The organism is Paraburkholderia sp. DD10 (genome assembly GCF_049177125.1).
GTDB lineage: Bacteria > Pseudomonadota > Gammaproteobacteria > Burkholderiales > Burkholderiaceae > Paraburkholderia > Paraburkholderia terricola.
On sequence record NZ_CP185393.1, the window covers coordinates 1,262,069 to 1,318,994 of the forward strand.

Genomic DNA, 56,926 nt, shown 5'->3' on the forward strand with positions numbered 1-56,926 from the left:
CGTGAGCATGTGGCCCAACCAGCTCGCCAAGCGCGCCACCGAACGCGAGGATCGCGCGGGCGCGCGGCTGTGGCTTTCCGTCTGTCTCGCGTTCGCGGTGGTGTTTCTGGTGCTGCGCGGTTTCGAGTTCGCCGCGCTGAACGTGAGCTGGAACACCAATGCGTATGGTTCGGTCGTGTGGCTGCTGCTGGGCCTGCATACCACGCATCTGATCACCGACACGGTGGACACCGCCGTGCTCGGTGTGCTGCTGTTCACCGGACCGTTCGAGGGCAAGCGCCTCGTCGACGTCAGCGAAAACGCGTTGTACTGGTATTTCGTGGTGTTGAGCTGGCTGCCCGTGTATGCGGTGATCTACCTGGCGCCGCGGCTGTGATGGAGACCGACCATGCGAACCTGGCTCGCGCTTCTGGGCACGCCCTCGGCGGTGCTGGCGGCGCTCTCGATCGACTACGCGCTGGTGCCGCCCGCCTGCGCGTGGCGCACGATGCTGCCGCTCGGCGGCGTGACCGGCGCGGCGCTGCTCTTTTCGGTCATCGCGACGCTGCTCGCCTGGCGGCGCTGGCGCGAGACGAGCCTGATCGCGCCGGCCTCCGCGGTCGCCTTGCCGGCCCGGCCCGCGATGCTCGCGTGCACGGCGACGCTCGTCGGTCTCGTCTCGACGCTCGCACTCGTTGCGATGTGGATTCCGCAATGGCTGATTTCCGCATGCGTGTGATGGACGTCTTGGCGGGTTGCGGCGCGGGTGGCGTCGGGGTTGCTGTTGCTGTTGCTGTTGCTGTTGGCTTTGCTGTTGCGGTTGGCTTTGCCGTTGCGGTTGGCTCTGCCGTTGCGATTGGCTCTGCCATTGCGGTTGGCTCTGCCGTTGCGGTTGGCTTTGCCGTTGCGGTCGCCTCTGCTGTTGCGGTCGCCTCTGCTGTTGCGGTCGCCTCTGCCGTTGCGGTCGCCTCTGCTGTTGCGGTCGCCTCTGCTGTTGCGGTCGCCTCTGCTGTTGCCTCTGCTGTTGCCGCTGCCGTTGCCAAAGCTGGTGCCACTGCTAAAGCCGCTTCCCCTACTGCTACCGCTACCCTTGCGCTATTCGTAAGTCCCTACGTGCAGGCGCATGACCTGACCACCGCGGACCGAGCCGCACCGTCCTTCATGCCGCACTGGACCTTCGAGCCGTGGGTCGTCGCCTTGCTGCTCGCGAGCCTCGGCTTATACGGCCTCGGCTACCTGCGCTTGCGCACGCGCGGCCGGCGAGGCCGCGTCGTCCGCGCCCGGCAACTGGCGGCGTTCGGCCTGGGCTGGCTCGCCCTCGTGGCGGCCCTCGCGTCGCCGCTCGATGCGCTGAGCGCCGCGCTGTTTTCCGCGCATATGGTGCAGCACGAACTGCTGATGATCGTCGCCGCGCCGCTCCTCGTCCTCGGACGGCCGCTCGCGCTCTGGCTATGGGCGTTGCCGCCTCTCTCGCGGCATGCAATCGGCGCGGCGGTGCGCACGCGAGCGTGGCGCGGCATCTGGCGTGTGCTGTGCCGGCCGGCCGTCGCCTGGCTGCTGCATGCGGCGGCGCTATGGGCGTGGCATATGCCGCGTCTGTTCGAGGCCGCGCTCGCCTCGCCCGGCCTGCATGCGCTGCAGCACGCCAGCTTTGTGCTGAGCGCGCTGCTGTTCTGGTGGACCGTGTTCGGCGAAGCGGCCCGGCGCGATGAAAGCGGCTACGCGATGTTGTCGCTCTTCACGACGATGGTTCATACCGGCGCGCTCGGCGCGTTGCTGACGCTCGCGCCGGGGCTCTGGTATCCGGCCTACGTCGAACCGGCCTCGGCGCTCGGCGTCGATCCACTGCTCGATCAGCAACTGGGCGGTCTCGTGATGTGGGTGCCGGGCGGCCTCGCGTATCTGCTCGCCGCACTGGTGACGGGCGCGCGCTGGCTGATGCGGCGCGCGCCCGCCGCGCTCGTTCCGAATGGCGTGGCCGCGCGCCGGGACGGCGCGTCATGAAACGGCGCGAAGCGTTGCCCCAGCGCGGCGCCGGCGACGGCGGCGCCACGCTCGAAAGCGGCACACCGGCGCGCACGCAGGTCAACCCGGCGAACCGCGCGCGACCACGACAGGTGACGAAGAAGTTGACCAGGAAGTTGACCAAGAAGTCGACCAAGAAGTCGACCAAGAAGTCGACCAACAAGCGGCGCATCGAATTGCTGGCTGTGTGGCACATCGCGTCGGCGTTGACGTTCGGCTCGCTCGCGGCATCGGCATCGAGCCAACCGGCCCATAGCCCCGACGCCACCCTCATCGCGCGCGGCGAATACGTCGCCAGGGCGGCCGATTGCGCCGGCTGCCACACCTCGGTCGGCGGCGCGGCCTACGCCGGCGGGCTCGGACTCGCCTCGCCGTTCGGCACCATCGTCAGCACGAACATCACGCCGGAGCGCCGCTACGGCATCGGCGCCTACAGTTACGCGGATTTCGAGCGCGCATTACGCAAGGGGGTCGCGCCAGGCAACAAGCGGCTCTATCCGGCAATGCCCTACCCGTCGTTCTCGAAACTGACCGACGACGACGTACAAGCGCTCTACGCGTACTTCATGCGCGCGGTGCAGCCGGTCGCGAAGCCCAATCAGCCGACGAAAGTGCCGTTCCCGTTCAACCAGCGCTGGGCGCTCTATTTCTGGCAACTGGCCTTCCTGCCGACGCAGCCGTATCAGCCGAAGCCCGGCCGCGACGTGCAATGGAATCGCGGCGCCTACCTCGTGCAAGGCGCGGGACACTGCGGCACCTGCCACACGCCGCGCGGCCTCGGCTACCAGGAAAAAGGCTATGACGAATCGTCGTCGGACTGGCTGACGGGCGGCGTCAACGATCACTGGTTCGCGCCGAATCTGACCGGCGATCCGGGCGCGGGGCTCGGCCGCATCGGCGCGCAAGACCTGGCCGCGTTTCTCAGGACGGGCCACGGCGCGGGGCTCGCGGCCTTCGGCTCGATGGTCGAGCAGGTCGAGGACAGCACGCAATATCTGACCGACGACGACGCGCTCGCCATCGCCCATTACCTCAAATCCCTGCCGGCGCAAAAACCGGCTGGACGCTACGACCCGCACGCGCGGCCCGATCCGTCCACGCGCAACGGCAACCGCGTCGACCCGCCGCAAACGCTCGGCGCGCGCGTCTATACGTCGTTTTGCGCGCGTTGCCACGGATCGGAGGGGATGGGCGTGACGGAGGTGTTTCCGCGGCTGGCGGGCAACCCCGCCGTGATCGCCGAGGACACCACGTCGCTGATTCGTCTGCTGGTGGAAGGCGGCAATAGTCCGAGCACGCTGCACGGACCGCCGCGCCAGTCGATGCCGGGCTTCGCGCACGATCTCACGAACCCGCAGATGGCCGCCGTGCTCACGTGGATTCGCACGTCCTGGGGCAACGACGCGCAGCCGGTCACGGCCAACGACGTGCGCACATTGCGGGAGAAATTGCATAAATGACACGGGCGCGAACGACGCCGCGAACGGCGTTCGGGAGGGCCGCCGCGCACTCTCATCCCGCGCCGCGCATGCTGATTTCGCGTTGATTGCCGGGCGACTGACCATCGAGCCGTTTCTCGAAGCAGCAGACGTTCGCCCTCGTGACGTAGGGTCCAAACGGCGGGATAGGATGAAAGCCGTGCTTTTCATAGAACTCGATGGCCCGCCGATTGTTCGCGTGCGTGCCCAGCCACAGCGCCGCATAGCCGAGCCGCCCGGCTTCCTGTTCGAGATGCGCGAGTATCGCGCTGCCCGCGCCGTCCGCGCCGGGGCGTGCATAGAGGCGCTTGAGCTCGGCAATGTGTTCCCGCAGCGGCCTGAACGCGCCGCAGCCGAGCGGCGTGCCGAACGCGCTTCTCGCCACGACGAAACGCGCGGTGTCCACGGCGACGTCGCGCACCGAAAAGCGGCTCTGCCCGCCGTCGCCGGTGAGCACGGCCAACGTGGCGCTCAGTTCGTCGAGCAGGATGCGTGCGTCGGTCGAGGACGGGTCCTCGCGGCTGACAACGATTGTCGGGAACAGCATCGACCTCGCCTCCTTTACGTTGCGTACTTAGGAAGATCAGCAAGCGCTGTACCGATCTTCGCATTGCGGCAATTGGGAGGATTACGCGGTATAGGGGCCGGAAAACGGCGCGCCGGCAGAGCGATCCGAAGCGCACCGCAACGGTAGCGCCGCGCCGCCGCAAACGCGCCTTTAGCAATCGCCAGGCACGGTGACGGTGGCGCGCAAGCGCGGGTATCGCGCTTGCTACGCGAGGAAGGAGCGCTTCATCGAGCGCCGTGGAGGACCGGAGAACAATGAACATTCCCCGCAGTGTGGTTGGCTTTCTGGCGTCGCGCGGCCTCGTGATCGCCACCGCGGAATCCTGCACGGCCGGCCTGATCGCCTCGCTGCTCGCCGACGTGCCCGGCAGCGGCGCGTGTCTCGACGTCGGCCTGGTGGTGTATTCGCCTTCGGGCAAATGCGGCTTTCTGAACGTGGAAGCGCGCACGATCGAACGCTTCGGCCTGACGAGCGAGGAAGTCGCGCGGGAAATGGCGGCGGGCCTGCTTGCGCAGCAAGCGTGCCACGCGCACATCGTCGTCGCCAACACGGGGCTCGCCGGGCCGCCGCCGGACGGCTCGGATCTCGCGCCCGGCACGCAATGCTTCGCGTGGCGCTACAAGCAGCGCGAGCGCGAGTATGCGTTCAGCGAAACGCGCGTATTCGACGGCGACCGCATCACGATCCGCCAATGCGCCGCGCTTTACGCCCTCTCGCGGGTCGAGCATTATTTCAACCAGTTGCCGAACGTCAGGCACGGGCGATCGCTTGCGGCGCTTTGAATGCGACAGGCCGAACGCGCGCCGATGCGCGGCGCGCTGCATCCGATGAGCCCGCATCGACCCGTCATCCGGCGCTTGTTCACCGCACGCACAGCACGCACCGCACCTTGCGCGTGCCTGTTTTCCGCCCGCAGTCCTTGAAGGTCTTCCAGAACATGAGCCGATCGTTCTTCAATCTCTACACTCACGATTTCGCCCGCGTCGCGGTGGCGGTGCCGGTGTGCCGCGTCGCCGATCCGCATTTCAACGCCGCGCAAACGCTCGAACTGGCCCGCGAGGCCGCGCAACACGGCGCGCTGCTGGTGGCGTTTCCCGAGCTCGGCGTATCCGCCTACACCTGCGACGACCTGTTCCATCAACGCGCGCTGCTCGATGCCTGCGAAGACGCGATCGGTGAAATCATCGCGGCTTCCGCGAAAATCGCCAGCGTGCTCGTGATCGGCGCGCCGCTCAAGGTCGAGCACAAGCTGTTCAACTGCGCGCTGGTGATTGCGGGCGGCAAGCTTTGCGGCGTGGTGCCCAAGAGCTATCTGCCGAATTACGGCGAGTTCTACGAGGCGCGCCAGTTCAGCGCCGCCGAGAACGCGTCGTGCACGCGAATCGCGTTGTGCGGACAGGAAGCGCCGTTCGGCGCGTCGCTGCTGTTCGACGTGCCCGCCGCGCCGCTGTTGCGCTTTCATGTCGAGATATGCGAGGACGTCTGGGTGCCGGTGCCGCCCTCGTCGTTCGCTGCGCTGGCCGGCGCGACCGTGCTCGTGAACCTCTCGGCGTCGAACATCGTGATCGGCAAGTCGGGGTATCGCCATCAGCTCGTCGGCCAGCAATCGGCGCGCTGCCTCGCGGCGTATCTCTACTCGTCCGCGGGACGTGGCGAATCGAGCACCGATCTCGCGTGGGACGGCCAGGCGCTGATCTACGAGAACGGCGAATTGCTCGCTGAATCCGAACGTTTTCTGGACACGTCTCACGTGATCTACGGCGACGTCGATCTCGAACGGCTCTCGCGCGAACGCATGCGGCAAACCACCTTCGGACAGTCCACGCGCCGTCATGCGGAGGAAGTCGGCAAGTTCGAGGTGGTCACGGTTCCCGTATCGCTGCCCGACGCGGAACGCTTGCCGCTCGCGCGCGCCGTCAACCGTTTTCCCTACGTGCCGGCCGACGCCGCGAATCGCGACGAACGTTGCGCGGAGGTCTACAACATCCAGGTGCAGGCGCTGATTCAACGGCTGGGCGCCGCGAAAATTTCGAAGGTGGTGATCGGCGTGTCGGGCGGTCTCGACTCGACGCAGGCGCTGCTCGTCTGCGCGAAGGCGATGGATCGGCTGAAGCTGCCGCGCTCGAACATTCTCGCCTACACGATGCCCGGCTTCGCGACCAGCAGCCGCACCTTGCAGCAGGCGAAGGACCTGATGCAGGCCGTGGGATGCGCGATGGAGGAAATCGATATCCGCCCGAGTTGCCTGCAAATGCTCAAGGACCTGGGGCACCCGTTCGCATCCGGCAAGGAACAGTACGACGTGACCTTCGAGAACGTTCAGGCCGGCGAGCGAACCAGCCATCTGTTCCGGCTCGCCAACTTCCACCAGGCCATCGTGATCGGCACGGGCGATCTGAGCGAACTCGCGCTCGGCTGGTGCACGTATGGCGTGGGCGATCACATGTCGCATTACAGCGTCAACGCGAGCGTGCCGAAAACCCTGATCGCGCATCTGGTGCGCTGGGTGGCCGAGTCGGAGCAGATCGGCGCGGCGGGTTCGCGTGTGCTCGAACAGATCCTCGGCACGGAGATCAGCCCCGAGCTCGTGCCCGGCAAGGTCGAGAAAGTGCTCGACCAGAAAACCGAAAGCGTGATCGGCCCGTATGAATTGCAGGACTTCAATCTGTATCACATCCTGCGTTTCGGCTTCGCGCCGTCGAAGGTCGCGTTTCTCGCGCTCACCGCATGGGGCGAGCGCGAACACGGCGTGTGGCCCGCCGGGCGGAACGTGGTGCGCAACGAGTATGGCCTGGCCGACATCAAACGCAATCTCGCCATTTTCGCGGAGCGGTTTTTCCGCACCAGCCAGTTCAAGCGCTCGTGCATTCCCAACGCGCCGAAGGTCGGCAGCGGCGGCTCGCTGTCGCCACGCGGCGACTGGCGCGCGCCGAGCGACGGCGAGGCGACGGTATGGCTGGAAGATCTCGGGCGTATTCCGGACTGAGCGTTTGAATGGTGTGTTCGGGGCGGGGTATGCCAGGTGTTCGCGCGGTCCCTTCGCTCGCTGTCCATCACTTCGCTCGCGGCGTCTCCAGAGGCTCGTCCGGGTTCGAGCGTCCCGCGCGGACCTGCCGTACCGTCTCAGCCAGCGCCCGCGCGACGTTCGCGACTTCGCGCTGCACGTCGCCGTCCCGATCGAGCGCGGCGTGGCTCGTCGCATAAGGCTCGTAATAGCCGATGAAGCGATCCAGACGCGACTTCGCGCCCGCTTCGACGAATCCCATCCAGTCGAGCCAGTCGGTCAGCGCGTGCCGCGAGTCCTCGATACCCGCCACGTCGCCATGCACGACGACGCCATACGCGCGGCCCGCCAGATGTTTCGGATAGCCCCAGCCGTCGAGTTCGAGGCGCTTGGCTTCGTCGACGCGCTTGCCGTGCGTGGAGGTCGGGTCCGGGTTGCCGCCGTCCGCGCAGACGAGCCGGTCCATCATCAGCTTCAGCGGACTGCTGACCTGATACCAGTAGACGGGCGTGACGAACAACACGCCGTGGCAGGCGGCGAAGCGTTCGTAGATGTCGTTCATCCAGTCGTTGACCTGGCCCAGCGAATGGTTCGGATAGCAGCTACACGGCCAGTGACACAGCGGCATCGCGGTCGACACGCAGCCCTTGCACGGATGAATGTGCAGATCGCGATCCGAGGCGAGGCGCGAAAGGTCCAGCAGATCGACGTCGAATGACTGCTGCTCCAGCGTGGCCTGCGCGAGTTTCGCGAGCCGGAAGCTTTTCGACATTTCGCCGGGACACGTATAGTCGTTTCGCGACGATGCGTTGACCACCAGCACCCGCGCGCGCGATGCCGGATCGCGTTGACGCGCTTGCGCCGCCTTGATGCGCTCGCTGGCCGCGCGCCATTCGACCGAAAGATCGTAGCCGGGGTCCGCGAAACCGGGGCCGGCCTTGTCGGTGACCGGCGACTTACGCGCTTGCGAATAAGCGTCCCACGCAATGTTTTCGAGCCGCGCCAAGGCTTCGTCTTCGCCGCGAAACGCGGGGTCGTAAAAGCGCGCCATGAAGCGCGCGCGAAACGCGTCGCGCGACATTTTTTCAGTGACCTGTCCTTTTCTGACGTCGATTTTCATGTCGACCTTTTGTGCGGCAGGCTCGTTGGCGGGCGATGGCGGGGCTTGGGTTGGGTCCATGAGTTGGCTGTCTGTCGTCACGAGGGCGTGTTAATCGTGTACCGCGAATCGTGCACCGCGCAGCATCGAGTCGCGCACAGTCACGGCACAGCGAACCGTGCAGCAAAAAACATTCCGCTGCTGCACCGGACCAACGCGGCGGTCCGCTTCGGACGTCACGGCGGTGCGCCCGGCCAATCGCCGCGAGCAGGTACAGCGCATGCGGGATTCGAGCCGCGCAGGCGAACTTCGGACCCCGGATTCTCCTGCCCATTGCTTGCCGCACGCCATCCGTCCTTGGTCACGCCGCATTGGCGTCGCCCGCCGATGCGCGCGATACCGGCGTCAATCATGGAGAAACGCCATGCCCACCGATACGTCCAGAATGTCCCCGAGCATCACCGCGATGATCCGCCTCGATCACATGCACGCGCTTGCCGCGTTCCATCGTTATCACGCGACGAGTCCCTGGTGGCGCAAGCAGGCGATCGTCAATTCAACTTGTGCGGCGCTGGAGATTCACGCGCAACTGGAGGAAGAAATTTTCTATCCGGCCCTGGCGGCCGTGATGGGCGACGACGAAACGCTCGCCAAAAGCGCCCCGGAACACAACGAAATGCGCGCGACGATCAACCGGCTGCGCGCGATGGGCCCGGAAAACGCGGCCTACGACGCGCTCTTCATGCAACTGATGCGCGAGGTCATTCACCACGCCGCGGACGAAGAAACGGTCCTTTTACCGGCCGCGGAGCGCGCCTTGCAGACGCAGCTTCATTCGCTCGGCGCCAGCATGACGCGGCGCAGGCTGCAACTGCTGGGGCAGCGTCCCGCGGAAATCGCGCTCAATACGATGGGCACGTTCCCGGTGGCGAGCTTTCTGATCGGCGCGATGCTGGTGCTCGGCGTCACGCATTGCCTGCCGAAAGCGCGCGAACCGCGGCGGGCCCGCGAGCATTGAGCGGCATTAAGCGGCGGCACGCGACATGGAAGACACCGAGCGGCGGCACGCTCACGCCGTTTCGCGCTGCCGCCCTGTCTCGACGATCCGCACCGGAATGGATTTCGCGCCCGGCACCTTGCTTTCCTTCGCGCAGTGCCAAAGCGGCAGCAGCGGATTGCATTCCGGGTAGTACCCGGCGATGCAGCCCGGCGGAATCTCATACGTCTTCACGGAAAAGCCGGTCACGCGCCGGTCGACGCCGTCGTCCGCGATGGTCTGCAACGTCACGATGTCGCCTTCCGCGAGGCCGTGCGCGGCCATGTCGGAGGCGTTCATCAGCAGCGTCATGCGGTTGCCCTTCACGCCCCTGAAGCGGTCGTCGTGATGATAGATCGTCGTATTGAACTGGCTGTCGGAGCGCAAGGTCATGAGCCGCAGCGCGCCGGGTTCGCGCTCGGGCATGTCGGGGTCCTCGCCCAAGGTTTCGGGCACCATGAATTCCGCCTTGCCGCTTTCGGTCTGCCATTTGCGCTCGCGCGCGGGCAAGGGCCGCAAGAAACCGCCCGGCGTCCACATGCGCGCGTTGAAGTCGTGAAAAATCTCGGGATAAGTCTTGGCAATTTCTTCCCGCACGATCGAGTAATCGTCTTTCCACGCGTCCCAATCGACGCTCGAACGCTCTCCCAAGGTCGCCTTCGCCATGCCCGCCACGATGAACGGCTCCGAGCGCACTTCCTCGCCGGCCGGCTCGACCATGCCGCGCGAGCCATGCATGCAGCCGGTGCTGTCCTCCATCGAAACGGCTTGCTCGCCGCTCGCCTGCCGGTCGATTTCGATCCGGCTCAGGCACGGCAGAATGTAGGCGATCTCGCCGTGCACCAGTTGGCTGCGGTTGAGCTTGGTGGCCACGGTCACGGTCAGCCGCAGCTTGCGCCACGCGGGCTCGATCCGCGCGCGGTCGGGCACCGAACGCACCAGATTGCCGCCGAGGTTGAACACCGCGCTCACCTTGCCCGCGATCATCGCCTCGAAAGCCTCCACGGTATTCATGCCCGTTTCGCGCGGCGGCTCGAACGAAAACTGGCTCGCCAGTTTGTCGAGCGGCGCCAGTTCCGGCTTCTCCGTCACGCCCACCGTCCGCTGGCCCTGCACGTTCGAATGACCGCGAACCGGCGAGGGGCCCGCGCCCGGCTTGCCGATGTTGCCGCGCAGAAAGAGCAGATTGCACAGCATGCGCACGTTCTGCACGCCGAGCCGGTGCTGGGTCAGGCCCATGCCATAGTGAATCATCACGGCGTTGGCCTTCATGTATTCGCCCGCGGCGGCTTCGAGCGCGTCGCGCGGCAAACCGCTGACGGTCTCGATGTCGTTCCATGCCGCGTCGCGCGCGTAACGGGCGAATGCCTCGTAGCCCTGCGTATGTTCCTCGATGAACGGCACGTCGATGATCCGCTCGCGGCCGTGCTCGCGCGCGAGGTCGTCGGCGGCGATCACCGCCTTGCAGATGCCGAGAATCGCAGCCGAGTCGCCGCCGTTCTTCACCTGGTGATATTGCGTGCTGATGAGCGTGTCGTTCGGCGTGAGCATCTGGCGCGGCGACTGCGGATTGGCAAAGCGGATCAAACCCGGCTCGCGCAGCGGATTGAAGGTGATGATCGGCACGCCCCGCTTGCGCGCGTCCTGTAACTGGTGAAGCATGCGCGGGCTGTTGGTGCCGACGTTCTGGCCGAAAAAGAACATCAGATCGGTCTTCTCGAAGTCGTCGAGGGTGATGGTGCCGACGCCCGCGCCGATCGCCTTTTTCAAGCCGACGCTCGTGCTCTCGTGACACATATTGGAGCTATCCGGCAGATTGTTCGTGCCGTACATGCGCGCGAAAAGCTGGTACATGTATGAGGTTTCGAGCGAGGCGCGCCCCGACGTATAGAACACGACGCTCTCGGGCCGCATGCTGTTGAGCTCGCGGCCGATTTCGTCGAATGCGTCCTGCCAGCTCACCTTGACGTAGCGGTCGCTGGCCGGGTCGTAACGCAGCGGCGCGGTGAGCCGGCCGGCCGCCTCCAGATCGTGGTCGTGCCAGGTGGAAAGCTGGGCGACCGTGTGCAATTCGAAAAAGTCCGGCGTGACCCGTTTCGATGTCGTGTCCCACGCGGTCGCCTTCGCGCCGCTTTCGCAGAACTCGAACAGGTGCGGCTCGGCGGGCTTCGCCCATGAACAACTGACGCACATGAAGCCGTCGGGCTTGTTCTGTTTCGCGAGCACGCGGCCGTCTTTCAACGCGACATGCTCCTGCGTGAGAATCCTCGTCACCGCTTTGAGCGAACCCCATCCGCCGGAGGCGTAGGGATAGGCTTCGGTATTGCGCTTGGTGGTCATCGCTCGCTCCGGTCAACACGCTATCGGCAACACAGCGCAGCAACCGCGATGCCCGCGTCGCGATGTGCGCGCCAGGGATCGCCCCGTTTCCGATGGCACAGCCGATGCTGCTGCAGCGATAACGAGGGTAAAGGCAGCGATAACGCGCACGCCTTGCGTCCCTCCGACCTATCGGCCATGACGGCCGTGACCCACCACCGTGGAAAGCAACCCTCGCACAGCTCGAAAGCAACGATGAAAATCGCCCAGGTCGCCCCGCTCTATGAAAGCGTCCCGCCGCTCGCCTATGGCGCGACGGAGCGCGTCGTTTCGTATCTCACCGAGGAACTCGTGCGGCGCGGCCATGACGTCACGCTTTTCGCGAGCGCCGATTCGACTACGCGCGCGCGGCTCGTGCCCGTCTGCGAACGCGGACTCTGGCGCGACGCCGGCGTGTGGGACACCCTCACGCATCACGTGAGGCAACTGGCGCGCGTCGCGCATCTCGCGCACGAGTTCGACGTCGTGCACTTTCACGGCGATCCGCTGCACTTTCCGCTGGCCGACTCGTTGCCCGTCGCGTCGCTCACGACGCTGCATGGGCAGTTGCTTCCGGTCGACCACGGTCCGTTGTTTCGTGAATTCGCCGCGGCGCCGCTGGTCTCCATCTCGAACGATCAGCGCGGGCCGGTGCCGCGGGCGAACTGGCGCGGCACCGTCTATCACGGCCTGCCGCTCGACGAGTTCGAATTGCAGCCCGAGCCGGGATCGTATCTGCTGTTTCTCGGCCGCATGATGCCCGGCAAGCGGCCGGATCTCGCGGTGGAAATCGCGCGGCGCGCGGGTTGGCCGCTCAGGATGGCCGCCAAGGTTCATCCCGGCGAGCGCGACTATTTCAGTCAGCAAATCGAACCGCTGCTGAAGCAATCGGCGCATTTCACCGACTATCTCGGCGAGGTCGGCGGCGGCCTTCGCCGGGCGTTGATCGCGAACGCGCGCGCGTTGCTGTTCCCGGTGGAATGGCCCGAGCCGTTCGGCATGGTGATGATCGAGGCGATGGCGTGCGGCACGCCGGTCATCGCGTTTCGCCGCGGCGCGGTGCCCGAAGTGCTGGAGCACGGCGTCAACGGGTTCATCGTCGACGGCGTGGACGAAGCCGTCGACGCGGTGGCGAACATCGCGCGGATCGATCGCGTTGCGTGCCGCCGATCGTTCGAGGCGCGCTTTACGGCCGAACGCATGGCCGCGGATTATCTGAGCATCTACGAAGGCTTGCTCGAAGACCGGCGCGCGGCGGCGCAGCCTCCGGTCGCGCACTATTCGATGTACGGGCGCTGAGTGGTTGCGGCGCTTGCGGCGCTGGCAACGCTTACCACTGTAACCGCCGCACCGATGCTTCCCTCGCGGCCCGGCCGCTGCCGGCGTTCGAACATCGCATTCGCGCAACTGCGCCGTCGCTCCGGCAGGCGCGGCATGACGGAAGTCGCCTGGGTGCGCGCGCCGCTTCGCAGCGAGCGCACCAGGACGACGCGCTACGGCAACCTGTACGCGATCACGTAATCGCCCTGCTTCGTGCCGAGCGATCCGTGCCCGCCCGCCGTGACCAGCACGTACTGCTTGCCGTCGCCGCCGGCGTAGGTCATCGGCGTGGCCTGGCCGCCCGCGGGAAGGCGCGCTTGCCACAATTTATCGCCGGTACGCACGTCGTAGGCGCGCACATAGTAGTCGAGCGTGCCGGACAGGAACGCGACGCCGCCCGCCGTGGTCACCATGCCGCCGAGACTCGGCACGCCGAGCGGCATCGGAATCGGCAACGGCGCGCTGTCGCGAATCGTGCCGTTCTTGTGCTGCCACACGATCTGGTTGCTGCGCAGATCGACGCCCGCCACATAACCCCACGGCGGCGCCTGGCAAGGAATGCCGAGCGGCGAAAGAAACGCGTTCAACTCGAAGCCGAACGGCGTGCCCCGCGCCATCTTGATGCCGCTCGTCTCGCTGCCTTTCTTCTCGCCGTTGTCCACGGGAATCTGCGCGCGCGGAATGAGCTTCGACGTGAAGGCCATGTAGCTCGGATTGGCGATCAGGATTTGCCGCACCGGATCGACCGCGACGCCGCCCCAGTCGAACACGCCGAAGTTGCCGGGAAACACCAGCGAGCCCTGTTCCGACGGCGGCGTGAACGCCCCGTCGTAGCGCAGCGAACGAAACTTCACGCGGCACCACAGTTGATCGAAGGGCGTGGTGCCCCACATGTCGCGCTCGCGCACCTTGGGCGGATTGAAATTGAGCGCGGAAACTGGCTGCGTGGGCGACGTGTGATCGCCGGTTGCCGCGCCCTGGGGAACCGGGGTTTCCGTGATCGGCACGATCGGCTTGCCGGTTTCGCGATTGAGTACGTACAGACTGCCTTGCTTGGTCGACGCGATCAGCGCCGGCTGCACGCCGCTCGCGGTTTGCAGATCGATCAGGCTCGGCTGGCCGCCTACGTCCATGTCCCAAAGATCGTGATGGGTGAACTGGTAATTCCAGCGCATCTTGCCGGTCGCCAGATCGAGCGCGACGACGCCCGCCGCGACTTTCTCGGAAGCCGGCGTGCGCAGGCCGCCCCACTGGTCCGGCGTCTGGTTGCCGAGCGGCAGATACACCATGCCGAGTTTTTCGTCGACGCTGAACACCGACCACATGTTCGGCGAGTTGCGCACGTAGGTCTGGTTCGGCGCGAGCGGTTCGGTGGCGTCGGGCTTGCCGGCGTCCCAGTTCCACACGAGGTGGCCGTCGTGCACGTCGAACGCGCGCGTGACGCCGGACGGCTCGTTGGTCGATTCGTTATCCGTCACGTGGCCGCTGATGATGACCAGGTCGCGCGTGACCGCCGGCGGCGACGTCGAATAGTAGCCGCCCGGCGTGAACGGTCCGATGCTGGTGCGCAGATCGATCTGACCGTTGCTGCCGAAGTGCGCGCAGGGCCGGCCGGTGTCGGCGTCGAGCGCGATGAGGCGCGCGTCGGCGGTGGGCAGGAAAATCCGCCGCGGGCATTCGGCGGCGAGGCTCGGCGCGGGCGCGGCGGCGGGTTCCGATGAAGCAGCCGGCGCGGCGGATTCCGAGGCGGGCCTGGTCGCGAACGTGGCGGAAGCCTTGGGACCGGGCGCGGCGGCAAGCGCGGAAGACGCCTCGCCGCCGGAAGCGGCGGCAGGCGTGGCCGAAGCCGCCGCCGAAGTCTCGGCGCCCGACGCAGCCGCAGCCGTTGAAGGCGCCGAAGCTTCGGAACCGGCAGCCGCTGAAGGCGCCGAAGAAGCCGAACCTTCAGACGCCGAAACCGCCTCCGACGCACCGCCCTGTGCCCCCGCGACAGCAGCCTCGGAAGCTCCCACGTCCGCCTTCGCCGGATAAAGACTGTCATCGTGGTAGGACACGCCGCGGCAGGTCATGTGCTCCCAATGCTTGAAACCCGCCGGACTCTGAATATGCGGATCGAAGCGCCAGATTTCCTTGCCCGCGACCGGATCGAGCGCGATGACGATGCCATGCGGCGTGCACAGAAAGAGCTTGTCGCCGACCTTGATCGGCGTGTTCTCGGCCGTGGTCTCGGTGGGGTCGTCCGGGCCGGGCTTGTCGCCGGTCTGGAATTGCCAGGCCACCTTCAATTGACCCGCGTTGGCCGGCGTGATCTGCGCGAGCGGCGAATAGCGCTGACCGAGCGGTGAGCCGCCGTAATCGGTCCAGTCGCCGGCCTGCCGGTTCGCGTCGCCGGCCAGCGGCGCGGCGGGCGGAGCCGAGCCGACCTCGATCGAACCGGCATGGTCGTATGGGTGATTGAACGCCGTGCCGATACCCAGCAACACCGTCAGCACGACGGCGGCCGCGAGCGGCAACGCGCCTTGACGATGCGCGCCCGGCGGCCCGAACACCAGCCTGCGGGTCACGGGCGGCAACAGCAGCCATAGGCCCAGCACGAGCCACACCCACAGACGCGGCAGCAACTGCCAGAAGTCGAAGCGCGCTTCCGTCACCGCCCACACGGTCGAGCCGAACAGCACCAGCGCGAACAGCAGCAGCGCCGAACGCCGCCGGATCGCCACCAGCAGCCCCGTCAGCGCGATGCCGATGCCCGTGAGCAGGTAGTACCACGAGCCGCCGAGCGAGATCAGCCAAACGCCCCCGACGGCCACCACCAGGCCGATGAGCATGAACACGATGGCGGGAAGCGCGAGAGCGACGGGAAAGCGGCGCGGCGTCGACATAACGGTGACCTCGGCAAAAGGCGTTCGAAGAAAAACTCCGGGCAAGCCGGAGACGTTCGAAAACACAGGCGGCGCGAACGACGCGCAGCGTCAGACAAATTGCCTTGGAAGTAGCACATGCGGTTCCTGCTCACGGCACGCCGCATGCTTCGGTGCGAGCAAACCCGGTCAGCAAACTCGCTAAACCCGGCCTGCCAACCCGGCCTGCAAACCACGCCATCGCCGCCATGAAACACAGAGCCACCGTTCTCTGCGTCCGCGCCAACCGGATTCTCCTCGTCGCCCGGCCCAACGGAAGATGGGCGTTGCCCGGCGGACGCTGCAAGACCGGCGAGCCCGCGCACGCCGCCGCCCTGCGCGAGTTGGCCGAGGAAACGCGCCTGAGCGGGATCGCGCTCGATTATGTGTTCGAGTTCTGGGGCGCGCGGACTCGCCATTACGTGTTCGCCGCGCATCTGCCGCCCACGGCGGTCGCCCTGCCCGACCATGAAATCAGCCGGTGCCGCTGGATTCGCGCAAAGGACGTGGGCGTGACATGGGTGAGCATCTCGACGCGCGGCATCGTGCAGGTGCTGCTCGGCGAGAACAGCCCGGTCGGTCCGGGGCGCCGTTCGAGCCCGCTGCACGCGTTGCCGGCGCAACGCGGCCGATGAGCGGGCGGAGCGGTTCGATCGCCCGCGTCCCGCTTTTGGTCCCGCTTTTGGTCCCGCTTTTGGTCCCGCTTTTCGTCCCGCTTTTGGTCCCGCTTCCCGCCACGCCTCCGTCCCGCTTCGCGGTCAGGCGCGTTGCTGCCCCGAGCCCAGGTCCGCGCCGGTGACGGGGTCGGCCGTGACGTCGGATGCGGTGCGCCCCGCCATCGCCCGCAAGGTCTCGGCATCCGGCGCGCTCACGTTCACCGAGGCCAGCCCGTCGCCGCCATCCACCGCCGGTTGCGGCGACTCCACGTAATCCCAGTTCGGGCCTTCGTTCCACGGCCCGCGCGGCGCGTCGTCGCCCGACGACATGTTGTAGTAGACGCTGGCGTACTCGGCCACGCCCGGCAGCTTGCCTTGCGGGAAATTCGGCTGGATCGAATGGAGCGCTTTTTCAAACGACTTCTGATGCGCGATCTCACGGGTCATCAGAAAGCCGAGCGCGTCGCGTATGCCGGCGTCGTCCGTGACGTTGATGAGGCGCTCGTAGATGATCTTCGCGCGCGCTTCCGCCGCGATGTTCGAGCGCAGGTCGGCGGTGGGCTCGCCGATCGTGTCGATGTACGCCGAGGTCCACGGCACGCCGGCGGAATTGGTCAGCGCGGGGCCGCCGCCGTAGAGCAGCGCCGTGATGTGCGAGTCGTTGCCGCCGCCCGTCAGCGAGCGGTACAACTCGGCCTGCTCGTCGACGCCTTCGGCCAGTTTGCCCTTCCCGCCCTTGTTGAGCATCGCCACGATCGAGCCGATGACCTCCAGGTGGCTGAGCTCTTCGGTTGCGATGTCGAAGAGCATGTCCCTGCGCCCCGGATCGTCCTCGCCGATGGCCTGCGTGAAATACCGGCATGCCGCGGCGAGTTCGCCCTGCGGTCCGCCGAACTGTTCGAGAAGCAGATTCGCGAGGCCCGGATCGGGCTCCGCCACGCGTACTGTGTATTGAAGGCGCTTGTTGTGAACGAACATGATCTCTCCATTGAAAAGTAGAACAATCGCCATTGCCTCGGCGTCGATGGTGGACGTGCCGCAAGCGGGTCAGGCCGGCGGGACCTCGTCTGCGGCTATGCGCGTGAGCGGCGCAACGCCCCCGGCTTCGTGCGCTTGCGGCGACCGCTCACGGCCGCCTCGCTTGCCGCATGCGGCATACCTGGCGGTGACATCACGAGGCGGCGTCGTTCGACGGCGACGTCTTTCTCATGCCGATCGAATCGCCCGCGAATCGCCCTCGAATCGACCCGCAAAACTCGACCGCGCGGACCGTGCACGATCATTGCGAGCCACTTAAGGCATACGCCCGAAAAGCCCGCTCGACGCGCTCCACGGCGCATACGTCTGTTAAAAGTTCAAGCCGTGCATCCACAAATACAATCGCCGGAAGTCGTGGGGAACGCCGTTCGATAGCAAGACCTGGTTCACGAAACTCACAGGAGGTGCGTCCATGTCCAGTCGACATCCGATCATTGCGTTTCTCGCGGGATTGCCGCAGTTCGAGGCGCTTTTGCATGAGGACGCGGTGCTCGACCTGAGATCCGGCTGCATCGTGTCGCGATGCGAACCCGCGAGTACCGAGGCCGGCTTGCGGTTCCGGCTGAACGTGCGTTGGCCGGGCCACGCCGCGCCGAACCCTCATCCGGTCGACGCCTATAAATACGTGGCCTTGCAGGTTCAGGAGGCGTCGCATGTCGGCTTCGATCTGAAGCTGACCGCCGAGAGCGCGGAACTGGCGATGATCGCCGCGAGCGATTGGCCGCACGAGGAGGCGTGAACTCCGATGGGCAAACCCGAGCTGTCCGCGTCGGATTCCTTCGATACGTCCGCGCCCCACGTGCCCGACACGCGGAAGGCGCTGCAACGTGCGACGCAATACGATGCGCACGATGAAGCGCACGAGTCCGCGCCCGCCGACGCCAACGACGCCAACGATGAACTGCTGCGGCCTCGCGAGACCTGCGAGTGGCTGGTTCGCGCGCGGCGCGCGGCCGTGCTCATCGACGCGGCGCGCTATTACGCCGTGTTGCGCGAGGTGATTCCGCGTGCGCGCCATTCGATCTTCATCGTGGGCTGGGACATCGACAGCCGCATCGAACTGGTGCCCGGCGGCGCGGGCGACGGACTGCCCGACGGTCTCGCCGACTTCCTGTGCGCGGCGGTCGACGCCAATCCGCACTTGCGCATCCACGTGCTCGGCTGGGACTTCGCGATGCTCTACGCGTTCGAGCGCGAATGGCTGCCCTCGTATCAGCCGAGCTGGCACACGCACCGGCGGCTGTCGTTCAGGCTCGACGGCCGCCATCCGCTGGGCGCATCGCATCATCAGAAGATCGTCGTCATCGACGACTGCCTCGCGTTCACGGGCGGCATCGATCTCACGAGCGCGCGCTGGGACACGCCCGCGCACGCGCCCGACGACCCCGCGCGGCGCAATCCCGGCAAGACCCGCTATCAACCGATCCACGACGTGCAGATGATGTTCGACGGACCCGCCGCGGGCGCGATGGCGCGGCTCGTGCACGAGCGCTGGCAGCGTTCGCGCCGCTCCCGCACGGCGCCGCGGCCGTTCCAGCCCTGGCCCGTGAACCCGCACCTGTGGCCTTCCAGCGTGACGCCCGACTTCGTCGACATCGATCTCGGCATCGCCCTCACGGAGCCCGCCTACGAGGGACGCGAGGCCGTGCATCAGGTGCGGGCGCTGCACGTCGCGGCGGTGGCCGCGGCGCGCCGCAACATCTACATCGAGAACCAGTATTTCACCGCCGGGGCGATCGGCACCGCGCTGTGCGAGCGGATCGGCCGCACGCCCGGCCCCGACGTCGCGGTGGTCTGTCCGTTCAAGCAGAGCGGCTGGCTCCAGGAGGCGACCATGGGCGTGCTGCGGGCGCGCCTGCACCGGCTCATCCAGGACGCCGATCCGAACGGCCGCTATGCGATGTACGCCCCGGCGATCGACGCCGGGCGCGGCGTCTTCGTCAACGTGCATAGCAAGGTGATGATCGTCGACGAGCGCGTGCTGCTGATCGGCACGGCGAACCTGAACAACCGCTCGATGGTGCTCGACACCGAGTGCTGCGTGGCGATCGACGCGCGCGGCAACGCCCAGGCGCAGGCGACGATCGCGCGCATCCGCAACGCGTTGCTCGCCGAACATCTCGACACGAGCGAAGCCGAGGTCGCGCAGGCGCTCGAACGGCACGGCCGGCTGAACCCCGCGATCGCGAGCCTGAAGCACGGCGCGCGCACGCTCGTCCCGCTCACCCCCGAGGTCGCCGAGGAGTTTCGCGATTTCGCGGACAAGGTCCACGTTCTGGATGCCGAAGCGCCGATCGCGCCGGACGAACTGATCCGCCAGTTCCTGCCCGAGCCGACCCACCGGTCGCTCACCGCCAGGCTGCTCGTGCTGGGCGCGCTCGCGCTCGCGGTGGTCGCGCTGACGATCATCTGGCGCTTCACGCCGGCCGGCCATCCGCTGAGCTTCACGTCGCTCACGCACGGTGTGGAGCAACTCGCGGCCACCCGTCTCGGACCGGCGGCGGTCGTGGCGGGCTATGCGTTGGCGGCGCTGTTGTCGGTGCCCGTGACGCTGCTGATCGCCGTGACCGGCTTCGTGTTCGGCGCGCTCACGGGCGCGGCCTACGCGATGGCGGGCACGCTGATCGCCGCCGCCGCGGGCTGGGCCGTCGGCGCGTGGCTCGGACGCGACGCGGTGCGCGAACTCGCTGGACCGAAACTGAACCGGTTGAGCGAACGCCTGCATCAAAAGGGATTGCTCGCGGTGATCGTGTTGCGGCTCGTGCCGGCCGCGCCGTTTTCGATCGTGAATCTGGCGGCCGGCGCGTCGCGCATCCGCTTTCGCGACTTCTTCGCCGGCACGGCGATCGGCATGGCGCCGGGCGTCGTGCTGGCCACGTCGTTCGCGCATCAACTGGTGTCGGCGGTGCGTCACCCGACGCCGTTCTCGCTGATGGTGGTGGCCGCGATCGGCGTCGCGCTGGTCGGCCTGTCGCTGCTGCTGCGGCGCATTCTGGCGGGGCGGCGATGAGCCGGCGCGAAGCGGACGCGATCGCCCTGGAGCGCCCGCAAGCGCGGTCCGCGCCGGCGCACCAACATGCGAGCGACGTGTTGCGCATCGCCACCTACAACATTCATGCCGCCGTGGGCACGGACGGGCGGCGCTCGGCCGAACGCATCGGCGAAGTGATCGCCGCCCTGAACGCGGACATCGTCGCGTTGCAGGAAGTGCCGCTCGGCGGCACGGGCAGCCTCGACGTGCTGCCCGTGCTGAGCGACATCACCGGCTTGCATGGCGTGCCGGGGCCGACGCTCGACACGCCGCAACGGCGCTACGGCAACGCGGTGCTGACCAATCTGCCGGTGCGCGCGGTGCGCACGCTCGACCTTTCGTTCGGCAGCCGCGAGGCGCGCGGCGCGCTGGACGTCGACGTGGAAACCGGCGGCGGCGTGCTGCGCGTGGTCGCGACCCATCTGGGCCTGTCGTCGCGCGAACGCCGCGCCCAGGTCGATCTGCTGCTCGATACGTTCGACACGCCCGAACTGCCGGTCATCCTGCTCGGCGATCTGAACGAATGGTTCGTCTGGGGCCGCCCGTTGCGCGCGCTGCTGGCGCACTTCCGGCCGGCCGCCGCGCCGCGCACGTTTCCGTCGCGCTTTCCCGCCTTCGCGCTGGATCGCGTGTGGGTGCATCCGGTGCAGCGTCTGGTCGACGTGCAGGTGTTTCGCAGCGATCTGGCGCGGGTCGCGTCGGATCATCTGCCTGTCATCGCGCGCGTGCTGCGCTGAGGTTCATAGGCTCGCCGGGCCGCCGCCGCGCGGCGCGAGTGAACGAACCTCCGGCGGAGATAGCGAAAGCCGTTCCGCGCGTGCGATTTCAGCGGACGAACCGTCTCACGCGAGCGTTTTATCGATTTCGGCGATCCATTTGTGAACCGTTTCCAGCGTCTTCTGAACGTGACGCCGTTGCCGCAACGTTTCCGCGATGTCCCGATCCACGGCGCGAAGCTGGCTGACCGGTATCTCCGGATGAGCTTCACGGCCGAGCTGGCGAACTGTTTTTTCGTCGACGGCGGCTGAGCCGCTTTCGTTCAGTAAACGGCCGAGCGCGGCGGCATGTTGCTGCAACTCGCCGCGCTTGCCTTCGAGGATGGCCCGTTTCTTTTTCGTGCTTGCGAAAAGCGGGATTCTAGGTTGCGTCAATGCGTTTTGCGCCTGCGTGTTCGCGCTCCGAAGCTGCCGCATGATGCCGTCGTAATGCGCCCCGAGGGAACTGAGCGGGCCGCTGCTATGTTTTTCCTCGTGAATCGTGGCGAGGTCCGGTTTCCAACTGCTGCGGGCGCGCCGCGGTCCGAGCGGTCCATGACCTGATTGACGGTGCGCGGCGCTTGAAGTGCTGCCCGGTGGCGTTTGCGTCACGGCGGACCGCGGCGCGGGGGCGACCTTGCCGCTTGCCGTATCCAGTTCCATCAGATCGTCGTCATCGTCGAGGTGGATGGGAGACGCCGCGTTGCCGGCTCGCGGAGGCGGCGGCGGTGCGCGCATCGGCACGGCCTTGCCTGCTGCCAGGGCTTGCTCGCGCGTCAACTCGAGGTGGATGGGAGATGCCGCGTTGCCGGCTCGCGGAGGCGGCGGCGGTGCGCGTGTCGGCACGGGCTTGCCTGCTGCCAGGGCTTGCTCGCGCGTCAACTCGAGGTGGATGCGAGACGCCGCGTTGCCGGCCCGTTCCGGGCGCGGCGCGGTGATGACCTTGCCGCTTGCCGTGTGCAGTTCCATCAGATCGTCGTCATCGTCGAGGTGGATGGAAGACGCCGCGTTGCCGGCTCGCGGAGGCGGCGGCGGCGCGCGCCTCGGCACGGCCTTGCCTGCTGCCAGGGCTTGCTCGCGCGTCAACTTCGGCGTGCCTTGCGGCCGGGCGGCGGCGCTACGGTTGATCCACTTGACGGTATCGCCGACGAGATCTTCCTGCACGGTCGAGGAAGCCGGCGGCAGGCTGGCGAACGGTGCCCGTTGCGGCTTGACCGATGAAGAGCGCGACCAGCCGGTCATCTGCTTCAGACTTTGCAGCACCGCGCCACTCGCCGAAAGACGCTTCGACCGGCCACGCGCGCCGCTGGTCCCGCGGCTCGCATCCGGTGAATCGGAGCGCCCCTGCACGGCATCGGGCGGTGCGTTGCGACGAATCTGGATGGCCATGGTAGCGACTCCCTCAAAAGGTTTTCCCATTCTGCATACGCGCCACGGCCGGACCGGTGCGTTGCGCCGAACCAGCGCGTCTCCAGGCGAAATGAAGAAGCGCGGGCGCCATCGACGGACGCGCCCGGCAAACCGTATCCCGCATGCCGCCGCTACATGTGAGTACTGCATGTGAGCACCGCATAGGCGCACCGCATGGGAACGGGATTTGCGTCCGCAGAGATGCTCATTCGCGTATTCGCCAAGGAGAGACATTCATGGCTCAAACCGTCAGCGACTTCATCGTCGAGCGACTGCACGCCTGGGGCGTGCGCCGGATTTACGGCTATCCGGGCGACGGTATCAACGGCATGTTCGGCGCGCTCAACCGGTTTCAATCGAAACAGAAGCACGACAGGAACAACAGGACCGGTGATTCGGATCAGGGCATCCAATTCATCCAGGTCCGCCACGAGGAAATGGCCGCGTTCATGGCGGCCGCGCACGCCAAATTCACCGGCGAACTCGGGGTCTGCATCGCGACCTCCGGCCCCGGCGCGTCGCATTTGATCACCGGTCTCTACGACGCCAGAATGGACCACATGCCCGTGCTCGCGATAGCCGGACAGCAGGCGCGCGCCGCGCTCGGCGGCCACTATCAGCAGGAACTGGACCTCGTCTCGATGTTCAAGGACGTCGCGGGCGCTTTCGTCGAACAGGCCAGCGTCCCCGCGCAGGTGCGCCATCTGGTCGATCGCGCGGTGCGCACCGCGCTCGCCGAACGCAAGGTCACCGCGATCGTGCTGCCCAACGATCTGCAGGACCTGCCGTATGAAGCGCCGGGCCGCAAGCACGGCACGCTGCATTCGGGCGTGGGCTTTCGCGCGCCGCGGCTCGTGCCCTATCCCGACGATCTGCAGCAGGCGGCCGACGTGCTCAACGCCGGCAAGAAAGTGGCGATTCTCGTCGGCGCGGGCGCGCTGCATGCGACCGACGAAGTCATCGCCGTCGCCGAAAAACTCGGCGCGGGCGTCGCCAAGGCGTTGCTCGGCAAGGCCGCGCTACCGGACGATTTGCCGTGGGTCACCGGCGCGATCGGCCTGCTCGGCACCAAGCCGAGCTACGACCTGATGACGGAATGCGACACGCTGCTGATGATCGGCTCCGGCTTCCCCTATTCGGAGTTTCTGCCGAAGGAAGGCGCCGCCCGCGGCGTGCAGATCGACATCAAGGCGGACATGCTGAGCCTGCGTTATCCGATGGAAGTGAATCTGGTGGGCGATAGCGTGGAGACCTTGCGCGCGCTGCTGCCGCTGCTCGAACACAAGCAGGACCGGGCGTGGCGCAGGACCATCGAGGGCTGGACCGAGGACTGGTGGCGAACGCTCGAGCGGCGCGCGCACGAAGCCGGCAACAACGCGGTGAATCCGCAGCGCACCGTGTGGGAGCTGTCGAAGCGCATTCCCGCCGACTCGATCGTGACGAGCGATTCCGGTTCCTGCGCGAACTGGTATGCGCGCGACCTGAAGGTCCGGCGCGGCATGATGTGCTCGCTCTCGGGCGGGCTCGCGTCGATGGGCGCGGCCGTGCCGTATGCGATCGCCGGCAAGTTCGCGTTTCCCGAGCGGCCCGTGATCGCGCTGGTGGGCGACGGCGCGATGCAGATGAACAACATGGCCGAACTGATCACCGTCTCGAAGTACTGGCAAGACTGGGCCGATCCGCGCTGGATCTGCATGGTGCTGAACAACGAGGATCTGAACCAGGTGACGTGGGAGCAGCGCGTGATGAATGGCGACCCGAAGTTCGAGGCGTCGCAGAACATTCCTTCCGTGCCGTATCACCGGTTCGCGGAACTGATCGGCCTGAAAGGCATTTACGTCGACGACGCCGAACAGATGGGCGCGGCCTGGGACGAGGCGCTCGCGGCGGACCGACCGGTCGTCATCGAGGTGAAGGCCGATCCCAACATTGCGCCGTTGCCGCCGCATGTCACGCTCGCCCAGGCCAAGGCATTCGCCACGACGCTGATGAAGGGCGACCCGGAGCAAGGCAACGTGATTGTCGAGACCGCCAGGCAGGTGCTCGGCGCGGTGCTGCCGGGGCATCGCGACAAGTGATGCGGGTTGCCTTACCGCTTGAAGTCGATGACGCTAATGCATGCTCACGTCGGCTCACGTATGCTGACGTGAACCGACGTGAGACAGGGACTCGCCCGGCCCCGGCGCCGTTGCCGGCGCGAGACTCGCGGTCATCGCGCCGGGCAGATTGTTCAGCATGATGACGAGTCGGTGCAGTTGTTCCATCGGCACGTCGTCGAAATACAGCGTGATCGACTCCGTGCGGTCCTGGAGCTTGACGTGCATGCTCGAACCGCACGCCGGCGTTTCGCACGCGCGCAGGCACTTCCAGATTGCGATGACGTGCAAGGCGCCGAGCGCGGCGGACACCGTAATGCGTTGCGTCGTGATCATGGCCGTCGAGAAATGGGGTTGCCGTTGCGGCGGGTCCAATCCAACAGAAGCGCCCGATTACAAGCTTAGTCCACCGCGGCGGAATCGAAACCCCTTCACGTCATACATAACCCTGGCATAGCCCTGGAATATTCGACATTCGAGCCGCCTTGCACGCCAACCCGGCCAATCCGGCCGATCTGGCCAAGCGCGCAGCAATCGTGCCCGCTAGTGCTGAACGCCCCATTTGCGCACGGTCACGCGCTCCAGCGTGTCGAACACCAGATGCTCGATCAGCAGGCCGATCACGATCACCGCCGCGAGCCCCGCGAAAACGCGGTCCGTGTAAAGCTCGTTGCGATTCTGGAAGATGTACCAGCCCAGGCCGCCGCTGCCCGAACTCGCTCCGAATACCAGTTCGGCCGCGATCAGCGTGCGCCACGCGAACGCCCAACCGACCCGCAGTCCCGCGAGAATCGACGGCAACGCGGCGGGCACCAGAATCAGCAGGACGTGGCGCATGCCGGTCAAGCCATAGTTGCGCCCCGTCATGCGCAGCGTCGCCGGCACCGATTGAAAACCGGAGTACGTGTTGAGCGCGAGCGGCCACAGCACCGCATGCACCAGCACGAACAGCAGGCTGCCGGTGCCGAGGCCGAACCACAGCAACGCGAGCGGCAGCAGCGCGATCGAGGGCAAGGGGTTGAACATCGCCGTGAGCATCGACAGAAAATCGCGGCCCACGCGCGTCGACACCGCCAGCGACGTCAGCACGAAGGCGAGCGCGGCGCCGAGCAGATAACCGCGCAGCAACACCGACATCGACACCGCGGTCTTGCGCAGCAGTTCGCCGGACCACACACCTTGCACGAACGCGCTGAAGGTCGCGCCGAAGGTCGGCAGCAGCAGATCGTTGTCGACCGCGCGCGCGGCGATTTCCCAGATGGCGATCAGCACCAGCGCGATCAGCGTCTTGCGCAGCCAGGCTTGCGCGAGAAGGCGCTTGCCGAACGGCAACGGCGCTTCGAAAACAAGCTCGCCGAGCGGTTCGAGCGGACGTTCGTACTCGTCGCGAATGGGGGGCAAAGCGGGCGGCAAAATGGGCGGCAACGAGGTGGCGGGAGAACTCATTGCGCGGCCTCCGTCTCTTCGAACAGCAGGTGATGAATGCGCGCGACGCTACGCTGAAAATCGCCGCGCCCGAAACTGTCCTGCGAATACTGGTGGCTGTTGAGTTCGGCGCGCACGCGGCCCGGATGCGGCGACAGCAGCAGAATGCGGTTGCCGACCACCAGCGCTTCCTCGATCGAATGCGTGACGAACAGCAGCGTGAAGTTCACCTCGTCCCACAGGCGCAGCAGTTCCTCCTGCATCTTGCGGCGCGTGAGCGCGTCGAGCGCGGCGAACGGTTCGTCCATCAGCAGCACGCGCGGCTGCATCGCGAGCGCGCGCGCAATCGCGACCCGCTGCTTCATGCCGCCCGACAAGGTATGCGGATACGCATGAGCGAACGAAGCCAGCCCCACCTTTTCCAGATAGTGCAGCGCGCGTTCGTTGACTTCGGCACGCGAGAGCTTCTTCGCGACACGCAGTGGAAAGGCAACGTTTTGCAGCACCGTTTTCCACGGCGGCAACTGATCGAATTCCTGGAACACGACGATGCGATCGGCGCCGGGCCCGCGCACGGTTTGACCGTCGAGCGAAATGCGGCCCGAGGTCGGTTCGATGAAGCCCGCCACCGCCTTGAGCAAGGTCGACTTGCCGCAGCCCGACGGTCCGAGCAGCACGAAGCGGTCGCCGCCGTAGACGTCGAAACTCACGTCATGGGTCGCGCGAACGATGCGCTCGCGAGTGCGGTATTCGAGGTTGACGTTTTCGACCGCGAGCAAGCGCTCGCTGGTCGCGCCGCGGGTTTGTCCGCTGCGTTCCGGAAATAGAAGCGTGGGATTGGCCACCATCAGAGCGCTCCTTCGAAGCCGGCCACGCGGGCCGATGCATATTCAGCGAGATGAAAAATCAGATGCATCATGCTCAGCTACCCGCCGCGGTCGCCGGGTCGTCGAAGAAATAATCCTTCCACGACTTCGGCTCGTTTTTGATCACGCCGACGCGATACATGAATTGCGCGAGCCCGAGCGTGTTCTGCGGCGCGACCTTGAATTGCACCTGCGGATTCTTGATTACCTTCAGCAGCAGATCGCGGTCGATCTTCGACTGATTCGTGCGGATGTAGATGTCGGCGGCGGCCTCGGGATTCGCCGCGACGAAGCGCGCGGCGTCGGCGAGCGCGTCGACGAACGCTCGGTACGTCTTGGGATTGTTGTCGCGGAATTTCTCGGTGGCGTAGAGAACCGTGGCCGAACTGGGGCCGCCCAGCACGTCGTAGGAATTCAACACGATGTGCGCTTTCGGATTGCCCGCGAGTTCCTGCTCCTGAAACGGCGGATTGCCGAAATGCCCGGTGATTTCCGTGCCGCCCGCAATGATCGCCGCGGCCGCGTCGGGATGCGGCAACGCCTGGGTGAATTTGTCGAGGCGGTTGTACGCCTTGTCGCCCCAACGTTTCGCGGCGGCATACTGCAACACGCGCGATTGCACCGACACGTTCACGGCCGGCAAGGCGATGCGGTCCTTCTCCGTGAAGTCGGCGATCGTCTTCACGTCGGGATTGTTGCTCACGAGGTAGTACGGCAGATTGCCGAGCGAGGCGACGCCCTTCACGTTCTGCTTGCCGCGCGTGCGGTCCCAGATGGTCAGCAAGGGGCCGACGCCCGCGCCGGCGACGTCCACCGCGCCGGACAGCAGCGCGTCGTTGATGGCCGCGCCGCCCGAGAGCTTCACCCAGTCGACCTTGATGTCGAGCCCCTGCTTGCGGCCTTCCTTCTCGACGAATTGCTGATCGCGCGCCACGTTCAGCAGCAGATAGACGATGCCGAACTGTTCGGCGACGCGGATCTGTCCTTCGGCGTGGGCGGGCATGGCCGTGGTCAATCCCGCGCTGGCGATCGACAAGCCCAGCAGTGTCGTGGCGGTCGCGGCGGCCGTGGTGAAGCGTCGGGCAAAAAACGACCGCGCGGCGGTCGGGCGAAACCTGGCAAGCATCGGAACTCCGGTCAGCGTGTGATTGAGGTCAAGGCGGGCGGCGTTGCCGTCAGAACGGCACGTCGCCTTCGATCGTCGTGCGATAAAGCTTGCGGCGCAGATGGTCGGGCGTGCCGGCCGCGAGATGCATCAGCGAGCGGTTGTCCCAGAACACCATGTCGTGCGCGGACCAGCGATGCCGGTACAGATGCTCGGGGCGCACGCTATGCGCGAAGATCGCTTCGAGCAATGCCGCGCTCTCGTCCTCGGGCAAACCGATGATGCGAGTCGTGAAATGCTCGCTGACGAAGAGCGCGCGGCGTCCGGTCTCGGGATGCGTGCGCACGATCGGCTGCACCACCGGCTTGACCTGCGCGATCTGCTCGGCGGAGAGATTGGGCCGCCACGGGCTGCGTTTTTGCAGTTCCGCGTACTTCGCGAGATACGTGTGTTCGGCGAAGCGCCCTTCCACCGCGCGGCGCAAATGCGCGGGCAACGTGTCCCACGCGAGGTGCATGTTGGCGAACAGCGTGTCGCCGCCTTCCGCGGGCAACTCCTGCGCGTGCAGCAGCGAACCGAGGCTCGGCTTGTCCTTGTACGACAGATCGGAATGCCAGTAATGACCGGCGTCGCCGAGACCGATCGGCTTGCCGTTCTCGACGATGTTCGACACCACCAGCACCTCGGGATAGCCCGGCAACTGGAATTGATGCAGCACATGAATCTGCAGCGGACCGAAGCGCCGGCTGAAGGCGATCTGCTGATCCGGCGTGATGCGCTGATCGCGAAACACCAGCACGTGATGATCGAGATGCGCGCGATGGAGGCGGGCGAAGTCGTCGTCGCTCAGCGGCTCGTCGAGGTCGAGGCCGAGTACTTCAGCGCCGAGCGGGCCGTCGAAGGCGCGAATCTCGATGCGCCGGGAGGGATGGAGCGGGTTGGCGGCGCTGGCCGCGTCGAGGTCGGGTGCAAAGGCAGTCGTCACAGGAAACTCTTCGTCGAATCTGTTCGGAGGACGCCGTCGAAGGCGTAGTCAGAAGAATTTACTGGCGCGAAGGCCCGGGCACAACGAAGGAAATCCGATACGGTTATCTGCTGAAGTGATAAACCCGTTGCTTTAACGCGTGGCGGACCGCGATAGCACGTTCGATGCCTCCGCGGCAACGGCCCCAATGCGCGGGTCCGTGGGTCCGTGGGTCCGCCGTCACGCGTCACAGCCGACCAGGCCGCGGATCGGGCACGAAGCCGTCGCGATTGGGCATGACCACGCGCGGCAGCGACGCCGCATCGAGCCGCGTGTTCGCCGGCACGATGCCGTTCTGATTCAGCAGGAACGCGCTCACCGCATACACCTCGTCGGCGGACAGCGATTCGGGCGCGTTATACGGCATCGCGCGGCGGATATAGTCGAACAGCGTGGTCGCGTAGGGCCAGTAGCTGCCGACCGTGCGCTTCGGCTTCGCGCTCGCGAGCGTGCCGTGGCCGCCCACCAGCGGGTCGCCGAGACCGCCCTCGCCTCGCGCGCCGTGGCATGCCGCGCATTGGGCGGCGAAGACCCGTGCGCCCGTCGCGACGTCGCCGCTGCCGGCCGGCAAGCCGCGGCCATCCGGCGCGACGTCGATGTTCCACGCGGCGAGCTGCGAGTCGGTGAGCGGCGTGCCGATGTCGTGGGTCGGGGTTGAATTGCGCGCGTCAGGCGAGATCGACGCACAGGACGCAAGCGCCAAAAACGCTAGCGATGCGGCGAGCCGAACGCGCGCCCTGATTCGCAACCCCGTTCGCACCCGCGACGCACCGCTCGCGCCGAACCGCTTCTCACGCATTGCGCACCTCGCCGTTTTCGCCGACGCGCCATTGCTGGATCGCGTTGTAGTGGTACTGCGAATTCAGGCCGCGCGCGGCGACGAGTTCGGCGCGCGTCGGTTGCGCGTAGCCGGTCGAATCGGTGGCGCGCGAAAGCAGCGCGGCGGGGCCGCCGTTCCAGCGCCAGTCGGCCTGAAAGCGCGTGAGCGCGCGATCGGCCACGGGGCCGTCCAGGCGCGCTAACTGCCAGGTCGCGCCGCCGTCGGTGGAGACCTCGACCTTGCGGATCGTGCCGCGCCCGGACCACGCGAGCCCCGTGATCGGGTAATAGCCGTGCGTGCTGAGCCGATGTCCCGGCGAAGGCCGCGTGATGACCGACTTCGCATCCATCTCGAACGCGAACTGACGCGCGCTGCCGTTCGCGAGCAGGCTCGTGTACTTCGACGTTTCCTCGCGCGTTTGCAACGGCGCGTCGACCACCTTCAGCCGGCGCAGCCACTTCACATTCGTATTGCCCTCGAAGCCGGGAACGATCAGGCGCAACGGATAACCGTTTTCCGGACGCAAGCGCTCGCCGTTTTGCGCGTACACCACCAATGCGCTATCGAGTATCCGTTCGAGCGGCAAACTGCGTGTCATCGCGGCGGCGTCCGCGCCTTCCGCCAGGAGCCAGCCGCTTTCGGGCTTGAGCGGGTTCGAGAGGCCGCCCGCTTCTTCGAGCAAGGTCGACAAACGCACGCCGGTCCATTCGCAGCACGACAGCAAGCCATGCGTGAGTTGCACGGGCAAACCGCTCGGCCCATTCCACTCGCTGCCGGTATTGCCCGAACATTCGAGAAAGTGAATCCGCGATTCGGACGGCAGGCGCAGCAGGTCGTCCATCGTGAACAGCTTCGGTGCGCGCACGAGGCCATGAAGCGCCAGCCGATGCTGCTCGGGATCGATGTCGGGCACCCCGCCGTGATGCCGCTCGTAGACGAGTCCGTTGGGCGTGAGCGTGCCGTGCAGGTCGGCGAGCGGCGTCATCGACGACGCCGCGCCCGGCAGCGGCCATGCGCGCGCGCTGCGCCGCACGACGTTCGCCTCGCGCGGCGACGGCACGCCATACGGATGGTCGAGTGTCGGCGCGCCGGGCGTGCGGCTCCACGGCGCGACGTCGAGCGGCCGCAGCAGTTCAGCGGCCGCCGTCGCCTGCGAAGCGGCGAGACCGCCGGCCGCGAGACCGCCGAGCAGGCGACGACGGCCGCGCGACGGCGGCGGATCCGGCTGGGGCTTGCGCGAGTTCATCATGGCGGCGGCGCGTGGTGGGCAAGCGGGCTATCGTAGCGATGCGCGAAGCGCGGGCCAAACGATGAATTTTCATATCGATTGGAGTAAAGCTATTGAAGTGAGGCGGGCTGAAAGCGGGGCTGGCCGTGCGCGCGCCGGCGCGCGAAAAACACTTCACGTCATGGGTAATCGCTGAAGCGCGACACCGGCTCGGTCACGGTCGTGGCGGGCGTATAACCCGGTACATTCGCCGCAGCGCGTGGCAACCGGTGCTTCGATCAATGCCGCCACGACCCATGCGGCAACTCCACCTCCCGCTGCGCCGCCGCCAGCCCTTCGAGCAGCCCCGCGCGGTCCAGCGCGATGCAGTACACCGGCTTCGCGCGCTCGAAGCGCCAACTGTCCGCGAGCGCGCCGGCGTCGACGGGATCGAAGCCGAGCTGATCGACTAGCGCGCTCACCACGCGCTTGGCCGGCCCGTCGTCGGCGGCGAGCGGCAGCGCGCGGCGCTTCGGCGTGCCGGCCGGCTTGCCGTGCGTTTCCAGGTCTTTCGCCAGGATCGCGCTGAAGGCCTTCACCACTTTCGCGCCCGGCAATGCGGCGGCGAGCAACTGACTGGTGGTGGTGGCGCGCGTGTCGAGCGCTTCGATCTGGCCGTCGCGCTGCGGATAGTAGTTGCAGGTGTCGATCACGATCTTGCCGTCGAGCGCCGCCGCCGGCAGCGCATGAATGCTGCTGAACGGCACCGCCGCCACCACCGCCTCGCCGAATGTCGCCGCCTCTTGCGCGGTGCCGAGCGCGCAGCCGGTCGCCGCCGCCGTGCTGATCAAGGTCCGCGGATCGCGGGAATTGCTGAGCATGACCTCGTGGCCGTTTTGCCGGGCGAGGGTCGCCAGCGCGCGGCTCATGAAGCCCGCGCCGAGAAAGCCTATCTTCATGTTTCACACTCCGTTGCAGGTTTGGGATTGCGCCGTCGAGCGCACGCTCAGCGGTAAGACACACTATGATTCAAAACTTCAACGGGATAAATCGGCATAATTCGACGACTGTCGAAAACATGGGTAGGGAATGATGGACCGTTTGACCAGCATGGCCGTGTTCGTCAAAACGGCCGATAGCGGCTCGTTCGCGGCGGCGGCGCTTGCGTTCGGCATCTCGTCGCAGATGGCCGGCAAGCATGTGAGCACGCTGGAGGAACGCGTCGGCGCGCGTCTCATCAACCGCACCACGCGGCGCCAGAGCCTCACCGAGATCGGCCGGATTTTCTACGAGCGCTGCAAGGCGCTGCTCGCGGATGCCGAAGCGGCCGAAGCCGTCGCGCAGGAACTGTCGGCGTCGCCGCGCGGGCGCTTGCGCATCACCGCGCCGGTTACGTTCGGCGCCTGCTGTCTCGCGCCGATGATCGCGCGCTACCTCCAGGCTCATCCCGAGGTGCGGGTGGAACTGACGCTCACCGACCGCTTCGTCGATCTGATCGACGAAGGGTATGAGGCGGCGATTCGGCTGGGGCCGCTCGCGGATTCGTCGCTGATCGCGCGGCCCTTGATGCCGTACCGTTTGGTGGTATGCGCGTCGCCGGGCTATCTGGCGCGGCACGGCACGCCTGACACCCCGCAAGCGCTGACCGGACACGACTGCATGGGCTTCATCTTCACGAGCTTGCCGGTGGCGAGCGAATGGCGTTTCGCGGATACGCGCGGTGAACACGCGGTGCCGGTCTCGGGCCGCTTTCAGGCCAACGACGTGAAGGCGCTGCTCGCCGCGGCGCTCAACGACGGCGGCGTGATGCTCGCGCCCGAAGTGGCGGTGCGCGACGAGCTGGCGGCAGGCCGGCTGATGCGGCTGCTCGACGGCTACGAAGCCCCGGCGCGGCCCATGCATCTGGTCTTTCCGGCGAGCCGCGCCACGCCGAAACTGCGCACGTTCATCGATCAGGTGGTCGCGGAGTTCGGGCCGCACGGCGTGTGAATCACGTGTGGGAGCGGTGAGCGGTGAACGTTGAAGCGGGCAAAAACGAGGCAAAGCCGGTGAAAAGCGTGAAAACACCCAACCGACGCGGTCTGAAAACCGGCCCTTCCGCCCCGCCAATCCCTGCGCATTGAAGGCTCGATTCGCGGGCTTTGCCCGCGTTCGGCGCGTCACAAGGCAAAATACGGGTTTCGCGCGCGCGAAGCGCGCCGCGATTCTGGATGAAGCAACTTCAAACCCACACCTCGGCGGCCGCCGTGCCGCCGACCTTCGCCAACGCGCATGACGACTGCCCGTCTGTATTTCAGGCCCGTGGCGTGCGCCGCAGCCAGGACAGCTCGTCCTCGAACAGAGCCACTCAGGAGCATTGATGACCGATTCGAACCCATCCTTCCTCGGCAGGATTTCACTTGCCGTCAGCACGTTCTTCCGCATTCTCGGCGACGGCGAATTCGCCGCCGGCGTGCTGCGTCTGCGTAACGGAGAGGCGGCCGCGAGCACACCGCCCGCCGCCGCTGCGTCCACGCCCACGCCCGCTCCCACGCCCGCGCCGCAACCGGCACCCACGCTGAAAGAAGCCAGCCCCGACGCCGCGCTGCAATTGCTCGGCCTGCTGCAACGCGACGCGCGCTTCATCGATTTCGTCGAGGAAGACATCAAGCATTACAGCGACGCCGACATCGGCGTGGCCGCGCGCCTCGTGCACGAAGGCTGCCGCGCGACGCTGCGCGAGCACTTCACGATCCGTCCGATCCGCGACGAAGCCGAAGGCAGCCGCGTCACGCTGGCCGAAGGTTTCGACGCGAGCGCGATCCGCCTGACCGGCAATGTGGTGGGCCGCGCGCCGTTTAGCGGCAGCATCAGCCACCGGGGCTGGCGGGTCGACGAAGTGCGTCTGCCGAAGCTCACGGACAGCCACAACGCGAAGGTGATCGCCCCGGCCGAGGTGGAGCTATGAGCGACGCACGCGAATCACGCTACGCGATCGGCATCGACCTGGGCACCACGCACTGCGCGCTGTCGTATGTGGACACCGCCGCCAGCGACGGCGAGCAAACCAGCGAGGGCGTGCTGCCGATCGCGCAGCTCACCGGACCCGGCGCGATCGACAATCTCGACCTGCTGCCCTCGTTCCTCTATCTGCCGCATCCCGACGAACTGAACTCGGGCGACCTCCACCTGCCGTGGACCGGAGAGCGCGAGTTCGCGGTCGGCGAGTTCGCCCGCGGCCGCGGCGCGGCCACGCCGATCCGGCTCGTGTCGAGCGCCAAAAGCTGGCTGTGCCATCCGGGCGTCGACCGGCGCGCGGCGATTCTGCCCAACGACGCGCCGCCCGAAGTCGCGCGCGTCTCGCCGCTCGAAAGCTCGGTGCGCTATCTGACGCACTTGCGCGAAGCCTGGGACCACGCGCATCCCGAGGCGCCCTTCGCGCAGCAGGACATCACGGTGACGATTCCCGCGTCGTTCGATCCGGCCGCGCGCGAACTCACCGCCGAAGCCGCCGAGGCCGCCGGCTACGGCCGCATGACGCTGCTGGAAGAACCGCAAGCCGCGCTCTATAGCTGGATCCAGAAGAGCGGCGGCCAGTGGCGCAAGCAGGTCGAGGTGGGCGACATCATCCTCGTGGTGGATGTGGGCGGCGGCACCACCGACCTCTCGCTGATCGCGGTGATCGAGCGCGAGGGCAATCTCGAACTGCATCGCGTGGCGGTCGGCGAGCACATTCTGCTGGGCGGCGACAACATGGACCTCGCGCTCGCGCATGGCGTCGCGCGCAAGCTCGCGGCGCAAGGCACCCAGGCCGACGCGTGGCAACTGCGCGCCCTCACCTATGCATGCCGCTCGGCCAAGGAAACGCTGCTCAGCGATCCGGCGACCGACACGGTGCCGCTCGTCGTGCCGAGCCGCGGCTCGAAGCTGATCGGCGGATCGATCCGCACCGAACTCACGCGCGCCGAGTTGACGCAAACCATCCTCGAAGGCTTTTTCCCGCAGGTGGACAGCGCGGCGCGGCCGGTGAGCCGCGCGCGCGCCGGTCTCACGCAACTCGGCCTGCCGTATGCGCAGGACGCGGGCATCACGCGGCATCTGGCGGCGTTCCTCGGCCGTCAGGTGGGCGCGCTGGCGGAACTCGAAGGACTGCGCGACGCCGCCGCCAATCCGAACGCAAGCGTAACCACGAACCCGGGCGCGCAAGACGCGAGCTTCCTGCATCCCACCGCCGTGCTGTTCAACGGCGGCGTGTTCAAGTCGCCGCTGCTGGTCGAGCGGATCATGGGCACGCTCAACAACTGGCTCGCGGCCGAAGGCGCGGCGCCCGCGCGGCTTCTGGAAGGCGCCGACCTCGACCTCGCCGTCGCGCGCGGCGCGGCCTACTACGGCTATGTGCGGCGCGGCCGGGGCGTGCGGATTCGCGGCGGCACGGCGCGCGCGTATTACATCGCGATCGAATCGGCGATGCCCGCCGTGCCGGGACTCGAACCGCCTGTGCAGGCGCTGTGCGTGGCGCCCTTCGGCATGGAGGAAGGCACCGAGGCCGAGTTGCCCGCGCAGGAATTCGGCCTCGTGGTCGGCGAGCCGGTGCACTTCCGCTTCTTCGGTTCGTCGGTGCGTCGTCAGGATCAGGTGGGCACGCTGCTCGATTTCTGGGGCCCGGAGGAATTGCAGGAACTCGAAGAGATTCAGGCGACGCTGCCGGCCGCGGGCCGCACCGCCGGTGAAGTCGTGCCGGTGAAGCTGCATGCGCGCGTCACCGAGGCGGGCACGCTCGAACTGGAAGCGATGCCGCGCGGCACCGACGAGCGCTGGAAAGTCGAATTCGACGTGCGCGGCAACGCCAATGCATGACTGAGATGAAGCGGTACAAGGTCGGCATCGATCTCGGCACCAGCAACACGGTGCTCGCCTACGCGGAGGCGGGCAACGCGTCGGAGCCGATTCGCGTGTTCGAGATCGAGCAACTGGTGAGTCCGGGTGAAGTGGCCGCGCGGCCGCTTCTGCCCTCGGTGCGCTATCACGCGGCGGCGGGCGAACTGGACGCGGGCGATTTGCAATTGCCCTGGACGGCGACGGTGACGGCGACGGCGACAGCGACGGCAAAGCGCGCGGCGAGCGGCGGGCACGGCGCGGACCGCGGCGACGGTAAGGCGGCGCAATCGCCGGTCGTGATCGGCCGGCTCGCGCGCACGCTCGGCGGCCAGGTGCCGGGGCGGCTGGTGGCGAGCGCCAAGAGTTGGCTGTCGCATGCGTCGGTGGACCGCGTCGCGCCCATCCTGCCGTGGGGCGCCGCCGACGACGTCCTCAAGGTCTCGCCGGTCGAGGCCAGCGCGAGCTATCTCGCGCACGTGCGCGCGGCCTGGAACCAGCGCTTTGCGCAGGCGCCGCTCGAACATCAGGACGTGGTGCTCACGGTGCCGGCTTCCTTCGACGAAGGCGCGCGGGCGCTCACCGTGGAAGCGGCGCGCATGGCGGGTCTGCCAGGCTTGCGGCTGCTGGAGGAACCGCAAGCCGCGTTCTACGACTGGCTGTTTCATCACCGCGAGCGGCTTGCGGCCGAACTCGCCGACACGCGGCTCGTGCTGATTTGCGACGTGGGCGGCGGCACCACCGATCTGACGCTGATCGAAGTGAACCTGCCTGAGAACGCCGAGCCCGAACTCACGCGCATCGGCGTGGGCAATCATCTGATGCTCGGCGGCGACAACATGGATCTGGCGCTCGCGCATCGCGTCGAGATGCGGCTCTCTGGCGGCGACGGTGGAAGTCGTGGCGATGGCGGCGGCAGCAACCGCGGCAATGCCGGCGATCGCAGTGGCGATGGCGTGAATCGCGGCAATGCCGGCAACGGCGATGGCGAAAATCGCGGCAATGCCGGCGGCAGCGGCGGCAGCAACGCGATCGAGAGCAGCGGCAGCAGCGCCAGCGCCAACAGCGAACGCAAGCGCCTGTCGGCAGCCAGCCTCTCCCAACTGGTCGAGCGTTGCCGCGCCGCGAAGGAACAACTGCTCGGCCCGCAAGCGCCCGATTCGACCTCCATCACGCTGCTCGGCGCGGGCTCGAAACTGATCGGCGGCGCGCGCACCGCGCAGCTTATGCGTGACGAAGTCGAGCAGATCATCGTCGACGGCTTTTTCCCGGCGGTGGCGTCGAGCGAACGGCCAGGCAGGCCGCGCGGCGCGATCGTCGAGTTCGGTCTGCCTTACGCCACCGATGCCGCCGTCACGCGTCATATCGCGGCATTCCTGAGCCGCTTCGCGGCGCAGTCGCGCAAGGCGTTAGGTCGCGCCGCTTCCACCGATCCGGACGCGTCCTTGCCGGTGCCCGACACGCTGTTGCTGAACGGCGGCGTATTCCGCGCCGAGGCGCTGACGCGACGCCTCGCCGACACACTAGGCACGTGGCGCGGCGAGCCGCTCAACGTGCTGCACAACCACAACCCGGACGTCGCCGTGGCGCGCGGCGCGGTCGCCTATGCGCTGGCCCGCGCGGGCGGCGCGCCGAAGATCGGCGGCGGTTCGCCGCGCAGCTACTTCCTCGTGCTCGACGAAACGGGCGACGGCAAGCGCGACGCCGACGCTTCGCCACGCGGCATCTGCCTGCTGCCGCGCGGCACCGAGGAAGGCCACGAAATCCTGATCGAGCAGCGCACCTTCGCGCTGCGTCTCGGGCATCCGGTGCGTTTTCACCTGGTTTCGTCGAGCGCGGACACGGTGTATCAAGCCGGCCAACTGATCGATCTGGCGGACGGCGATTTCATTCGCCTGCCGCCCATCGCGACGATCGTGCAGCCGCGCGATCAAGCCCGCGATAGCACCAGCACCAGCACCGGCACCCGCACCGCGCGCGAAACCGCGGTGCGCATCGCGACCTCGCTCACCGAAGTCGGCACGCTCGAAGTCCACTGCATCGAACTCGACCATCCCGCGCAGCGCTGGCTGCTCGAATTCCAGTTGCGCCGCGAGGACGCGCAGGTGAATCTGGCCGGCGATGCGAGCGAGACCCGGCATCCCTCGCTCGATGAAGCGATCGACCATATCGACCGCAGCTTCGGCTCGCGTTCGCAAAACGTCGGCCCGAAGGAAATCAGGCGGCTGCGCGCGCAGCTCGAACAACTGCTCGGCCCGCGCGAGAGCTGGGACAGCGCGCTGCTGCGCGAACTGTTCGGCGCGCTGTGGGAACGCGCGCGGCGTCGGCGGCGCTCGGCGGATCACGAACGGCTATGGCTGAATCTCGCTGGCTATTGCGTGCGGCCTGGCTTCGGCTATCCGCTCGACGCATGGCGCGTCGAACAACTGTGGTCGCTGTTCGACGACGGCATTCAGTACGTCAACGAGAGCCAGGTGTGGTCGGAATGGTGGACGCTGTGGCGCCGCGCCGCGGGCGGCCTCGACGAAAGCGCGCAACTGCGCGTGCTCGACGCGATGGCGTATCTGCAAACGGCCGCGCAATCGCGCCACAAGCTGCCGTTCGACGTATCCAGAACCGGCTTTCCCGACATGCTCCGGCTGAGCGCGTCGCTCGAACGCATTCCCGTCGAACGCAAGATCGAACTCGGCGAATCGGTGCTGACGCGGCTGAAGAAACCCGCCGAAAATCATCAAGGATGGTGGGCGGTGGGCCGTATCGGCGCACGGCGGCCGTTCTATGGCAGCGCGCATGGCGTGGTGCCGCCGGAGGTCGCCGGGCGCTGGCTCGACGCGATACTCGCGCTCGACTGGAAGAAGGTCGATCCCGCCGCGTTCGCCGCCGTGCAGATCGCCCGCATGACCGGCGACCGTTCGCGCGACTTGCCCGACGCCGCGCGCGATGCGGTGGTACGCCGGCTCGAAGCGGCCAATGCGCCGCGCGCGTGGATCACGATGGTGAGCGAGACCGTGGAACTCGATAACGCCGACGAAGGCCGCGTATTCGGCGAGTCGCTGCCGGCGGGCTTGAAGCTGATCGCCGGTTGAGCGTTACGCGCCACGCCGGGCCGCTCAGCCAAACGCCCCGCTCACCTGGCGGCTCATCAACATCGCTCGGCCCCTAGCTCGTCACCGCGTCCTCCTGAGCCCGCTTTCTCGTCAGCATCGCGCTGATGTCCTGCGCGCGGATCGGGCGCGCGAGCAGATAGCCCTGCACCAGATCGCAGCCGGCCCGTTGCAGCCAGTCGAGTTGCGCGCGGTTCTCGACGCCCTCGGCCACGACGCACAGGTTGAAGCCGTGCGCAAGCGAGATGATCGCGCCGGCGATGGTCGTGCCGGCATCCGGCAAAAGCTGGATGAAGCTGCGGTCGATCTTCAACTGGTTGATCGGAAACGACTGCAGATACGACAGCGACGAATAGCCGGTGCCGAAGTCGTCGATGGCGAGCCGCACGCCCAGGTGCCGCACCGCGTGCATGAATTCCATCGCGGAATCCATGTCCTCCATCAGCAGGCTTTCGGTCAGTTCGAGTTCGAGCTGCGTCGCGGCCAGTCCGGTATCGTGCAGCGCGTGCCTGACCGCGTCGATGAAATCGCCGTCGCGCAACTGCCGCGCCGACACGTTGACCGCGACGTTCAACGCGACGCCCGTCGTGCGCAGCCACGAAGCCGCATCGGAACACGCGCGCAGCAGCACCCAGCGGCCCAGTTCGCCGATCAAGCCGCACTCCTCCGCCACCGGAATGAATTCCGATGGCGCGATGAAGCCGTTCTCGGGATGCGGCCAGCGCAGCAGCGCCTCCACCCCCACCATGCGCTCCGAATCGCAACGGAATTGCGGCTGGTAATACACGTCGAGCTCGCCGCGCTCCATCGCCTTGCGCAGATCGCGTTCGAGCCGCACGCGCCGCTGCGTGCGCAAGGTCATCTCCGGCCTGAACTCGGCCAGCCGGTTCTTGCCCGATACCTTCGCCTGGTAGAGCGCGATATCGGCGTTGCTGACGAGTTCGGTCAACGCGGTGGCGTCGTCGGGAAACATGCTGATGCCGACGCTCGCGGTGGCCAGCATGTCGATGCCGTCGACGTGAAACGGCCGCCGCAGCGCTTCGGTGATCCGCTCGGCGATCGCCAGCGCTTCGGCGTTGTCGCGCACCGGCGCGGCGATCACCGCGAATTCGTCGCCGCCGATCCGGCCCACGACGTCGTGTTTGCGGACCACGGAAACCAGCGTGGCGCCGACCTGCCGCAGCAGCCGGTCGCCGGCGCCATGCCCCGCCGTGTCGTTGACGCCCTTGAAGTTGTCGAGGTCGATCAGCAGCAGCGCCAGTCTGCGATCGGCGCGCGCGTGCACTTCCATCGCGCGTTCGAGCGTTTCGTAGGTGGCGCGCCGGTTGGCGAGGTCGGTCACGGGATCGGTGTGCGCGAGGTAGTCGAGCTCGCGCTCCGCCTTGTCCATGCGCGCACGCGCGCGCCGCATGACGAGCGCCGCCACCAGCATCGCGCCGAGCGACGCGATTCCGAGCAAGCCGGCGAAGCGCAGAATGCCGGTTCGCACGTCCGCCGTGCTGGCGACGAATTCCACGACGCCGAGCTGATGACCGCGATAGCGGATCTCCTGATGCACCGTGATGGTCGACGACAGCCACTGAAACGCCGCGGCGGACGGCTCCGGAGGCGGCGCGGCGTTACGCGTCAGATACTGCGCATAGAGAAAGCCGGCACGGTCGTACACGGTGACCGAGAGCAGCGACGGGTCGGGGCGAAACGCGCGCAGGGTTTCCATCGACGCGTCGTGGTCCTCGAACATCACGGAAGCCGAAATATTGTCGGCGACGATCGCCGCTTCGATCTCGACATCCTTGACGAGCGCCTGGCGCAGCGAGACGAACTCGTAAGCCAGCATCACGCAGCCGACGATCACGAAGGCCGCGATGGCCGCGATGAGTTGGCCGGTCTCGAACGTTTTGGAGAGCCGCGAAGGTTCCGGTCGTATCTGGCTTTTCATTGAACGTTCCTTGCGAGGCGCAGCAGCTTCGAACTGAATTTCAGGCCGCAATGGGCCGCCTCTTGCGTATCGATGTCGAAGCGCACGTGTTCGTCCTCGGTGACGAGCGTGATGGCCGCACTGCTTCTGCCGGGCAGGCCGCCGTCGCTCACGAGCAGCGCGCTCGCCTGGCCGCAGGATGGCGGCGCGGGCGCGCCTTCCGGCAGCACCGTGATATCGCATTTGCCCGGCCTGGGCGACGCGGCGCTGTCGACCGTCGTCCACGGCCGGCCGTCGATGATCTTGCCGTCGAGCTTCTGCAAGCTGTTCCACAACGGCTTGCCGCGCGTCGCGCAGACATTGAACGAGGCCGCGGGCGCGGCGCTCGCGGGCCACGTCGTGAAGAGCGCGAAGTTGTAGATGTAGGCGGCCTTCAGCGCGACGTCCTGCACCTGGCCCACGCACCACAGCGGCATGAGCAGCCACCACGGCAACACGGCCATCGCGAGACATACGTTTCGGGTCGGTCCCATGTCAGAACCCGTACACCATCTTCGCGTACACGGTGCGGCTCTGCTGCTCGATCGTCTGCTGGACGAACGCCGGCCCGGCGGGATCCGCGTAGCGTTTGTTGAACGCGTTGTAGACGCTCAGCGAGACCTCGGCATGACTGATGAGCCGCGACGAACCGAGCGTGAGATTGGCGATGCAGAAGCCGCCCGTCGTGGACGCTCCGGTCGAACGCGACGAGGTGCATTGCACCTCGGTGCCGAGGCGCGCGGCGTGATGGAACAACGGCACCAGCAGGTTCATCTTCGCCAGATGACGCGGTGAATTGGCCAGCACCGCCGACTGACCGTCGCGCGCGAGTTGCCACGAATAGCTCGCGCGCACACGGACGCCGCCGAAGAAATCGCGCTCGACGGCCAGTTCCGCGCCTTTCACGTCCGCGCGATCGATGTTCTGAAACACCAGCAGACCGTTGTCGGGATCCACCGTCTGCGAGATCAGGTCGCGCACCGCGTACTGGAACAGCGACAGCGTCACGCGGCCGCTCGATTCGAACAGATGCTCGAGCACGATTTCGCGCGTGGAGATATGTTCCGGCTTGAGCTTTGGATTCGCCTCCTGGCCGCCCTCGCCGGGCACGTTGTAATACAGCTCGTAAGCGTTGGGCGCGCGATACGCGGTGCCGTAAATGAGCTTGGCGGTGTCGCGCGCGGTGATCTTGTAGATCAGCGCGAGCCGCGGGTTGAGGTTGCCCGCCGTCACGCTGTCCCAGTCGTAGCGCAAGCCCGCGCTCAGCGTGAAGTTCGCCGGCAGCCGGATTTCGTCCTCGATATACGCGCCGGTCTGATTGCTGGAGCGCTTGTCGTTCAGTTGCGACGAGTACGGCTCGACGATGTAGTTGTACTGGTCGCGGTGCGCGTCGCGGCGAAAATCCGCGCCCACCACGATCTTCTGCCGCGGCTGGCTCGTGATCGTGGCGTGCGTGTCGGCGCCGTACCAGAGCGCATGATCGCCATCGACACTCGCCACGGCGGTGCCGGTGTCGTACGGATACGTGCCGAGCCCGCGGTAGTCGGCGCGGCCCCAATAGGCCTGAGCGGAGACCGCGAGTCCTGCGGTCAGTTGACGCGAGAACGTGCCGTTGATGAAGCCCTGCGAATCGTTGGTCGAGTTGGGCGCGTTGAACACCGCGCCGAACGATCCGGTCGGTACGCCCTTGGTGCGATTCACATAGGCGGCGGAAAAAGAGAAATCGCCATACGCGGCCTTGGCGAACAGGCGCTGCGCGCGATCGTAGTCGAGGTCGTGCGCGATGCCGTGGTTCTGATCCGGCGTGTCGAAGTCGGGGAAATACAGGTCCTGTCCGTTGCGCACATACGAACTCGCCGACAACACCAGGTCCGCGCCGTTCTGGCCGTGCCAGCCGTAGGTGGCGCGCGCCCTCTTTTCGCCGAAGCTGCCGACGGCCACGGCGGTCTGCGCGCCGTCGATCGCGCTGCCCTTCTTCGTGATGACGTTGATCACGCCGAACAGCGCGTTCGATCCATAGACGGCGGAGCCGGGACCGGGCACGTATTCGATCCGCTCGACGAGGTCCATGTCGACCAGCGCCTCGGTGCCGATCACCGCCTGACCGTAGACCGAATCGTTGGTGCGCACGCCGTCGATCAGCAGCAGGAAGCGGCTGTCGTAATCGCCCGGACGCAGGAAGCCGCGCGCGCCCACATAGGCATAGTTGCGGTCGTAGCTGACGTAGAGCCCCGGCAGCGACGCGAGCGCGTCGGAGAGCGTGCGCCAGCCGAAATCGCGGATGTCCGCCGCGCTCAGCACCACCACGGCGGAAGGCGCGTCGCTCACCGACTGCGTGAATTTCGACGCGGACGTCACCACTTGAACGCTCATCAGCTTCTCGAGCGGCAGCGTGGCGAGCGTGTCGGCATCGGCGTCCGGCGCGATGTCGGTGGCTTCGCTCGCGGGTAGGTCACCGGCGGGTACGTGGCGGGCGTTACCTGCGTTACGCGCGTCGAGCGGATCGACGGCCGCGGCTGCGTCGGTTTGCACCGACAACGAGACGAAAATAACGGCGGCGGCAAAATGTACCGCCAGGTGTCTGGAATGGGCGCGGGTCATAGTGTGAATGCGGTGAGCGCCTTTGCGCCTTTCCTTCACACTAACGACAATTTCAGCAGCAACTTAAGCGGGGGCGGACGGGGTTCAGGACAAACCCTATGCAACGCACATACGGCTGCAGCGCTTCATACGCGGCGGTAAAACATGCCGCATGTGAAGCAAGCGCCGCGCGCTGCGATACCACACAGCGACGCGGCCAATGTCTCTACTTGAACGCCTTAACGCGCGCCGCCGCTGGCAATCAGGGTTTCGCCCGTCATCCAGCGCGAGTCGTCCGACGCGAGGAACACGGCAACGTCGGCGACCTCGTCAGGCTGGCCGATGCGGCCGAGCGGCGTCGTGCTGATCGCCCACTGCTCCAGATCGGAGCCGACGATGCCCGCGCTATGCGTGCCTTCGGTCGCGATCATGCCCGGGTTTACCGAGTTCACGCGAATCTTGCGCGGACCGAGTTCGCGTGCCAGCACGCCGGTGATGCCGTCCACCGCGCCCTTGGTGCCCGTATAAACCGCGCTGCCCGGCGGCGTGAGGCGCGTCACCACCGAACTGACGTTGACGATGCTGCCGCCTTCTCCCAGATGCTTGACGGCCGCCTGCGTGGTCAGCAGCAGACCCAGCACGTTGACGTTGAAGTGCTTATGGAAATGTTCTTCGGTGATCTCCTCGATCTGCGCGAACTCGTACACGCCCGAGTTGTTGACGAGGATGTCGAGGCGGCCATACGTTTCGACCGCGGCGTCGATGATGCCTTGCGCGTCCGCCGCCTTGGAGACGTCGCCGCCGACGGCCACCGCCTTGCCGCCCGCCGCGGTGATCGCGGCGACCACGCTGTCCGCGCCCGCCTTGCTGGACGCATAGTTCACCACCACCGAGGCGCCTTGCGCGGCCAGCGCCTTCGCAATCGCCGCGCCGATGCCTTTCGATGCGCCCGTTACAACCGCGACTTTGCCTGTGAGCTTGCTCATGATCGTTTCCTTTCGATTGGGTTGCGCCGACGTAGTGCGGCGATGATTCGCGAGTTGGCGCCCATGAAGCCGATGCAGCTTCCGATGCAGCGACGCCGCCACTGCATGCAATGTAGGGATTCAGGCGACGGGGATAAAGCGGCTGAAGGCGAACAGATACGTCGGGAGGCGCGAACAATCGAAGCGCGGCGCGCGCCAGCCACGCGGCGCTGATGGAATACATGCCGCGCGCATGCCATGCACGCCGCGCGAGAAGCCGATCTCAGCGCCTGCGCCACAGCATGATCTGCACGGACAAGCTGGCCAGTACGGCTATTGCACCGAGCGTATCCAGAATGGTGGCCCACACGATTCTTGCCCTCCTCGCTTTGCCTGTCGCCAATGCCTGATCAAACGAATGCGCGCGCCATCAATTGAATGCCGAGGCCGAGCAGGCAAACAAAGAACCAGCGGCGGAAGGTGTCGGCGCTGATGCGCCCTCGCACACGCTGTCCAATCCACATACCAATCAGCGCCGGCGCCACCGCGAGCAGCGAGTGGCCGAGGTCGTCGACGGCGAACGCACGCTCTTTGGCGAGCCCGATCGCGAGCGCGATGGTGGAGACCGTGAACGACAGGCCGAGCGCTTGCACCAGGTCCTCTTTCTTCAACGCGAGGCCCTGAAGATAAGGTACCGCAGGCACGACGAACACGCCGGTGCCGCCGGTGATCACGCCCGTGACCGCGCCGATTGCCGGCGACAGCCAGCGCTCATGCCGCCTGGGCACGTCGAGACGCCACGCCGTCAGGCCCGCGCCGGCGTACAGCGTCAACGCGGCGCCCAAACCGACGACCGCCCATTCGCCGCCCCCGCCCGCGATAAACGACGCGGCGGCAATCGTGCCGCCGACGATGCCCGCCATCATCGGCCACAAGCGCCCGAGCAGCGCCCGCACGCTCGGTCCCGCGAACAATTGCCAGAGGTTCGTGACGAACGAGGGCAACAGCAGCATCGCGGCCGCGTGAGCCGGCAGCATCAGCGTGCCGAGCACGCCCATCGCGACGGTGGGCAGACCCATGCCGGTCACGCCCTTGACGAAGCCGGCGACGACGAAGGTTGCCGCGACCAGACCCGCGTGCATCGCAAGGGAAGAACTCATCAGGAGCCTGTTCATGGTTGTGATATTGACGATTTTCGATTGCCGCAAGCCCGGCCACAATGCGTAAGATACTTACCGTGACTTAGGCTATGGCTTAGGCTGGCAACCCGAACCGAGACAAGGCAAACGCCCCTCCATGCGCTTCGATCTGATCGACCTGCGGCTCTTTCTGAACATCCTCGAAACCGGCAGCATCACGCACGGCGCCGCGCGCGCGAACATGTCGTTGCCGTCGGCGAGCGCGCGGCTGCGCGGCATGGAAGACGCCCTGGGCATGCCCTTGCTCGAACGCGGCCGGCGCGGCGTCGAATCCACGCCCACGGGCGACACGCTCGCCCATCACGCGCGGCTCGTGCTGGGCCAGATCGAACGGATGCAAGGTGAACTGGGCGAGCATCAGGAAGGACGCAAAGCCTGCATTCGCCTGTGGACCAACACCGCCGCGATCACCGAATTCCTGCCCGCGGCGATCGGCCTTTTTCTGCGCGATCATCCGAATGTGCAGATCGATCTGAAGGAGCGCCAAAGCAGCGAGACGGTAAAGGCGGTGCTCACCGGCGCGGCGGAGATCGGCATCATCTCGGATGCGGTCGAGCATGGCGCGTTGCAAACGCTGCCCTGCGCCGTCGACAAGCTGGTGCTGATCGCGAGCCGCGACGACGCGCTCGCCACGCGTCGCCGCGTCACGCTGGCGGAAGTGGCCGACCGCGAATTCATCGGGCTGAGCGCGGACAGCGCGTTGCAAGCGTATCTGGACGAGCGCGCGCTACTGGCTGGCGGAACGCTCAGCTTCCGCACCCATGTGCGAACTTTCGACGGCATCTGCCGCATGGTCGAGCAAGGCGCGGGCGTCGGCATCGTGCCGGCCACGGCGGCGAAGCGTTATCGCGGGCGACCGGGCATCCGCATGATCGAGTTGACCGATAGTTGGGCGACGCGCCAGTTGCTGATCTGCATGCGCGACATGAACGCGATGCCGCGGCCGGAGAAGGCGTTGGTGCGGCACCTGGCGGGCGGTTCTGGTCAGTCGTCGGGAAGTTCACGGGTTCGTTGAGTTACAAAGCGTTGCCGACGTGGGCGCGCTTCGCGGGGCACAATCACATCTCCGTGGTCTACTCGTTCAACACCATCGACGATGAAGTCGGCGCGGCGTTGCTCGCATTCATGCAAGCGGAGCGGTAGCGGTTTAGTTGTGGCCGGCCTATGGATGAAGGTGCGTAGCGCGTCATTGCGCGCTACAAAAGATGACCGTGAGGACAAGGGGAATGACCTGCCGCACGACAGCGTCGCTGCCGGCCTTCCGTACGCGCGCTTCCACGTCCTCGGTGGAGCCCACTACCACCGCGCCATAGGCGGAATCTGTAATGGGCTGGCCGCTTCCCTGTTTGAATATCGTGTCGCCGTGTTCATACCCGAGAACGGCGTAGACGCGAAAACCGAACGCCGTCAGGTTGCCGTCGTGTGCCGGTTTGAATGCATTGACCGAGTTGGCCTCGACACGCATCGGCTTCGGATCGATATATCGATCGGTCACGAGCGGAGCGATGAACGCGTGCGCGTTTGATTTGCAGTCGAGTTGAGCGTCGAGCGCGTAGGCGCGGCACAGGACTGGGGTAAACCCAGCGCCTATTGCAATAATCAATGTGAGCGCGTTGAGGACGGACTTGGTCATGATGGTGGCGCCGTGGGTCTGTCTCAGTCCACCTTGTCATGGTCGACCGGAGAGATCTGTACGGTAGCAGCCAATGTTTTTTATTCAGTTCCGCGTGAAGGGCTTGCGGCGATGGGCGGGTGTCTTTGCTCCCCCGATGCTGGACCGTGCCGTTGTTTTCGATGGGGCGTATAGCGTATAGATGAGCGCTCGGCGCTAGTTGGATTTGCTCGACATGGCCTCTGTCGAGAAGAGGTCGATTTCGGCTGGTAAGCGGGCGTTCGCGGATGGCAGATATCCGGTGCCCTGGTGTAGCCTGCATCTCTCTCGCAGCTAATCGCGCGGATAGCCCTGAGCTTGAGCGGTAGCTCAGGTCGGCAGCGTTACCATCGGCGCTTCAGCCAGGCGCCAGGGAGCCATCATGACGGTGAAGCGTATGGACAACGTCGGCATCGTGGTTGAAGACATCGATGCCGCCATCGAATTTTTTGCCGAACTCGGCCTTGAGCTCGAGGGGCGTGCCCCGATCGAAGGAGACTGGGCAGATAGCGTCACTGGATTGCGCGGCATGCGCGTCGAAATTGCCATGATGCGTACGCCGGACGGTCTCAGCCGGCTCGAGATATCCCGATTCCTTGCGCCACCTGTGGTCGCCGATCACCGTCGCACCCCGGTGAACGCCCTTGGTTACCTACGCGTCATGTTTACCGTGGAGGACATCGACGATACGCTCGCCCGTCTCGGTAAACGCGGCGCGGAACTCGTCGGCAAAGTGTCCCAGTACGAAAACGCGTATCGGCTCTGCTACATCCGGGGCCCCGAAGGGATCCTGATCGGGCTCGCTCAGGAGCTCGGGCATGGCGCCTAACCCCTCCATCGAGCGGATGGTCGAACGTTAGAGATCGGTTGCTTCCTGAAAGGGAAAGTCGGAGCGCTGGTCGACTGCTATGGGTCTACAGCGTTATGGTCGACTTGGGCGCTCTCGGGCTGCGCGCGGCCATTTTGAGACATTCGACGGCACCGCTTAGACTGTTGACAATCATTGGCTCCCTGACTCGTATCGAACAACATGAGCGCAATTGAACTGTTGACACCTAAGACCGAATTGTTGCCAAGCTACGTTGAGGCCCGTGAGGCGGGACGGTCGGCGGTGCCTTATCACGTGCCCCAAGGAGGCAGCGCATGTCTTAGACTATCGCCCCGATAATCGTTTGACGGGTGGGAAGTCCACAAACCTGCTTCCTTAGCGCGGGACAACATCGTCACTGTCCATCTTAACGGCACCGAGCAAACCTCGAAAAATTGCGCACTGAAATGGTCTCGCGCGGCTGCTACTGGTCTACACGTCCTTCGCGGCGAAGTCGACTTAAAGATTAGAAGAATCCTGAGAGCGTCATATGGCAATCAGGTTGTCGTTTGAAGTCCTGGAAGTATTGGACACCATCGAGCGAGCCGGCACATTCGCCGAGGCGGCCGAACTGTTGCATAGGGTCCCGTCGTCGATCACTTACCTCGTCCAGAAAATTGAAAGCGACATGGATGTTGAACTGTTCGACCGTAGCGGCAGACGGGCGACGCTCACGCAAGCCGGCCGGGCCGTGGTCGATGAAGGCCGTCGACTTCTGAGAGCGGCCCGGCATCTCGAAGTTAAAGCGAAGGGAATTAGCGACGGCTGGGAGTCGGAACTGCGATTGTGCTTTGACGAAATCCTGCCGGCCAGATTCGTGTGGTCATATGTGAACGGATTTTATGACCTGAAAATACCCACTCAACTGCGTCTGTCTACTGAAGTGCTCGGGGGAGTCTGGGATGCTCTAATTTCGAGGCGTGTCGATTTGGCGGTCGGAACCGTCGGGGAGCCGCCGCTCGATCCGAACATCATCGCACGCCCGATTGGAACGCTCAATCATGTATTCGTCACGGCGCTGGATCATCCACTCGCGAGCATCCCAGAGCCATTGGAGAGCGAGACGATTGCGCGATATCGAGGTGTTGTCATGAGCGACACGTCCCGTGAGCTGGATCCCCAAGCCGTAGCTATCCACGAGGGACAACCGCTCATCTTCGTGTCGACTCGCGAAGCCAAACTCGAAGCACTCTGCGAAGGTATTGCGGTCGGCATGCTCCCCGAGCCGTTGGCCGAAGGGTTGATACGCAAAGGGAAGCTGGTTGCGCGCCGCATTGTGGGCGTACGCGAATACTCGAATTGCTATCTCGCTTGGCGCAGAGACAAGGCCGGGAACGCATTGAACTGGTGGATCGATCAGCTTGACCAAGCCGATCTGATTGGCCGGTTATTCGCACAGATTCGGTAGCGGTCGACCAACGCAGCCTGGCGGTTCGCGCGGGCCATTCCCAAGGCGTTTCGGTTCGCTACGCTGACAATTGTCGCCGCATCGGTCTGCGGAGACGCGGATGCATGCAGCCCAAGCCCGGCTGTCTGAGACTCGAGGCGGGCTTCCTGGCGCCGCGCAGGGAACCTAATGAGGGGGATAACACACGACTGAGCGTCCGCTATCGGTCGATTCGGTCGTCCCTTGTGGGCGATCAGCGACAATCACAGACAGCCAAGCCATCGTTGCAAATCGTCAGCCGCCTCGATCATGTCGCCAACCGCGTCAGCAGTTTTCCACTCACCTGCCGCAGATCCCACCTTGCGTGGCATCGCCCACCAAAGCAGCCGCCCCTGGGCGGGGCGGCGGTCGTTCACGCTTCGGGAGTACCCGGCGGTATGCTCACCGGCGAAGTAGCAGACGCGACGTCGGCTTCATCGCTGGCCGATGCGTCCGTTGAACCGACTTGCGGCTTGCCATCCGCATCATGCTGCGAGCCGGCCTGCGAAGCCACCGCGGCATCCCCGGACAAAGGCACCGCGTCGGCAGACGCATTCACCGCGCCGCCCGCCGCTTTTGACGCGCCGCGCGCCGCGCGATGCGCCTGCAGACGCTGCGCACCCGCGGCTTCCTGCGCCGTGACCTTGCCCGCCTCGGCGCCCGTCAGATCGACACGCGCCGCACCTTCGACCAGACACTTCCAGTAGCGGCTGCCACGGCACCACGTCTTGATCGCGTCGCGCAACTCCGCTTCGTTCAGCGACAGTTCCTTCGCGTGCGCGACGAGGTCCTCGAAGATGCCGACCTTCAACGGCAGCTTGGGCGCCGGATTCTTCGGGAAGGCATTCGGAAAATGTTTTTGCAGTCTGCCAATCGACTTCACCACCGGGTCCACCGGCTTCGCGTCCGCGGGCCTCGGCTGCGCCGCGGGATTGGCGGCGGCTTCGGGCGCGCCACGGCGCGCATGCGCCGGCTTGCGCGCAGGCCTCGCGTCCGGCCGCGCATCGGGCTTCGCGCCGGACTTGGCAGCGGGCTTGGAACCGGGCCGGGCACCCGACCTGGCGCCCTCGGACTTGGCACCCGGCTTCGCGGCGGGTGCCGCTTCCGCGCGGGCCGCGGCCAGTTGCTTCTTCAGTTCAGCGAGTTGTTCGAAACCCATGGCGCACAATCAATCGGAGGAAACCGAGATTGTAGCAGCGTGTGGCGACACGCTCATGACGCCGCTTGCGCGGCGCGGCCCTGCGGGAGCGGCGCGATCCTCCCGCGCGGCGTCTGAAACCGGTTTTTTGGCGTATTCCTGTAGCGCCACGCGCTTCAGCGGATCGGCGACACAGGGGACGCCATGCCCTCGGTCGGCAACGCCGCGCCCTCATACGTTTTCAGCCCAGAGACGCAAACGCACAAGCCTGGTCGACCCTCGTTATTGCGCAGCGAAAGCCCGAGCCGATGCCGCTCGGCGATCCGCGACACGATCGCAAGACCTAGCCCGCTGCCCTCCCCCTGCGCCTCCTCGCCTCGATAGAAACGGTCGAAAACACGTTCGAGCTCCGCCTCGGGTATGCCTGAGCCGCTATCCACCACATCGAATCCCACGCGCTCCGCCGAGCGCCTCAGGATCACGTCGACTCGACCGCCGCGCGGCGTATGGCGGATCGCGTTGTTGATCAGATTGCCCAACAGCACGCTCATTCCGTGCGGATCGGCGAGCACGGTGTAAGCATCGTCGGCCGTGCGGGCGTGCTCGCATTCGAGCCCGAGGTCGATCTCCTTGGCCTCGGCCAGCAACGAACAATCGCCCACCACCTGCTCGCCGATCCGGCGCAAGCTCACGGGCGTCATCGAGGTGACCGGATGCGCGTCCTCACGCGCCAGCGTCAACAATTGCTGGACCAGGTGAATCATCCGGTTCACGCGCCCCTCGACGCGTTCCAGCGTCTGCCCCTCGCCCTTCAACGAGCCGTCGCGCGAGGCCGCCTGCAATTGCAGCTTCAAGGCGGCGAGCGGCGAGCGCAACTCATGCGCGGCATCGGCGATGAAGGTGCGCTGCGCCTGCGATGCGGCGTTCAGGCGCTGCAGGAGATCGTTGAGCGCGACCACCAGCGGCTTGATTTCGACCGGCACGGTGCCGTCGAGACGCAGCGGTTCGAGCGAATCGATCGAACGCGTCGACAGCGCGCGCGACAGTCCGCCGATCGGCGCAAGCCCCCGCGCCACCACCAACAGCACCAGCGCGACCGTCACCGGCACCAGTACGGCGAGCGGCCACAGCGTATGCAGCGCCAGTTGCATCGCCAGGTCGTCGCGCACGGACACCGGCTGCGCCACCTGAACGTAGCGGTCGGCCTGCTGCAATCCGAACGCGCGCCAGTGGTACTCGCCGGTCTCCACGGTATTGAAGCCCACGGGCAGACGCGCGAACACCGGCTCCTGCATCGAGTGATAGACGAGCTTGCCGGTACGGTCCCAGATCTCGATGACGAGCCGGTCGTCGGCCAGGTCGCCCAGGTCGGGCTGGCGATCGCCCTCGCCCGCGCCGGCCAGATTCGCCGGCAGCGACAGCGCCACCGTGCGCAGTTCATAGTCGAACAGTTCGCCGGCCTCGACGCGCGCCGTGTGAAAGATGCCGTAGGCGGCCACGCCCGACGCCGCGGCGAGACCGAAGATGAGCCAGCCGAGCAGCCAGCGGCGGATCGATCTCACCCGCATCGCTTCAGACGGTAACCCACGCCGCGCACGGTCACCACCTGGTCCGCGCCGATCTTGCGCCGCAGGCTGTGCACGTGCACCTCGATCGTATTGCTGCCGACTTCCTCGCCCCAACCGTACAGCTTCTCTTCCAGTTCGGTCTTGGTGAAGACGCGCGTGGGCTCCTCGATCAGCGCTTGCAGGAGCGCGAATTCGCGCGGCACGAGCGGCAACGGTTCGCCGGCCTTGGTGACTTCGTGCGCCGCCGGGTCGAGCGTGAGTTCGCCGTGCGTATAGACGGGCTGCTTGTGGCCGGTGCGCCGCCGCAATAGCGCGCGCACGCGCGCGCCGAGTTCGTCGAGGTCGAAGGGTTTGATCAGGTAATCGTCGGCGCCCGCATCGAGGCCGCGGATGCGTTCTTCCACCGCGTCGCGCGCGGTCAGGATGATCACCGGCGCGGCGCCGCCGTTCTTGCGGTAGGCGCCGAGCAGGTCGATGCCGTCCTTCTTCGGCAAGCCGAGATCGAGCAGCACGAGGTCGTACACGCCGTTGCCCAGCGACAGTTCCGCCGCGCGGCCGTCACTGGCCCAATCGATCGCGTAACCGGCGCGGCGCATCGCGCCCAGCACCGTCTCCGCGATCATGTCGTCGTCCTCGACCAATAGCAGACGCATCGCCTCTCTTCCCCCGTTTTGCCCGCACTGCAGGTCCGCTAGCTTAACGCGTCCTGGTGCTTGCAGAGGGGCGATTCAGCGCCCGGTGCGCCTTCATGTTCTTCGTCAGCGTTCTTCTTCATCGCTCCGGTTCATGGAGCGATATACCGACATACGCGGGCGCGGCCGCATCGCGCGACGCGCTTGCCCGCGGCCGGCTCGCCAGGAGCGCGAGCCGGCCCTCACCGTCATACCGGCTTGATGTCCGCCGCCTGCTTGCCTTTCGGCCCTTGCTTGATTTCGAAGCTGACCTTCTGGTTTTCCTGCAACGATTTGAAGCCCTCGCTGCGGATTTCGGAGAAATGCGCGAACAGGTCTTCGCCACCGTCATCGGGTGTGATGAAGCCAAAGCCCTTCGCGTCGTTGAACCATTTCACTGTACCGGTTGGCATGTCGATTCCTATGTGTATCCAAGTTGATGGGGCTGCATGTCGCCGCCTTTCGTCCGCTGATTCGACCGGCGCCAGCGCTCCGGGCACTGCCGCAGCGGCGCTTCGTGCGCGGTCGATGACGCGGACATTCGCCGGCTCATGCCACTGCGGCTCGACTCTACGCCTCTTTACATGACGTTGCCGTGATGGCTGCCGTGATGGCCGCCGTGGCTGCTGCTGTGACTACCTTCGTGAGATTTTCGCCGTGACCTCCGCATGACTTTCGCTATCGCGTCTACTCGCGTCGCAAGACGCGTGCCTCGCGCGAGCCGTGGCAGGCGCCGATGCGATTTCGCGCAATCAGATAAGATAATCGGAATCGGCAATCCACTCTGGTCGCGCAGGTTCATCCGACCGCCACACGGTCGCGCGGCTATCGTTTTCGCCTATCCAGGCTTTCCCACATACAGGAACTCAGCATGGCCATTTCGAGCTATACCGATACCCGACTTCTGATCAACGGCGAGTGGTGCGATGCCGCAAGCGGCAAGACGCTCGACGTCATCAACCCGGCCACGGGCCAGCCCATCGGCAAGGTGGCGCACGCCGGCATGGCCGATCTGGACCGCGCGCTCGCCGCCGCGCAACGCGGCTTCGAAGCCTGGCGCAAGGTTCCGGCCAACGAACGCGCGACCACCATGCGCAAGGCCGCGGGCTTCGTGCGCGAGCGCGCCGCCGACATCGCCCGCCTGATGACGCAGGAACAGGGCAAGCCGTTCGCCGAAGCGCGCGTCGAAGTGCTCGCCGCGGCGGACATCATCGAATGGTTTGCCGACGAAGGGCGCCGTGTGTACGGCCGCATTGTGCCGTCGCGCAATCTGTCGGCGCAGCAACTGGTGCTCAAGGAGCCGATCGGTCCGGTGGCCGCGTTCACGCCGTGGAATTTCCCGGTCAACCAGATCGTGCGCAAGCTGAGCGCGGCGCTCGCGAGCGGCTGTTCGTTCCTCGTCAAGGCGCCGGAGGAAACCCCGGCGTCGCCGGCCGGTCTGTTGCAGGCGTTCGTCGACGCCGGCGTGCCGCCGGGCACGGTCGGCCTCGTGTTCGGCGATCCGGCCGAGATTTCGAGCTACCTGATTCCGCATCCGGTCATCCGCAAGGTGACGTTCACCGGCTCCACGCCGGTCGGCAAGCAATTGGCCGCACTCGCCGGCGCGCACATGAAACGCGCCACGATGGAACTGGGCGGTCATGCGCCGGTGATCGTCGCCGAAGATGCCGACGTGGCGCTCGCCGTGAAAGCGGCCGGCGGCGCGAAATTCCGCAATGCGGGCCAGGTGTGCATCTCGCCCACCCGCTTCCTGGTGCACAACAGCATCCGCGAGGAGTTCGCCGCGGCGTTGGTCAAGCATGCCGAAGGTCTCAAGCTCGGCGACGGTCTCGCGGAAGGCACGACGCTCGGGCCGCTCGCCAACGCGCGCCGTCTCAGCGCGATGAGCAAGGTGCTCGATGACGCGCGCAAGACCGGCGCCACGGTCGCGACCGGTGGCGAACGCGTGGGCTCGGAAGGCAACTTCTTCGCGCCGACCGTGCTCACCAACGTGTCGCTCGAAGCCGACGTGTTCAACAACGAGCCGTTCGGCCCGATCGCGGCGATCCGCGGCTTCGACAAGCTTGAAGAGGCGATCGCCGAAGCGAACCGGCTGCCGTTCGGCCTCGCCGGCTATGCGTTCACGAGGTCGTTCAGCAACGTGCATCTGCTGTCGCAGCAACTGGAAGTCGGCATGCTGTGGATCAACCAGCCGGCCACGCCTTCCCCGGAAATGCCGTTTGGCGGCGTGAAGGATTCGGGCTACGGTTCGGAAGGCGGCCCGGAAGCGATGGAAGCGTACCTGGTCACCAAGGCGGTTTCGGTGATGGCGGCTTAAGCGGCTTAAGCCGCCTAAGGCTGGTTTTTCAGGCCTCTTCGCTTGCCATGAGGGTCCGCGGGCGTTTGCCCGCGGACCTTTTTTCTTGTGCTCGACCACCAACACGCTTGAACTCATGCAACCCACGCTGACTGGAACCATCGTCGAACTCAGGCCGTTTCGGCGGGAACATGCAAGCTCGCTGCTCGACGCCGCCGCAGACGGTGAACTCTGGAACATGACGCTGACCGTGGTGCCGGGACCGGACACCATCGGCGGCTATCTGGCAACCGCACTCGAAGGATGCGCGGCCGGCACCGTGATGCCGTTCGTGATCGCAAGGCGCGATACGGGCGCGATTGTCGGCAGCACGCGGTTCTGGAAAATCGATCGTGTGAATCGGAAGCTCGAAATCGGCCACACGTGGTTGAGCGCGTCCGTGCAGCGCTCGGCGGTGAACACCGAGGCGAAATATCTGCTGCTGTGTCACGCGTTCGAAGCGATGCAATGCGTGCGCGTGCAGTTCACCACCGACGAACTCAACGAGAAATCACGCGCGGCGATTCTGCGCATCGGCGCGAAGCAGGAAGGTGTGGTCCGGCATGAGCGCATCATGCCGGACGGACGCAAGCGCAACTCGGTGCGCTTCAGCATCATCGATGACGAGTGGCCTGAGGTGAAGACTGTGCTCGAAGGGAAACTGGGGCGGTGATACGGCCCAGCCACTCCCCGCCAGCACAAAGCTTCACGTTCAAACGTGCGCGTCGCGCTCGCTGAGCGGCTGCGCTTTCGCCACCGTGAACTCCTCGCGCAACGCGTCGCGCGCGTGATGCCGGCGCACCCATAGCGCGGTGAGGATCGGCACGAGAATCGCCGTGACGAGGCAGGCCGTCGCGACCATCGCGGTCGCGGCCGGCACGAGCGGCTTGAAGCTCGGAATCATCTCGCCGATGATCGCGGGGTTCGCCACCGCGGCGCCCGCCGTCGACGAGGCCGCGAGGCCCGCCGCGCCATTGCCGCCCGCGATCCAGCGGTCGGCGAGAATCAGCGGAATGCCGGTCACGACGATCACCGCGAGACCGAGCAGGACGCCCGGCAGACCGCTCTTCGCGATCACGTTCAGGTCGATGCCGTTGCCGAGCGCGAAGCCGAAGAACGGAATCAGCGGATGCACGCAGCGGCCGAAGAATTCCCGCAGCTCGCTATCGAGGTTGCCCAGCACGAACCCCACGAGAAACGGCAGCACCGCGCCGACGAAGAGCCGCGGCTCGAAGAACGCGACGCCGGCCGCGCCGAGAATGATCATGCTGACGAGCGGCCCCGATTCGACCGACATCAGCACGAACGCGCCCGCCTCTTCCTTGGTGCCGTATTGCTGCATCACCGCGGCATAGAGGCCGCCGTTGGTCATGTCCATCGACGTGGTGATCGCCAGCACCGACAGGCCGG

48 protein-coding genes (2 of these 48 cut by a window edge) are annotated in these 56,926 nt (G+C 66.3%); 23 read left to right on the forward strand and 25 right to left on the reverse strand.

The features are described from left to right. From ACOCG7_RS21070 to ACOCG7_RS21085, 4 genes are all read left to right on the forward strand, one after another. Positions 1-376 carry the 3' portion of a cytochrome c oxidase subunit 3 gene (locus ACOCG7_RS21070; RefSeq protein ID WP_347142915.1) on the forward strand. Its footprint begins 311 nt before the window's first position, so the window shows 376 of its 687 coding nt (coding positions 312-687); the start codon falls outside the window, past its left edge; its stop codon occupies positions 374-376. 12 nt (positions 377-388) lie between these two features. Beyond that, entirely contained in the window at positions 389-718 is a 330-nt protein-coding gene (locus tag ACOCG7_RS21075; protein ID WP_073431503.1) for a hypothetical protein, read from the forward strand. Positions 719-1,092: 374 nt separating this feature from the next. Then, positions 1,093-1,983, forward strand: a complete 891-nt coding sequence (locus tag ACOCG7_RS21080) for a cytochrome c oxidase assembly protein (RefSeq protein ID WP_244744117.1) — start codon at positions 1,093-1,095, stop codon at positions 1,981-1,983. After that, positions 1,980-3,464, forward strand: coding sequence for a c-type cytochrome (locus ACOCG7_RS21085; protein ID WP_421379832.1), 1,485 nt, complete (start codon positions 1,980-1,982; stop codon positions 3,462-3,464). Before ACOCG7_RS21080 ends, ACOCG7_RS21085 begins: the two co-directional genes overlap by 4 nt. Before the next feature lie 52 nt (positions 3,465-3,516). Here the strand turns inward: ACOCG7_RS21085 and ACOCG7_RS21090 are convergent, their stop codons facing one another. Further along, entirely contained in the window at positions 3,517-4,029 is a 513-nt protein-coding gene (locus ACOCG7_RS21090) for a GNAT family N-acetyltransferase (protein ID WP_114162485.1), read from the reverse strand. 275 nt (positions 4,030-4,304) lie between these two features. Here ACOCG7_RS21090 and ACOCG7_RS21095 point away from each other — a divergent pair, with 275 nt between their 5' ends. Both ACOCG7_RS21095 and ACOCG7_RS21100 read left to right on the forward strand, forming a co-directional pair. Then, complete coding sequence (locus tag ACOCG7_RS21095; protein WP_244744115.1) at positions 4,305-4,832, forward strand: CinA family protein; 528 nt, start codon at positions 4,305-4,307, stop codon at positions 4,830-4,832. 155 nt (positions 4,833-4,987) lie between these two features. Then, positions 4,988-7,036 carry an NAD(+) synthase gene (locus ACOCG7_RS21100; protein WP_244744113.1) on the forward strand — a complete coding sequence of 683 codons (2,049 nt, stop codon included), beginning with the start codon at positions 4,988-4,990 and terminating at the stop codon, positions 7,034-7,036. A 67-nt stretch (positions 7,037-7,103) separates the two neighbouring features. On the opposite strand, the gene ACOCG7_RS21105 is transcribed toward ACOCG7_RS21100, so the two are convergent. After that, a complete protein-coding gene (locus tag ACOCG7_RS21105; RefSeq protein WP_342346029.1) occupies positions 7,104-8,135 on the reverse strand; it encodes a flavodoxin family protein in 1,032 nt (343 codons plus the stop codon). A gap of 442 nt (positions 8,136-8,577) precedes the next feature. On the opposite strand from ACOCG7_RS21105, the gene ACOCG7_RS21110 reads away from it, so the two are divergent. Further along, entirely contained in the window at positions 8,578-9,171 is a 594-nt protein-coding gene (locus ACOCG7_RS21110; protein WP_244744109.1) for a hemerythrin domain-containing protein, read from the forward strand. 51 nt (positions 9,172-9,222) lie between these two features. Here ACOCG7_RS21110 and ACOCG7_RS21115 read toward each other — a convergent pair whose 3' ends face one another. Continuing rightward, positions 9,223-11,529 carry an FdhF/YdeP family oxidoreductase gene (locus ACOCG7_RS21115; RefSeq protein ID WP_244744107.1) on the reverse strand — a complete coding sequence of 769 codons (2,307 nt, stop codon included), beginning with the start codon at positions 11,527-11,529 and terminating at the stop codon, positions 9,223-9,225. 234 nt (positions 11,530-11,763) lie between these two features. Between ACOCG7_RS21115 and ACOCG7_RS21120 the strand changes: the two genes are divergently transcribed. Continuing rightward, positions 11,764-12,846, forward strand: coding sequence for a glycosyltransferase family 4 protein (locus tag ACOCG7_RS21120; RefSeq protein WP_244744105.1), 1,083 nt, complete (start codon positions 11,764-11,766; stop codon positions 12,844-12,846). Between the two features lie 194 nt (positions 12,847-13,040). Here the strand turns inward: ACOCG7_RS21120 and ACOCG7_RS21125 are convergent, their stop codons facing one another. Next, positions 13,041-15,749, reverse strand: a complete 2,709-nt coding sequence (locus ACOCG7_RS21125; RefSeq protein ID WP_244744104.1) for a PQQ-binding-like beta-propeller repeat protein — start codon at positions 15,747-15,749, stop codon at positions 13,041-13,043. A 227-nt stretch (positions 15,750-15,976) separates the two neighbouring features. Between ACOCG7_RS21125 and ACOCG7_RS21130 the strand changes: the two genes are divergently transcribed. Continuing rightward, complete coding sequence (locus ACOCG7_RS21130; protein WP_073431511.1) at positions 15,977-16,402, forward strand: NUDIX hydrolase; 426 nt, start codon at positions 15,977-15,979, stop codon at positions 16,400-16,402. Between the two features lie 123 nt (positions 16,403-16,525). On the opposite strand, the gene ACOCG7_RS21135 is transcribed toward ACOCG7_RS21130, so the two are convergent. Further along, positions 16,526-17,401, reverse strand: coding sequence for a manganese catalase family protein (locus ACOCG7_RS21135; RefSeq protein WP_244744103.1), 876 nt, complete (start codon positions 17,399-17,401; stop codon positions 16,526-16,528). A gap of 472 nt (positions 17,402-17,873) precedes the next feature. Here ACOCG7_RS21135 and ACOCG7_RS21140 point away from each other — a divergent pair, with 472 nt between their 5' ends. From ACOCG7_RS21140 to ACOCG7_RS21150, 3 genes are read left to right on the forward strand one after another with little or no spacing between them, the layout of a single operon-like run. Next, positions 17,874-18,200, forward strand: coding sequence for a hypothetical protein (locus ACOCG7_RS21140; RefSeq protein ID WP_154873893.1), 327 nt, complete (start codon positions 17,874-17,876; stop codon positions 18,198-18,200). Positions 18,201-18,206: 6 nt separating this feature from the next. Continuing rightward, entirely contained in the window at positions 18,207-20,471 is a 2,265-nt protein-coding gene (locus ACOCG7_RS21145) for a VTT domain-containing protein (RefSeq protein ID WP_421379842.1), read from the forward strand. Next, positions 20,468-21,229, forward strand: a complete 762-nt coding sequence (locus tag ACOCG7_RS21150; protein ID WP_244744101.1) for an endonuclease/exonuclease/phosphatase family protein — start codon at positions 20,468-20,470, stop codon at positions 21,227-21,229. The genes ACOCG7_RS21145 and ACOCG7_RS21150 overlap by 4 nt, the downstream gene beginning before the upstream one ends. A 105-nt stretch (positions 21,230-21,334) precedes the next feature. Here ACOCG7_RS21150 and ACOCG7_RS21155 read toward each other — a convergent pair whose 3' ends face one another. Beyond that, complete coding sequence (locus ACOCG7_RS21155; RefSeq protein WP_244744100.1) at positions 21,335-22,636, reverse strand: hypothetical protein; 1,302 nt, start codon at positions 22,634-22,636, stop codon at positions 21,335-21,337. 257 nt (positions 22,637-22,893) lie between these two features. Here ACOCG7_RS21155 and ACOCG7_RS21160 point away from each other — a divergent pair, with 257 nt between their 5' ends. Continuing rightward, on the forward strand, positions 22,894-24,735 hold the full coding sequence (locus ACOCG7_RS21160) for a thiamine pyrophosphate-requiring protein (protein ID WP_421379846.1): 1,842 nt from the start codon (positions 22,894-22,896) through the stop codon (positions 24,733-24,735). Positions 24,736-24,789: 54 nt separating this feature from the next. On the opposite strand, the gene ACOCG7_RS21165 is transcribed toward ACOCG7_RS21160, so the two are convergent. From ACOCG7_RS21165 to ACOCG7_RS21200, 8 genes are all read right to left on the reverse strand, one after another. Continuing rightward, a complete protein-coding gene (locus tag ACOCG7_RS21165; protein ID WP_244744098.1) occupies positions 24,790-25,089 on the reverse strand; it encodes a hypothetical protein in 300 nt (99 codons plus the stop codon). 207 nt (positions 25,090-25,296) lie between these two features. After that, positions 25,297-26,199 (reverse strand): ABC transporter permease, encoded by a 903-nt coding sequence (locus ACOCG7_RS21170; protein ID WP_244744096.1) that lies wholly within the window; start codon positions 26,197-26,199, stop codon positions 25,297-25,299. Continuing rightward, entirely contained in the window at positions 26,196-27,026 is an 831-nt protein-coding gene (locus tag ACOCG7_RS21175) for an ABC transporter ATP-binding protein (protein ID WP_244744094.1), read from the reverse strand. The genes ACOCG7_RS21170 and ACOCG7_RS21175 overlap by 4 nt, the downstream gene beginning before the upstream one ends. Before the next feature lie 73 nt (positions 27,027-27,099). Further along, positions 27,100-28,170 carry an ABC transporter substrate-binding protein gene (locus ACOCG7_RS21180; protein ID WP_114162496.1) on the reverse strand — a complete coding sequence of 357 codons (1,071 nt, stop codon included), beginning with the start codon at positions 28,168-28,170 and terminating at the stop codon, positions 27,100-27,102. 49 nt (positions 28,171-28,219) lie between these two features. Further along, positions 28,220-29,134, reverse strand: coding sequence for a TauD/TfdA dioxygenase family protein (locus tag ACOCG7_RS21185; protein WP_244744092.1), 915 nt, complete (start codon positions 29,132-29,134; stop codon positions 28,220-28,222). 226 nt (positions 29,135-29,360) lie between these two features. Further along, positions 29,361-29,972, reverse strand: coding sequence for a c-type cytochrome (locus tag ACOCG7_RS21190; RefSeq protein ID WP_244744090.1), 612 nt, complete (start codon positions 29,970-29,972; stop codon positions 29,361-29,363). Next, positions 29,965-31,239 (reverse strand): sulfite dehydrogenase, encoded by a 1,275-nt coding sequence (gene soxC, locus ACOCG7_RS21195; RefSeq protein ID WP_244745002.1) that lies wholly within the window; start codon positions 31,237-31,239, stop codon positions 29,965-29,967. Before soxC ends, ACOCG7_RS21190 begins: the two co-directional genes overlap by 8 nt. Positions 31,240-31,499: 260 nt before the next feature. Next, complete coding sequence (locus ACOCG7_RS21200) at positions 31,500-32,159, reverse strand: NADPH-dependent F420 reductase (protein WP_244744089.1); 660 nt, start codon at positions 32,157-32,159, stop codon at positions 31,500-31,502. Positions 32,160-32,292: 133 nt separating this feature from the next. Between ACOCG7_RS21200 and ACOCG7_RS21205 the strand changes: the two genes are divergently transcribed. From ACOCG7_RS21205 to ACOCG7_RS21220, 4 genes are all read left to right on the forward strand, one after another. After that, a complete protein-coding gene (locus ACOCG7_RS21205) occupies positions 32,293-33,189 on the forward strand; it encodes a LysR family transcriptional regulator (RefSeq protein ID WP_244745001.1) in 897 nt (298 codons plus the stop codon). A gap of 370 nt (positions 33,190-33,559) precedes the next feature. After that, positions 33,560-34,147 carry a DUF2760 domain-containing protein gene (locus ACOCG7_RS21210; protein ID WP_244744088.1) on the forward strand — a complete coding sequence of 196 codons (588 nt, stop codon included), beginning with the start codon at positions 33,560-33,562 and terminating at the stop codon, positions 34,145-34,147. Beyond that, entirely contained in the window at positions 34,144-36,036 is a 1,893-nt protein-coding gene (locus tag ACOCG7_RS21215; protein ID WP_244744087.1) for an Hsp70 family protein, read from the forward strand. The genes ACOCG7_RS21210 and ACOCG7_RS21215 overlap by 4 nt, the downstream gene beginning before the upstream one ends. After that, positions 36,033-39,140: an Hsp70 family protein gene (locus tag ACOCG7_RS21220; RefSeq protein ID WP_244744086.1), complete on the forward strand. Its 3,108-nt coding sequence runs from the start codon at positions 36,033-36,035 to the stop codon at positions 39,138-39,140. Before ACOCG7_RS21215 ends, ACOCG7_RS21220 begins: the two co-directional genes overlap by 4 nt. Before the next feature lie 73 nt (positions 39,141-39,213). Here ACOCG7_RS21220 and ACOCG7_RS21225 read toward each other — a convergent pair whose 3' ends face one another. The 5 genes from ACOCG7_RS21225 to ACOCG7_RS21245 form a co-directional block, all read right to left on the reverse strand. Continuing rightward, the gene (locus ACOCG7_RS21225; RefSeq protein ID WP_073432505.1) at positions 39,214-41,097 is read right to left on the reverse strand and encodes a putative bifunctional diguanylate cyclase/phosphodiesterase; all 1,884 of its coding nucleotides are present in this window, start codon (positions 41,095-41,097) and stop codon (positions 39,214-39,216) included. Continuing rightward, positions 41,094-41,609, reverse strand: coding sequence for a YfiR family protein (locus ACOCG7_RS21230; protein ID WP_114162505.1), 516 nt, complete (start codon positions 41,607-41,609; stop codon positions 41,094-41,096). The genes ACOCG7_RS21225 and ACOCG7_RS21230 overlap by 4 nt, the downstream gene beginning before the upstream one ends. 1 nt (position 41,610) lies before the next feature. Continuing rightward, positions 41,611-43,716, reverse strand: a complete 2,106-nt coding sequence (locus ACOCG7_RS21235) for a TonB-dependent receptor plug domain-containing protein (RefSeq protein WP_244744085.1) — start codon at positions 43,714-43,716, stop codon at positions 41,611-41,613. A gap of 218 nt (positions 43,717-43,934) precedes the next feature. Next, a complete protein-coding gene (locus tag ACOCG7_RS21240; RefSeq protein WP_114163502.1) occupies positions 43,935-44,681 on the reverse strand; it encodes a glucose 1-dehydrogenase in 747 nt (248 codons plus the stop codon). A gap of 389 nt (positions 44,682-45,070) precedes the next feature. Beyond that, positions 45,071-45,820 (reverse strand): sulfite exporter TauE/SafE family protein, encoded by a 750-nt coding sequence (locus ACOCG7_RS21245; protein ID WP_244744084.1) that lies wholly within the window; start codon positions 45,818-45,820, stop codon positions 45,071-45,073. Between the two features lie 136 nt (positions 45,821-45,956). On the opposite strand from ACOCG7_RS21245, the gene ACOCG7_RS21250 reads away from it, so the two are divergent. Next, positions 45,957-46,874, forward strand: a complete 918-nt coding sequence (locus tag ACOCG7_RS21250; RefSeq protein ID WP_244744083.1) for a LysR family transcriptional regulator — start codon at positions 45,957-45,959, stop codon at positions 46,872-46,874. Beyond that, on the forward strand, positions 46,871-47,002 hold the full coding sequence (locus tag ACOCG7_RS21255; RefSeq protein ID WP_280519478.1) for a hypothetical protein: 132 nt from the start codon (positions 46,871-46,873) through the stop codon (positions 47,000-47,002). Before ACOCG7_RS21250 ends, ACOCG7_RS21255 begins: the two co-directional genes overlap by 4 nt. A gap of 43 nt (positions 47,003-47,045) precedes the next feature. Here ACOCG7_RS21255 and ACOCG7_RS21260 read toward each other — a convergent pair whose 3' ends face one another. Continuing rightward, on the reverse strand, positions 47,046-47,492 hold the full coding sequence (locus ACOCG7_RS21260; protein ID WP_244744082.1) for a hypothetical protein: 447 nt from the start codon (positions 47,490-47,492) through the stop codon (positions 47,046-47,048). A gap of 400 nt (positions 47,493-47,892) precedes the next feature. On the opposite strand from ACOCG7_RS21260, the gene ACOCG7_RS21265 reads away from it, so the two are divergent. Beyond that, a complete protein-coding gene (locus ACOCG7_RS21265; RefSeq protein ID WP_244744081.1) occupies positions 47,893-48,339 on the forward strand; it encodes a VOC family protein in 447 nt (148 codons plus the stop codon). A gap of 529 nt (positions 48,340-48,868) precedes the next feature. Further along, positions 48,869-49,786: a LysR family transcriptional regulator gene (locus tag ACOCG7_RS21270; RefSeq protein ID WP_421379863.1), complete on the forward strand. Its 918-nt coding sequence runs from the start codon at positions 48,869-48,871 to the stop codon at positions 49,784-49,786. Between the two features lie 391 nt (positions 49,787-50,177). On the opposite strand, the gene ACOCG7_RS21275 is transcribed toward ACOCG7_RS21270, so the two are convergent. From ACOCG7_RS21275 to ACOCG7_RS21290, 4 genes are all read right to left on the reverse strand, one after another. Then, a complete protein-coding gene (locus tag ACOCG7_RS21275; protein WP_421379866.1) occupies positions 50,178-50,963 on the reverse strand; it encodes a ProQ/FinO family protein in 786 nt (261 codons plus the stop codon). Between the two features lie 155 nt (positions 50,964-51,118). Continuing rightward, positions 51,119-52,504, reverse strand: coding sequence for a sensor histidine kinase (locus ACOCG7_RS21280; RefSeq protein ID WP_244744080.1), 1,386 nt, complete (start codon positions 52,502-52,504; stop codon positions 51,119-51,121). Next, complete coding sequence (locus ACOCG7_RS21285) at positions 52,501-53,163, reverse strand: response regulator (RefSeq protein WP_114162513.1); 663 nt, start codon at positions 53,161-53,163, stop codon at positions 52,501-52,503. Before ACOCG7_RS21285 ends, ACOCG7_RS21280 begins: the two co-directional genes overlap by 4 nt. Positions 53,164-53,390: 227 nt before the next feature. Next, positions 53,391-53,594 carry a cold-shock protein gene (locus tag ACOCG7_RS21290; protein WP_007181784.1) on the reverse strand — a complete coding sequence of 68 codons (204 nt, stop codon included), beginning with the start codon at positions 53,592-53,594 and terminating at the stop codon, positions 53,391-53,393. Between the two features lie 458 nt (positions 53,595-54,052). Here ACOCG7_RS21290 and ACOCG7_RS21295 point away from each other — a divergent pair, with 458 nt between their 5' ends. Together ACOCG7_RS21295 and ACOCG7_RS21300 are read left to right on the forward strand one after the other, a co-directional pair. Further along, a complete protein-coding gene (locus ACOCG7_RS21295; RefSeq protein ID WP_244744079.1) occupies positions 54,053-55,498 on the forward strand; it encodes an NAD-dependent succinate-semialdehyde dehydrogenase in 1,446 nt (481 codons plus the stop codon). Between the two features lie 115 nt (positions 55,499-55,613). Further along, on the forward strand, positions 55,614-56,189 hold the full coding sequence (locus tag ACOCG7_RS21300; RefSeq protein ID WP_244744078.1) for a GNAT family N-acetyltransferase: 576 nt from the start codon (positions 55,614-55,616) through the stop codon (positions 56,187-56,189). Positions 56,190-56,228: 39 nt separating this feature from the next. On the opposite strand, the gene kdgT is transcribed toward ACOCG7_RS21300, so the two are convergent. After that, a protein-coding gene (gene kdgT / locus ACOCG7_RS21305) for a 2-keto-3-deoxygluconate transporter (RefSeq protein ID WP_114162516.1) crosses the window boundary here: on the reverse strand, positions 56,229-56,926 show its 3' portion. It continues 319 nt past the right edge of the window; 698 of the gene's 1,017 nt are visible here — the last part of the coding sequence; its start codon lies beyond the right edge, outside the window — the gene reads right to left on this strand; the stop codon is at positions 56,229-56,231.

Excerpts from the sequence above, each read along its gene's own strand:
- ACOCG7_RS21190 (WP_244744090.1), bottom strand. The coding sequence starts at position 29,972 with ATGCGTGAGAAGCGGTTCGGCGCGAGCGGTGCGTCGCGGGTGCGAACG.
- ACOCG7_RS21085 (WP_421379832.1), top strand. The coding sequence starts at position 1,980 with ATGAAACGGCGCGAAGCGTTGCCCCAGCGCGGCGCCGGCGACGGCGGC.
- ACOCG7_RS21200 (WP_244744089.1), bottom strand. The coding sequence starts at position 32,159 with ATGAAGATAGGCTTTCTCGGCGCGGGCTTCATGAGCCGCGCGCTGGCG.
- ACOCG7_RS21115 (WP_244744107.1), bottom strand. The coding sequence starts at position 11,529 with ATGACCACCAAGCGCAATACCGAAGCCTATCCCTACGCCTCCGGCGGA.
- ACOCG7_RS21120 (WP_244744105.1), top strand. The coding sequence starts at position 11,764 with ATGAAAATCGCCCAGGTCGCCCCGCTCTATGAAAGCGTCCCGCCGCTC.
- ACOCG7_RS21285 (WP_114162513.1), bottom strand. The coding sequence starts at position 53,163 with ATGCGTCTGCTATTGGTCGAGGACGACGACATGATCGCGGAGACGGTG.
- ACOCG7_RS21215 (WP_244744087.1), top strand. The coding sequence starts at position 34,144 with ATGAGCGACGCACGCGAATCACGCTACGCGATCGGCATCGACCTGGGC.
- ACOCG7_RS21140 (WP_154873893.1), top strand. The coding sequence starts at position 17,874 with ATGTCCAGTCGACATCCGATCATTGCGTTTCTCGCGGGATTGCCGCAG.
- ACOCG7_RS21160 (WP_421379846.1), top strand. The coding sequence starts at position 22,894 with ATGGCTCAAACCGTCAGCGACTTCATCGTCGAGCGACTGCACGCCTGG.
- ACOCG7_RS21265 (WP_244744081.1), top strand. The coding sequence starts at position 47,893 with ATGACGGTGAAGCGTATGGACAACGTCGGCATCGTGGTTGAAGACATC.
- ACOCG7_RS21270 (WP_421379863.1), top strand. The coding sequence starts at position 48,869 with ATGGCAATCAGGTTGTCGTTTGAAGTCCTGGAAGTATTGGACACCATC.
- ACOCG7_RS21155 (WP_244744100.1), bottom strand. The coding sequence starts at position 22,636 with ATGGCCATCCAGATTCGTCGCAACGCACCGCCCGATGCCGTGCAGGGG.
- ACOCG7_RS21230 (WP_114162505.1), bottom strand. The coding sequence starts at position 41,609 with ATGGGACCGACCCGAAACGTATGTCTCGCGATGGCCGTGTTGCCGTGG.
- ACOCG7_RS21100 (WP_244744113.1), top strand. The coding sequence starts at position 4,988 with ATGAGCCGATCGTTCTTCAATCTCTACACTCACGATTTCGCCCGCGTC.
- ACOCG7_RS21295 (WP_244744079.1), top strand. The coding sequence starts at position 54,053 with ATGGCCATTTCGAGCTATACCGATACCCGACTTCTGATCAACGGCGAG.
- ACOCG7_RS21235 (WP_244744085.1), bottom strand. The coding sequence starts at position 43,716 with ATGACCCGCGCCCATTCCAGACACCTGGCGGTACATTTTGCCGCCGCC.
- ACOCG7_RS21125 (WP_244744104.1), bottom strand. The coding sequence starts at position 15,749 with ATGTCGACGCCGCGCCGCTTTCCCGTCGCTCTCGCGCTTCCCGCCATC.
- ACOCG7_RS21090 (WP_114162485.1), bottom strand. The coding sequence starts at position 4,029 with ATGCTGTTCCCGACAATCGTTGTCAGCCGCGAGGACCCGTCCTCGACC.
- ACOCG7_RS21180 (WP_114162496.1), bottom strand. The coding sequence starts at position 28,170 with ATGCTTGCCAGGTTTCGCCCGACCGCCGCGCGGTCGTTTTTTGCCCGA.
- ACOCG7_RS21250 (WP_244744083.1), top strand. The coding sequence starts at position 45,957 with ATGCGCTTCGATCTGATCGACCTGCGGCTCTTTCTGAACATCCTCGAA.
- ACOCG7_RS21205 (WP_244745001.1), top strand. The coding sequence starts at position 32,293 with ATGGACCGTTTGACCAGCATGGCCGTGTTCGTCAAAACGGCCGATAGC.
- soxC (WP_244745002.1), bottom strand. The coding sequence starts at position 31,239 with ATGAACTCGCGCAAGCCCCAGCCGGATCCGCCGCCGTCGCGCGGCCGT.
- ACOCG7_RS21260 (WP_244744082.1), bottom strand. The coding sequence starts at position 47,492 with ATGACCAAGTCCGTCCTCAACGCGCTCACATTGATTATTGCAATAGGC.
- ACOCG7_RS21095 (WP_244744115.1), top strand. The coding sequence starts at position 4,305 with ATGAACATTCCCCGCAGTGTGGTTGGCTTTCTGGCGTCGCGCGGCCTC.
- ACOCG7_RS21240 (WP_114163502.1), bottom strand. The coding sequence starts at position 44,681 with ATGAGCAAGCTCACAGGCAAAGTCGCGGTTGTAACGGGCGCATCGAAA.
- ACOCG7_RS21290 (WP_007181784.1), bottom strand. The coding sequence starts at position 53,594 with ATGCCAACCGGTACAGTGAAATGGTTCAACGACGCGAAGGGCTTTGGC.
- ACOCG7_RS21110 (WP_244744109.1), top strand. The coding sequence starts at position 8,578 with ATGCCCACCGATACGTCCAGAATGTCCCCGAGCATCACCGCGATGATC.
- ACOCG7_RS21300 (WP_244744078.1), top strand. The coding sequence starts at position 55,614 with ATGCAACCCACGCTGACTGGAACCATCGTCGAACTCAGGCCGTTTCGG.
- ACOCG7_RS21275 (WP_421379866.1), bottom strand. The coding sequence starts at position 50,963 with ATGGGTTTCGAACAACTCGCTGAACTGAAGAAGCAACTGGCCGCGGCC.
- ACOCG7_RS21150 (WP_244744101.1), top strand. The coding sequence starts at position 20,468 with ATGAGCCGGCGCGAAGCGGACGCGATCGCCCTGGAGCGCCCGCAAGCG.
- ACOCG7_RS21170 (WP_244744096.1), bottom strand. The coding sequence starts at position 26,199 with ATGAGTTCTCCCGCCACCTCGTTGCCGCCCATTTTGCCGCCCGCTTTG.
- ACOCG7_RS21210 (WP_244744088.1), top strand. The coding sequence starts at position 33,560 with ATGACCGATTCGAACCCATCCTTCCTCGGCAGGATTTCACTTGCCGTC.
- ACOCG7_RS21175 (WP_244744094.1), bottom strand. The coding sequence starts at position 27,026 with ATGGTGGCCAATCCCACGCTTCTATTTCCGGAACGCAGCGGACAAACC.
- ACOCG7_RS21105 (WP_342346029.1), bottom strand. The coding sequence starts at position 8,135 with ATGTCGCGCGACGCGTTTCGCGCGCGCTTCATGGCGCGCTTTTACGAC.
- ACOCG7_RS21245 (WP_244744084.1), bottom strand. The coding sequence starts at position 45,820 with ATGAGTTCTTCCCTTGCGATGCACGCGGGTCTGGTCGCGGCAACCTTC.
- ACOCG7_RS21225 (WP_073432505.1), bottom strand. The coding sequence starts at position 41,097 with ATGAAAAGCCAGATACGACCGGAACCTTCGCGGCTCTCCAAAACGTTC.
- ACOCG7_RS21130 (WP_073431511.1), top strand. The coding sequence starts at position 15,977 with ATGAAACACAGAGCCACCGTTCTCTGCGTCCGCGCCAACCGGATTCTC.
- ACOCG7_RS21220 (WP_244744086.1), top strand. The coding sequence starts at position 36,033 with ATGACTGAGATGAAGCGGTACAAGGTCGGCATCGATCTCGGCACCAGC.
- ACOCG7_RS21135 (WP_244744103.1), bottom strand. The coding sequence starts at position 17,401 with ATGTTCGTTCACAACAAGCGCCTTCAATACACAGTACGCGTGGCGGAG.
- ACOCG7_RS21075 (WP_073431503.1), top strand. The coding sequence starts at position 389 with ATGCGAACCTGGCTCGCGCTTCTGGGCACGCCCTCGGCGGTGCTGGCG.
- ACOCG7_RS21145 (WP_421379842.1), top strand. The coding sequence starts at position 18,207 with ATGGGCAAACCCGAGCTGTCCGCGTCGGATTCCTTCGATACGTCCGCG.
- ACOCG7_RS21165 (WP_244744098.1), bottom strand. The coding sequence starts at position 25,089 with ATGATCACGACGCAACGCATTACGGTGTCCGCCGCGCTCGGCGCCTTG.